The sequence below is a fragment of the Pantoea septica genome, from assembly GCF_002095575.1.
GTDB lineage: Bacteria > Pseudomonadota > Gammaproteobacteria > Enterobacterales > Enterobacteriaceae > Pantoea > Pantoea septica.
In genome coordinates this window covers 1-56,708 of record NZ_MLJJ01000022.1, presented here as the reverse complement: position 1 = coordinate 56,708, position 56,708 = coordinate 1, and the positions used below count along the sequence as shown (strand labels likewise).

At 60.2% G+C, this 56,708-nt stretch carries 53 protein-coding genes (1 of these 53 running past the window's edge); 19 read left to right on the top strand and 34 right to left on the bottom strand.

The features are described from left to right. Positions 1–67 carry the end of an arginine ABC transporter substrate-binding protein gene (locus HA46_RS13385; protein WP_084884800.1) on the top strand. The gene continues 665 nt to the left of window position 1, outside the view, so the window shows 67 of its 732 coding nt (coding positions 666–732); its start codon lies beyond the left edge, outside the window; it ends in the stop codon at positions 65–67. A gap of 63 nt (positions 68–130) precedes the next feature. Here HA46_RS13385 and rlmC read toward each other — a convergent pair whose 3' ends face one another. The 10 genes from rlmC to HA46_RS13335 all read right to left on the bottom strand — a co-directional run bounded on the left by rlmC (position 131) and on the right by HA46_RS13335 (position 8,906). Then, positions 131–1,282: a 23S rRNA (uracil(747)-C(5))-methyltransferase RlmC gene (rlmC, locus tag HA46_RS13380; protein WP_033789235.1), complete on the bottom strand. Its 1,152-nt coding sequence runs from the start codon at positions 1,280–1,282 to the stop codon at positions 131–133. Between the two features lie 48 nt (positions 1,283–1,330). Continuing rightward, positions 1,331–1,798, bottom strand: coding sequence for a YbjO family protein (locus HA46_RS13375; RefSeq protein WP_033789234.1), 468 nt, complete (start codon positions 1,796–1,798; stop codon positions 1,331–1,333). Between the two features lie 73 nt (positions 1,799–1,871). Further along, entirely contained in the window at positions 1,872–2,717 is an 846-nt protein-coding gene (potI, locus tag HA46_RS13370; protein ID WP_033751365.1) for a putrescine ABC transporter permease PotI, read from the bottom strand. Then, positions 2,714–3,679: a putrescine ABC transporter permease PotH gene (gene potH / locus HA46_RS13365; protein WP_033789232.1), complete on the bottom strand. Its 966-nt coding sequence runs from the start codon at positions 3,677–3,679 to the stop codon at positions 2,714–2,716. The genes potI and potH overlap by 4 nt, the downstream gene beginning before the upstream one ends. Before the next feature lie 9 nt (positions 3,680–3,688). Next, positions 3,689–4,822, bottom strand: a complete 1,134-nt coding sequence (gene potG / locus HA46_RS13360; RefSeq protein ID WP_096072867.1) for a putrescine ABC transporter ATP-binding subunit PotG — start codon at positions 4,820–4,822, stop codon at positions 3,689–3,691. A 116-nt stretch (positions 4,823–4,938) separates the two neighbouring features. After that, a complete protein-coding gene (potF, locus tag HA46_RS13355) occupies positions 4,939–6,045 on the bottom strand; it encodes a spermidine/putrescine ABC transporter substrate-binding protein PotF (RefSeq protein WP_033789231.1) in 1,107 nt (368 codons plus the stop codon). A gap of 381 nt (positions 6,046–6,426) precedes the next feature. Then, positions 6,427–6,906 carry a YbjN domain-containing protein gene (locus tag HA46_RS13350; protein WP_033789230.1) on the bottom strand — a complete coding sequence of 160 codons (480 nt, stop codon included), beginning with the start codon at positions 6,904–6,906 and terminating at the stop codon, positions 6,427–6,429. Positions 6,907–6,993: 87 nt separating this feature from the next. After that, the gene (gene rimK, locus HA46_RS13345; protein WP_033789560.1) at positions 6,994–7,896 is read right to left on the bottom strand and encodes a 30S ribosomal protein S6--L-glutamate ligase; all 903 of its coding nucleotides are present in this window, start codon (positions 7,894–7,896) and stop codon (positions 6,994–6,996) included. 18 nt (positions 7,897–7,914) lie between these two features. Then, the gene (nfsA, locus tag HA46_RS13340; protein ID WP_084884798.1) at positions 7,915–8,637 is read right to left on the bottom strand and encodes an oxygen-insensitive NADPH nitroreductase; all 723 of its coding nucleotides are present in this window, start codon (positions 8,635–8,637) and stop codon (positions 7,915–7,917) included. Next, positions 8,637–8,906, bottom strand: coding sequence for a DUF1418 family protein (locus HA46_RS13335; RefSeq protein ID WP_033789226.1), 270 nt, complete (start codon positions 8,904–8,906; stop codon positions 8,637–8,639). Before HA46_RS13335 ends, nfsA begins: the two co-directional genes overlap by 1 nt. A 194-nt stretch (positions 8,907–9,100) precedes the next feature. Between HA46_RS13335 and HA46_RS13330 the strand changes: the two genes are divergently transcribed. Next, positions 9,101–9,358 carry a GrxA family glutaredoxin gene (locus HA46_RS13330; RefSeq protein ID WP_033751382.1) on the top strand — a complete coding sequence of 86 codons (258 nt, stop codon included), beginning with the start codon at positions 9,101–9,103 and terminating at the stop codon, positions 9,356–9,358. Positions 9,359–9,410: 52 nt separating this feature from the next. On the opposite strand, the gene ybjM is transcribed toward HA46_RS13330, so the two are convergent. Beyond that, a complete protein-coding gene (ybjM, locus tag HA46_RS13325; RefSeq protein ID WP_033789558.1) occupies positions 9,411–9,767 on the bottom strand; it encodes an inner membrane protein YbjM in 357 nt (118 codons plus the stop codon). 250 nt (positions 9,768–10,017) lie between these two features. Between ybjM and HA46_RS13320 the strand changes: the two genes are divergently transcribed. Further along, positions 10,018–11,706 carry an aspartate:alanine antiporter gene (locus HA46_RS13320; protein ID WP_084884795.1) on the top strand — a complete coding sequence of 563 codons (1,689 nt, stop codon included), beginning with the start codon at positions 10,018–10,020 and terminating at the stop codon, positions 11,704–11,706. Between the two features lie 326 nt (positions 11,707–12,032). Next, positions 12,033–12,638, top strand: coding sequence for an undecaprenyl-diphosphate phosphatase (gene ybjG / locus HA46_RS13315; RefSeq protein WP_033789221.1), 606 nt, complete (start codon positions 12,033–12,035; stop codon positions 12,636–12,638). 238 nt (positions 12,639–12,876) lie between these two features. Here ybjG and HA46_RS13310 read toward each other — a convergent pair whose 3' ends face one another. Next, complete coding sequence (locus HA46_RS13310) at positions 12,877–14,079, bottom strand: serine hydrolase (RefSeq protein ID WP_084884793.1); 1,203 nt, start codon at positions 14,077–14,079, stop codon at positions 12,877–12,879. A gap of 266 nt (positions 14,080–14,345) precedes the next feature. Here HA46_RS13310 and HA46_RS13305 point away from each other — a divergent pair, with 266 nt between their 5' ends. Next, positions 14,346–15,002 (top strand): HAD family hydrolase, encoded by a 657-nt coding sequence (locus HA46_RS13305; protein WP_084884790.1) that lies wholly within the window; start codon positions 14,346–14,348, stop codon positions 15,000–15,002. Here HA46_RS13305 and HA46_RS13300 read toward each other — a convergent pair whose 3' ends face one another. From HA46_RS13300 to HA46_RS13260, 9 genes are all read right to left on the bottom strand, one after another. Then, on the bottom strand, positions 15,003–16,136 hold the full coding sequence (locus HA46_RS13300) for a PQQ-dependent sugar dehydrogenase (RefSeq protein ID WP_084884787.1): 1,134 nt from the start codon (positions 16,134–16,136) through the stop codon (positions 15,003–15,005). 108 nt (positions 16,137–16,244) lie between these two features. Continuing rightward, positions 16,245–16,901 carry a DUF3313 domain-containing protein gene (locus tag HA46_RS13295; protein WP_033789217.1) on the bottom strand — a complete coding sequence of 219 codons (657 nt, stop codon included), beginning with the start codon at positions 16,899–16,901 and terminating at the stop codon, positions 16,245–16,247. Positions 16,902–17,009: 108 nt separating this feature from the next. Beyond that, positions 17,010–17,645 (bottom strand): carbonic anhydrase, encoded by a 636-nt coding sequence (locus tag HA46_RS13290; RefSeq protein ID WP_033751938.1) that lies wholly within the window; start codon positions 17,643–17,645, stop codon positions 17,010–17,012. A gap of 444 nt (positions 17,646–18,089) precedes the next feature. Next, positions 18,090–18,539, bottom strand: a complete 450-nt coding sequence (locus tag HA46_RS13285; RefSeq protein WP_033751401.1) for a DUF4385 domain-containing protein — start codon at positions 18,537–18,539, stop codon at positions 18,090–18,092. Further along, positions 18,536–19,441, bottom strand: a complete 906-nt coding sequence (gsiD, locus tag HA46_RS13280; RefSeq protein WP_033789216.1) for a glutathione ABC transporter permease GsiD — start codon at positions 19,439–19,441, stop codon at positions 18,536–18,538. The genes HA46_RS13285 and gsiD overlap by 4 nt, the downstream gene beginning before the upstream one ends. Positions 19,442–19,450: 9 nt before the next feature. Beyond that, complete coding sequence (gene gsiC / locus HA46_RS13275) at positions 19,451–20,371, bottom strand: glutathione ABC transporter permease GsiC (RefSeq protein ID WP_033751407.1); 921 nt, start codon at positions 20,369–20,371, stop codon at positions 19,451–19,453. A 49-nt stretch (positions 20,372–20,420) separates the two neighbouring features. Next, positions 20,421–21,956 (bottom strand): glutathione ABC transporter substrate-binding protein GsiB, encoded by a 1,536-nt coding sequence (gene gsiB, locus HA46_RS13270; RefSeq protein ID WP_084884784.1) that lies wholly within the window; start codon positions 21,954–21,956, stop codon positions 20,421–20,423. 38 nt (positions 21,957–21,994) lie between these two features. Further along, a complete protein-coding gene (gene gsiA, locus HA46_RS13265; RefSeq protein WP_084884782.1) occupies positions 21,995–23,842 on the bottom strand; it encodes a glutathione ABC transporter ATP-binding protein GsiA in 1,848 nt (615 codons plus the stop codon). Between the two features lie 9 nt (positions 23,843–23,851). Continuing rightward, on the bottom strand, positions 23,852–24,811 hold the full coding sequence (locus HA46_RS13260; protein ID WP_033789209.1) for an isoaspartyl peptidase/L-asparaginase family protein: 960 nt from the start codon (positions 24,809–24,811) through the stop codon (positions 23,852–23,854). 225 nt (positions 24,812–25,036) lie between these two features. On the opposite strand from HA46_RS13260, the gene moeA reads away from it, so the two are divergent. Together moeA and moeB are read left to right on the top strand one after the other, a co-directional pair. Continuing rightward, on the top strand, positions 25,037–26,272 hold the full coding sequence (gene moeA / locus HA46_RS13255) for a molybdopterin molybdotransferase MoeA (RefSeq protein ID WP_084884821.1): 1,236 nt from the start codon (positions 25,037–25,039) through the stop codon (positions 26,270–26,272). Beyond that, complete coding sequence (moeB, locus tag HA46_RS13250; protein ID WP_084884780.1) at positions 26,272–27,024, top strand: molybdopterin-synthase adenylyltransferase MoeB; 753 nt, start codon at positions 26,272–26,274, stop codon at positions 27,022–27,024. Before moeA ends, moeB begins: the two co-directional genes overlap by 1 nt. A 233-nt stretch (positions 27,025–27,257) precedes the next feature. Here moeB and HA46_RS13245 read toward each other — a convergent pair whose 3' ends face one another. The 8 genes from HA46_RS13245 to mntR form a co-directional block, all read right to left on the bottom strand. Beyond that, complete coding sequence (locus tag HA46_RS13245; protein WP_084884778.1) at positions 27,258–28,850, bottom strand: ABC-F family ATPase; 1,593 nt, start codon at positions 28,848–28,850, stop codon at positions 27,258–27,260. A 175-nt stretch (positions 28,851–29,025) separates the two neighbouring features. Further along, complete coding sequence (locus HA46_RS13240) at positions 29,026–29,427, bottom strand: H-NS family histone-like protein (RefSeq protein ID WP_033751426.1); 402 nt, start codon at positions 29,425–29,427, stop codon at positions 29,026–29,028. 425 nt (positions 29,428–29,852) lie between these two features. Next, a complete protein-coding gene (locus HA46_RS13235) occupies positions 29,853–31,337 on the bottom strand; it encodes a sugar porter family MFS transporter (RefSeq protein ID WP_084884776.1) in 1,485 nt (494 codons plus the stop codon). Positions 31,338–31,616: 279 nt separating this feature from the next. Further along, positions 31,617–33,152 (bottom strand): efflux transporter outer membrane subunit, encoded by a 1,536-nt coding sequence (locus HA46_RS13230; protein ID WP_084884774.1) that lies wholly within the window; start codon positions 33,150–33,152, stop codon positions 31,617–31,619. 1 nt (position 33,153) lies between these two features. Further along, positions 33,154–34,722, bottom strand: a complete 1,569-nt coding sequence (locus HA46_RS13225) for a DHA2 family efflux MFS transporter permease subunit (RefSeq protein WP_033751435.1) — start codon at positions 34,720–34,722, stop codon at positions 33,154–33,156. After that, positions 34,719–35,858 carry an HlyD family secretion protein gene (locus HA46_RS13220; protein WP_033751438.1) on the bottom strand — a complete coding sequence of 380 codons (1,140 nt, stop codon included), beginning with the start codon at positions 35,856–35,858 and terminating at the stop codon, positions 34,719–34,721. The genes HA46_RS13225 and HA46_RS13220 overlap by 4 nt, the downstream gene beginning before the upstream one ends. 146 nt (positions 35,859–36,004) lie before the next feature. Continuing rightward, complete coding sequence (locus tag HA46_RS13215; RefSeq protein WP_084884771.1) at positions 36,005–37,114, bottom strand: SLC13 family permease; 1,110 nt, start codon at positions 37,112–37,114, stop codon at positions 36,005–36,007. A 17-nt stretch (positions 37,115–37,131) separates the two neighbouring features. Then, positions 37,132–37,593, bottom strand: a complete 462-nt coding sequence (gene mntR, locus HA46_RS13210; RefSeq protein ID WP_033789194.1) for a manganese-binding transcriptional regulator MntR — start codon at positions 37,591–37,593, stop codon at positions 37,132–37,134. Positions 37,594–37,859: 266 nt separating this feature from the next. On the opposite strand from mntR, the gene HA46_RS21335 reads away from it, so the two are divergent. Beyond that, the gene (locus HA46_RS21335) at positions 37,860–38,054 is read left to right on the top strand and encodes a hypothetical protein (protein ID WP_033789192.1); all 195 of its coding nucleotides are present in this window, start codon (positions 37,860–37,862) and stop codon (positions 38,052–38,054) included. A gap of 191 nt (positions 38,055–38,245) precedes the next feature. Here the strand turns inward: HA46_RS21335 and ompX are convergent, their stop codons facing one another. Beyond that, on the bottom strand, positions 38,246–38,758 hold the full coding sequence (ompX, locus tag HA46_RS13200; protein WP_033751446.1) for an outer membrane protein OmpX: 513 nt from the start codon (positions 38,756–38,758) through the stop codon (positions 38,246–38,248). A 375-nt stretch (positions 38,759–39,133) separates the two neighbouring features. Here ompX and rhtA point away from each other — a divergent pair, with 375 nt between their 5' ends. From rhtA to ybiO, 6 genes are all read left to right on the top strand, one after another. Next, positions 39,134–40,045 (top strand): threonine/homoserine exporter RhtA, encoded by a 912-nt coding sequence (rhtA, locus tag HA46_RS13195; protein ID WP_033789190.1) that lies wholly within the window; start codon positions 39,134–39,136, stop codon positions 40,043–40,045. Between the two features lie 329 nt (positions 40,046–40,374). Continuing rightward, positions 40,375–40,878 carry a DNA starvation/stationary phase protection protein Dps gene (gene dps, locus HA46_RS13190; RefSeq protein WP_033751449.1) on the top strand — a complete coding sequence of 168 codons (504 nt, stop codon included), beginning with the start codon at positions 40,375–40,377 and terminating at the stop codon, positions 40,876–40,878. Between the two features lie 322 nt (positions 40,879–41,200). Then, a complete protein-coding gene (glnH, locus tag HA46_RS13185; protein ID WP_033789186.1) occupies positions 41,201–41,947 on the top strand; it encodes a glutamine ABC transporter substrate-binding protein GlnH in 747 nt (248 codons plus the stop codon). 73 nt (positions 41,948–42,020) lie between these two features. Continuing rightward, positions 42,021–42,680: a glutamine ABC transporter permease GlnP gene (gene glnP / locus HA46_RS13180; protein ID WP_033789185.1), complete on the top strand. Its 660-nt coding sequence runs from the start codon at positions 42,021–42,023 to the stop codon at positions 42,678–42,680. Further along, positions 42,677–43,399: a glutamine ABC transporter ATP-binding protein GlnQ gene (glnQ, locus tag HA46_RS13175; protein WP_033789181.1), complete on the top strand. Its 723-nt coding sequence runs from the start codon at positions 42,677–42,679 to the stop codon at positions 43,397–43,399. The genes glnP and glnQ overlap by 4 nt, the downstream gene beginning before the upstream one ends. Positions 43,400–43,635: 236 nt before the next feature. Next, positions 43,636–45,909, top strand: coding sequence for a mechanosensitive channel protein (gene ybiO / locus HA46_RS13170; RefSeq protein WP_084884768.1), 2,274 nt, complete (start codon positions 43,636–43,638; stop codon positions 45,907–45,909). A gap of 2 nt (positions 45,910–45,911) precedes the next feature. On the opposite strand, the gene rlmF is transcribed toward ybiO, so the two are convergent. Continuing rightward, positions 45,912–46,832 carry a 23S rRNA (adenine(1618)-N(6))-methyltransferase RlmF gene (gene rlmF, locus HA46_RS13165; RefSeq protein ID WP_084884819.1) on the bottom strand — a complete coding sequence of 307 codons (921 nt, stop codon included), beginning with the start codon at positions 46,830–46,832 and terminating at the stop codon, positions 45,912–45,914. Between the two features lie 141 nt (positions 46,833–46,973). Here rlmF and HA46_RS13160 point away from each other — a divergent pair, with 141 nt between their 5' ends. Then, entirely contained in the window at positions 46,974–47,603 is a 630-nt protein-coding gene (locus HA46_RS13160) for a flavin reductase family protein (RefSeq protein WP_033789177.1), read from the top strand. Between the two features lie 12 nt (positions 47,604–47,615). Here HA46_RS13160 and hutG read toward each other — a convergent pair whose 3' ends face one another. Both hutG and hutI read right to left on the bottom strand, forming a co-directional pair. After that, entirely contained in the window at positions 47,616–48,407 is a 792-nt protein-coding gene (gene hutG, locus HA46_RS13155; protein WP_084884765.1) for an N-formylglutamate deformylase, read from the bottom strand. Beyond that, on the bottom strand, positions 48,404–49,621 hold the full coding sequence (gene hutI / locus HA46_RS13150) for an imidazolonepropionase (RefSeq protein WP_084884763.1): 1,218 nt from the start codon (positions 49,619–49,621) through the stop codon (positions 48,404–48,406). Before hutI ends, hutG begins: the two co-directional genes overlap by 4 nt. An 84-nt stretch (positions 49,622–49,705) precedes the next feature. Between hutI and HA46_RS13145 the strand changes: the two genes are divergently transcribed. Together HA46_RS13145 and HA46_RS13140 are read left to right on the top strand one after the other, a co-directional pair. Beyond that, positions 49,706–51,061 carry a formimidoylglutamate deiminase gene (locus HA46_RS13145; protein ID WP_084884761.1) on the top strand — a complete coding sequence of 452 codons (1,356 nt, stop codon included), beginning with the start codon at positions 49,706–49,708 and terminating at the stop codon, positions 51,059–51,061. Beyond that, a complete protein-coding gene (locus tag HA46_RS13140) occupies positions 51,058–51,597 on the top strand; it encodes a HutD/Ves family protein (protein ID WP_084884759.1) in 540 nt (179 codons plus the stop codon). Before HA46_RS13145 ends, HA46_RS13140 begins: the two co-directional genes overlap by 4 nt. Here the strand turns inward: HA46_RS13140 and hutC are convergent. After that, positions 51,581–52,336, bottom strand: a complete 756-nt coding sequence (gene hutC, locus HA46_RS13135; RefSeq protein WP_033789171.1) for a histidine utilization transcriptional repressor HutC — start codon at positions 52,334–52,336, stop codon at positions 51,581–51,583. The two genes, HA46_RS13140 and hutC, sit on opposite strands and share 17 nt — an antisense overlap. A 263-nt stretch (positions 52,337–52,599) precedes the next feature. Between hutC and hutH the strand changes: the two genes are divergently transcribed. Both hutH and hutU read left to right on the top strand, forming a co-directional pair. Next, positions 52,600–54,159 carry a histidine ammonia-lyase gene (gene hutH, locus HA46_RS13130; protein ID WP_033789169.1) on the top strand — a complete coding sequence of 520 codons (1,560 nt, stop codon included), beginning with the start codon at positions 52,600–52,602 and terminating at the stop codon, positions 54,157–54,159. 10 nt (positions 54,160–54,169) lie between these two features. Beyond that, a complete protein-coding gene (gene hutU, locus HA46_RS13125) occupies positions 54,170–55,855 on the top strand; it encodes a urocanate hydratase (RefSeq protein WP_084884757.1) in 1,686 nt (561 codons plus the stop codon). Positions 55,856–56,708: the final 853 nt, after the last annotated feature.

Genomic DNA, 56,708 nt, shown 5'->3' with positions numbered 1-56,708 from the left:
CGCGCTGGCGACGCTGAAGAGCAACGGCGCCCTTCAGCAGCTCAATCAGAAATGGTTCCCTGAGTAATACGCTATTATGGGCTGGCGGACGGGCGTCCGGGCGGTTCTGCATCGTTCCTGGCTCAGGGGCTCAGGACGCTGGCCCACCCTCTTGCGCGCTACGGCGCGTCAGCAGGCAGAGCACTTCGAAGTGCGCGGTATGCGGAAACATGTCGAACAACTGCACGCGCGTCACGCGATAATCCGCCAGCCGCGCGATATCCTGCGCCATGCTCTCTGGATTGCAGCTTGAGTAGAGAATGTTATCCGGCGCCATGCGGCTGAGGTAGTCACACAGCGCGGCGCCGATGCCGCGCCGCGGCGGGTTGACCAGCACCAAATCGGGCACCGCGTCGCGCCCGGTGGCGAAGGCGGTTGAATCCAGCGCGGCAAAATTGACCTTTTCCAGCCCAAGCATCTCGGCCGATCGCTGCGCGCAGGCGATCGCCTCGGCGCTGATCTCAATGCCGGTCAGCTGCATCTGCGGCGTGGCGCAGTGCAGGCCGAAGCCGCCGACGCCGCAGAAAAGATCCCACATGCTGCCAATGTGCAGCTCGCCGACCCAGTCGCGCGCAGCGGCGTAAAGCGCGGCGGCGACCTGCGGGTTGGTCTGGAAAAAACTCTGCGGACGGATCCAGAGCGGCACCTGATTAAAATTTTCCGCCAGCGACTGCGACGCCGTCAGCGCAATCTCCTCATCCCCTTCCAGAATCGCCATGTGCACCGGCTGTATATTCGCGGAGATGACTTTCAGCTGCGGCAGCTGCTGCTGCAGCCAGGGCAGCGCGGCGCGCAGCTGGTCCAGCTTCTCTCGGGAGCGCAGCACAAAGCGCAGCATCATGCCGCCCTGGGTGCTTTCGGTAAGCAGCAGGAACTTCAGCTCGCCGCGCCTGCGCGCCACGTTATAAGGAGTTAAGCCCGCGCGGGCGATAAAGGGCTTCAGCGCGGCGAAAACCGGCGCGAAACTCTCTGGATAGAGCGGACAGGCGCAGAGATCTACCGCGCTGCCGTCGCGCTGCACCATGCCCAGCACCGGGCGCTCTACGCTGCCGCTGACCACCATCTTCGCCTTATTGCGAAAAGCCTGCTGCGCCGAGGTGACCGGCGGCAGCCACTGCGCTACCGGCTGCTGCGCCAGCAGCGACTTCAGCCGCGACTGCTTGTCGCTGAGCTGCTGCGAATAGGGTTTTTCCAGCCACTGGCATGAGCGGCAGCGATCGGCGTCATAAAGCGCGCATTGCATGGGGTAAGGCCTGTGTCATTCAAGGAGGTCGGGCGGAGCGCGATTGTATCACCGCTTACGGAAAAATGCGCGGCTGGCGGCCGGCACGAACAACAGGCCGAGCACCAGCAGATCGGGCAGCTTTTGCATCAGCGTATGGTGAACGATCTGCGCGTTGTTCGCGCCGCTGATGCTGAAAATCTCCGGATAGATAGCGCCGGTAGAGGCCAGCAGCATATAGAACAGCACCACCAGCTGAGTCGCGGCGAAGCCCCAGCGACCGCGATTGCTGCCGCGCAGCAGCAGAAAGGCGCAGCGCAGCTCATAGAAAAAGATCAGCTGACTGGCGATAAAGATAAGCGTGGAGTCCCAGGCCTGCGCGCTGCGGTGCACGAAGTTCGCTATCTCCTCCAGACCCAGCTCGTTCGCCAGCATCAGCACGCTCAGGCAGCGCGTCGCGATAATGGCGATGCCCGCCACCGTCACCGGCACGGGCGCAAGAGAGATAAAATCGCCTTTTTTCAGGGTTTCGGACATGGCCAGGCTCCATCACTGCACGCAGACGGGCGGAAAAATCCGCCCGCCTTTATAGTGGCAAAAATCAGGGATTTCAGCCACGTCTGGCCTTCTGAATATCACGAATACGCTGTTTTTCTTCGTGCGCCATCCAGCGCCAGGCGATAAAGCCCACCAGTCCGACCACAAACAGGATCAGCGACGCCAGCGCGTTAATCTCCGGGTTCACGCCGCGCCGCACCGTAGCGAAGATCGCCATCGGCAAGGTGGTCGCGCCTGGCCCGGTAACGAAGCTGGCGATCACCAGATCGTCCAGCGACAGCGTAAAGGCGAGCAGCCAGCCGGTGACGATCGCCGGGGCGATCATCGGTACGGTAATCACGAAGAACACCTTAAGCGGCGTCGCCCCCAGGTCCATCGCCGCCTCTTCAATCGAGCGATCCAGCTCGCGCAGGCGCGAGTTGATCACCACCGCCACATAGGCGGTGCAGAAGGTGACGTGCGCCAGCCAGATAGTCAGCATGCCGCGGTCGCTCGGCCAGCCGAAGGCGTTGCCCATAGCGACAAAGAGCAGCAGCAGCGACAGGCCGGTGATCACGTCGGGCATCACCAGCGGCGCGGTCAGCATAAAGGCGAAGCCGGTATGGCCGCGGAAGCGGCCAAAGCGCACCACCACCACCGCCGCCATGGTGCCGAGCACCACCGCCATGGTGGCGCTCAGCGCGGCGATGGTGAGGCTGAGCCCAACCGCGTCCAGCATGGCGCTGTCCTGAAACAGCACGCGATACCAGTGAAACGAGAAGCTCTCCCACACCGTTACCAGCTGCGAGCTGTTGAAGGAGTAGACTACCAGCAGCAGCATCGGCGCATAGAGAAACAGGAAGCCGCAGATCAGTATGGCGGTGCGCCACGGCGAGCGAATCGCAGGCAGCTGATTCATGCCTTTTCTCCCATTTCACGGTTTTGATGCTTGTGGAACCAGACGATCGGCAGGATCAAAATCAGCAGGATAATCACCGCCAGCGCCGAGGCGACAGGCCAGTCGCGGTTGTTAAAGAACTCCTGCCACAGGATGCGGCCGATCATAATGCTGTCCGGGCCGCCCAGCAGTTCCGGGATCACGTACTCGCCCACCGCCGGAATAAACACCAGCATCGAACCGGCGATAATGCCGCCTTTAGTCAGCGGCACGATGACGCTGAAAAAGGTCTTCAGCGGCTTCGCGCCGAGATCGAGCGAGGCTTCCACCAGCGAGTAGTCAATGCGCGTCAGCGCGGTATAGATCGGCAGCACCATAAAGGGCAGATAGCAGTAAACGATGCCGATATAGACCGCCGTATTGGTATAGAGGATCACCAGCGGATGATCGATAACGCCCAGCCACATCAGGAACCGGTTCAGGATGCCGTTATTGTTGAGCAGCCCCATCCAGGCGTAGACGCGCACCAGAAACGAGGTCCACGACGGCAGGATCACCAGCAGCAGCAGGATGGTCCGCATCGAGGGCTTGCTGTGCGCCACCGCCCAGGCGAGCGGGTAGCCGACCAGCAGGCAGATCAGCGTCGAGATCGCCGCCACTTTCAGCGACTGCAGATAGGCGTCCACGTAGAGCGGATCGTCGGTGAGCGTCAGGTAGTTGCCGAAATTCAGCACCACGTTGAGCTGATCGTCGGCCCAGCTAATCAGCTCGGTATAGGGCGGGATCGCGCGCGCGATATCGGCGAAGCTGATCTTCAGCACGATTAAAAACGGCAGCAGGAAAAAGAGCACCAGCCAGACGTAAGGCAGCGCGATCGCCAGCTTGCGGCCGTGGCGCATTTTCATGCGCGTCGCCCAGCGCTGCAGCGGCGTGCCGGCCAGCCAGGCGCGCGCCGGTTTGCTGGAGTGAAAAAGTTGGCTCATCGCATCTCCTCAGGCGGTCAGCACGACGCAGCTGTCGACATCCCAGCAGAGGCGCACTTCGTCGCCCCAGGTCGGCAATCCTTTACGGAAACGGTGGGCGTTCTGCAGCTGGGCGCTGATCATCTGCCCGCTTTTCAGACGCACGTGAAAGATAGAAAGATCGCCGAGATAGGCGATATGCACCACTTCCCCGACGGCGAAGTTGTAGCCGTCCGCCGGCACCTCGTCGCACAGCATCACTTTCTCCGGGCGCAGCGCCACGTGCACCGGCACGTTATCCGGCACCGAGACGTCGGAGTCGACCTTCAGCGGATGCACCAGCCCAGGGCTGTCGATCACCAGGCCATCCTCCTGACGTTCGCGCAGCAGTCCGCTGAAGACGTTCACCGAGCCGATAAACTCGGCGCTGTAGACGGTGGTCGGATGCTCGTAAATCTCTTCCGGTTCGCCGATCTGCACAAACTTGCCGCGGTTCATAATGGCGATGCGGCCCGCCATGGTCATCGCCTCTTCCTGGTCGTGGGTCACCATGACGCAGGTCGCGCCGACGCGCTCCAGAATATCCACCACTTCCAGCTGCATGCGGTCGCGCAGTTTTTTATCGAGCGCGCCCATCGGCTCGTCGAGCAGCAGCAGCTTGGGACGCTTCGCCAGGCTGCGCGCCAGCGCCACGCGCTGCCGCTGGCCGCCGGAGAGCTGATGCGGCTTGCGCTTCGCGAACTCCTGCATATGCACCAGCGCCAGCATCTCCTGCACCCGCGCCGTAATTTCGCCTTTCGGCAGTTTGTCCTGCTTCAGGCCGAAGGCGATGTTCTGCTCTACCGTCATGTGCGGAAAGAGCGCGTAAGACTGAAACATCATGTTTACCGGACGCTGGTAGGGCGGCACGTGAGAAAGATCCTGACCGTCCAGCACAATCTGGCCGCTGGTCGGCGGCTCGAAACCCGCCAGCATGCGCAGCAGCGTCGATTTTCCGCAGCCGGAGGCGCCGAGCAGCGCGAAAATTTCGCCTTTATAGATGGTCAGGCTGACATCGTCCACGGCGTGCTGTCCGTCGAACGATTTGGTCAGGTTGCGGATCTCCAGCAAGGGCGTTAACGCCTTTGCGGTTTTAGGTTGGGGACGAGGGATCGCGTCGTTCACTAACAGTTCACTCCGGTCTACGCGGAACGGCTAAGCCAGCCGCTAAAAAAGAGAAAACAGAGGCCAGCGCAGCGCCTCTGTTCCAGGTTGTAAATTGCGAATGCGCAAAAAGCCGCTTATTTCCCGCTTTTCACTCGCGTCCACGCACGGGTGCGCGCGCGATCCAGCTTCGGATCCTGCACTTTCAGCACGAACAGCTTCGACATCGCTTCTGGCGTCGGGAAGATGCCCGGATTGTTGCGGATATCGGCATTGATCAGCGGCAGCGACGCCTTGTTACCGTTAGCGTAGGACATCTTATTGGAAACGTCGGCAATCACTTTCGGATCCATGATGTAGTTCAGCCATTGGTAGGCCGCGTCGAGGTTTTTCGCGTCTTTCGGGATCGCCATCATATCGAAGAAGGCAAGCGCGCCCTCTTTCGGCACGCTGTAGGCGAGATGCACGCCGTTTTTCGCCTGCTCGGCGCGATTTTTCGCCTGCAGGATATCGCCCGACCAGCCGATAGCGACGCAGGTGTTGCCGTTCGCCAGATCGTTAATGTACTGCGACGAGTGGAAGTAGCGAATGCTGGGGCGCAGCTTCAGCAGCAGATCGGTCGCCGCGCCGGAGTAATCTTTCGCGTCTGAACTGTTGGGATCTTTGCCTAGGTAATTCAACACGGTGGCGAAAATCTCCTCCGGCGCGTCAAGGAAAGAGACGCCGCAGCTTTTCAGCTTCTCAAGGTTTTCCGGCTTCAGCACCAGATCCCAGCTGTTGACCGGCGCGTCGGCGCCCAGCGCCGCCTTGACCTTGTCGACGTTATAACCGATGCCGGTGGTGCCCCAGAGATAAGGAATGGCGTATTTGTTATCGGGATCGTGCTGCGCCACTTTTTTCATCAGCTCAGGATCGAGATTCTTGTAGTTCGGCAGTTTGCTCTTATCCAGCGGCTGGAATACGCCGGACTGCAGCTGGCGCGCCAGGAAGCTGGAGGATGGCACCACCACGTCGTAGCCGGTGCTGCCCGCCATCAGTTTGCCTTCCAGCACTTCGTTGGAGTCGAAGACGTCGTAGACCACCTTAATGCCGGAGGCTTTTTCAAAATTCGGCACCGTATCCGCCGAGATATAATCTGACCAGTTATAAACATGCAGCGTTTTATCTTCCGCCATCGATCCTGCAGAGGCGACCATCAGTACGCCGGTAACCGCAGCTGACAACCATTTTTTTTGATTGAACATCTTTTTATTTCCTCCTGAGCGGATCGTCACGGCCTGGCGAAAGCGAATGCCAGCGCTGCGAGCTGTGCGTCAATTCACAGACACAATGAATCAATATTCATTGAGAGTTTAATAGTAAAAACTGATACCTGCGCTGCGAATCCACGTCTCATGCAGCCCCGCAAGAATAGCCCCGCTCCCCTGCCGCTACCATACCCCAGCGTAAAAAACGCCTTTTAGCGACAGGTTATGCATGTTTGTGCTATGTGGTCTGGCAGGAACGGCACAAACCACGAGAAATATCTGGCATTAAAGGGCAAAATGCAGAATAAAAAATGGTGGGGCAAAAATGAAAACTGCCGCATAAAGCGGCAGTTAAAGCGGGGCGGAAAAACGGCTGGCTTAGTGCAGCAGCGAGTGGCTGAAGCTGACCGGCGCACGCTCTTCTTCTTCGCCCATCATCAGCAGATTATTGGCAAACGCTTCCATGATTACCATAGAGACCTGCTCTTCGCTCTGCTTCATAAAGCTGGCGAACTGGCCGAAGGTCAACCCGGCGCTGGTCGCCAGGGACTGGCAGACAATCAGCTTCGGCAGGTTGTCGTCCTGAATGTCGACAAAGGCTTTTACCGTCAGCGAGCTGGCGTTGATCTGCGACAGATCGCCGACCAGCGGGATCAGCGCCGTCGGCTTCACTTCCGCCAGCGCGGAAAAGAGAATAACGTTGTCGACCAGATCGATTTTGGCGTCGAACACCCCATCGAAATTTTGCATGTGCGGCAGATGAAGTGCCTGACAGGCATCACATTCGAACCAGGTGATATTTTGCTGATCCAGCCAGCGACGCAACAGGTCGATATCCGGAACGACAAGAGAATCCATCGTAGTGTCCCAAGGGGTGAATAAACAGGCGACTAACCTTACGGAAAAAATGCGCCTGACGCTACGAAAACCGCTGAAAAGCGCGGGTCAGCCGCCGGTTTTAAGACTGAAACCGGGCAGAGCGTTGCGCTCTGTCCAGTCGATCATCAGGCCGGCGATATCGATGCCGGTGCTGGTTTCGATCCCTTCCAGGCCGGGTGAGGCGTTTACCTCCATCACCAGGGGGCCGCGATGCGCGCGCAAAATATCGACGCCCGCCACGTCCAGCCCCAGCGTCGCGGCCGCTTTGACCGCGATGGCGCGCTCCTGCGGCGTAATCTCCACCGGATGCGCTTTGCCGCCGCGATGCAGATTAGAGCGGAAATCGCCCTCTTTCGCCTCGCGCTCGATCGCCGCCACCACTTCGCCGCCAATCACCAGGCAGCGCACGTCGCGTCCCTGCGCCTCCTGGATAAACTCCTGCACCAGAATATGGGCGTTCAGGCCGCGAAAGGCGTCGATGACGCTCTCCGCCGCCTGCCGCGTCTCCGCTAGCACCACGCCGATGCCCTGCGTGCCCTCTACCAGCTTCACCACCAGCGGCGCGCCGCCGACCATGGCGATGAGATCTTGAGTATCGTCCGGCGACGAGGCGAAGCCGGTCACCGGCATATCGATACCCTGACGCGCCAGCAGCTGCAGCGAGCGCAGCTTGTCGCGCGCGCGGGCGATCGCCAGCGACTCGTTGAGCGGATAGCTGCCGCACATCTCGAACTGGCGCAGCACCGCCGTGCCGTAGAAGGTGGCGGCGGAGCCGATCCGCGGAATGACCGCGTCGAAATGGCCGAGCGGCTCGCCGCGGTAGTGCACTGCCGGCGAGGCGGGGTTGATATTCATGTAGCAGGAGAGCGGATCGATGATTTGAATCTCATGCCCGCGCTGCTCGGCAACTTCGCGCAAGCGTCGGCAAGAGTAAAGTTGTCCGTCGCGCGACAGGATAGCGATTTTCATCATCGAACCTCTTCAGAATTAACGCGTCGCCCAGCCCTGCTGGTGCAGGTAATCGAGCATAAAGGGGCGCGTCTCTTTGACGATCAGACGCTGAATGAGTTCGCTCCAGGTCTCGCTGCGCTGATTGCTGTCGCGCTGCTCGTAGTAGATCGCCGTGCGGCTGTCGTAGTCGGCCAGCACCTGCGGATCGACCGGCTGATAATGATTTTCATGCACCAGCATCGCCTGCGGCAGGCGCGGCTTAAGGTCAGGCACGGCAGAAGGATAGCCGATGCAGAAGCCGAACAGCGGCAGCACGAATTTCGGCAGGCCGAGCAGCTCGGTCACCTGCGCGATATTGTTGCGGATGCCGCCGATAAAGACGCCGCCCAGCCCAAGAGATTCGGCGGCGACCATGGCGTTTTGCGCCATCAGCGCGGTATCGACGCAGCCCAGCAGCAGCTGCTCGGCGCGACCCAACTGGGCATCAGGGCAAATCTGCAGGTGGCGGTTGAAATCAGCGCAGAATACCCAGAACTCCGCCGCGTCCGCTACCCACTGCTGACCGCCGGTCAGCGTTACCAGCTGCTGGCGCAGCGCGGGATCGGTAATGCGAATAATGGAGGAGCACTGAAGAAAGCTGGAGGTGGACGCCGATTGCGCCGCGGCGATAATCGCCTCACGCTGTTCCGCGCCGATCGCCTGGTCGGTAAAGGCACGAATGGAACGGTGGCTGCACAATAGATCGATAGTCGGTGTCATTAAGGTCTCCGGCGAGTGTCATTTTTATTAACGGCGCGACCGAACAGCTGCGGCGCCATCGCTTGCGCGGTGCGCCATATCATCAGCCAGGCGGCGGGCAGCATCAGCAGAATGCCGATAATCAGCAGCGCGGTCGCCAGCGTCTTGCCGTCAGCGTGCGCGGGCAGCGGCAGCCAGCGGTTAGCCAGCAGCAGCGCGCACAGCGTCAGCAGGCCGCCTAGCGCCTCCATGATCAGCAGAGCTTTGGGTAAACGCGCCAGATTCGGCATAGCATTCTCCTGGGTCGCACCGGGTTCAGGTCGTCAATTATGGTCAAGGTTCACAGACTTGCATAGACGACGCGCATCAGACTAACAGGCATTTCCTGCTTCCTTTAAGCGGTTTGAGCGGGCATCATGTTGACCATCCACCTTGAGCTTGTGTGACATGGGTCACATAAATAGCCTGAATTAAGGAGCTTTTCATGGTTACTGTCATTTTTGGTCGTCCTGGCTGCCCCTATTGCGTACGTGCGAAAGAGCTGGCCGACAAGCTCAGCGCCGAGCGCGACGACTTTAGCTACCAGTATGTGGATATCCAGGCGGAAGGCATTACCAAAGCGGATCTGGAGAAAAGCGCGGGCAAACCCGTCACCACCGTACCGCAGATTTTCATCGACGAGCAGCATATCGGCGGCTACACCGACTTCGCTGCCTGGACCAAAGAAAACCTGAGCGCATAAGATTTTTTCGCCAGCATAACGGGCCGACACGGCCCGTTTTTTCGTTCTGGCGTCAGCGCCAGACGATGCGCGCCAGACGCACCAGCAGCGCGCCGCTGCCCGCCCAGAAGAGCGCGCTCAGGCTCCAGACCGACAGGGTCAGCCAGCTGGTGTGGGCCAGCAGCGAGTTGTTGAGCAGCAGAACGCCGAGCAATGTGCCCCAGAGCGCCATCAGCAGCGTGCTTTTCAGCGGACTCTCCGCGTGCAGCAGCGCCATTACCGCGCCCGGCAGCAAAAAAAGCAGCAGCTCAGGCTGCCCGCCCAGCGGCGCATTGATCACCAGCCAGTAACGATGCGCATAAATAAACACCAGACTGTAGAGCGCAACGCCAAGCGTCGCACTGGTCCAGCGTAAGGAACGCTGTGGCATATCACCCCACTTATTGAAAATCATCACAATGACAACAACCTGCCGCGATCTCTGGTGGAAATAAAATGAAACAGGCCGTTAGCGGTATGAAATTTTAAGCTAATGGCTGAGGGTGATTTTTATGATTAGAATACCTGCCGTCTAAGAGTGACCTGTTAAAATCTGGCAGCAGGCTCACTGCGCGGCCTGCACAAGATAGCGAAAAACAGGCCTTCCATCAATAGGTTACAAGTAAACAAGAAGTTAAACAGTGAACATAAACGTCGCAGATTTGTTAAGCGGAAATGACGTTCTGTTATTATTTGTCGTTTTAGCACTCGGTCTTTGCCTGGGCAAATTGCGCCTGGGATCAGTGCAGTTGGGAAATTCCATCGGCGTATTAGTCGTTTCTTTATTACTCGGCCAACAACACTTCGCGATAAATACCGCCGCATTGAGCCTCGGCTTTATGTTATTTATTTTTTGCGTCGGCGTAGAAGCGGGCCCCAACTTTTTTTCTATTTTCTTCCGCGACGGTAAAAACTATTTTCTGCTGGCGATCGTCATGGTGCTCAGCGCCCTGCTGCTGGCGCTAGGCTTCGGCAAACTTTTCGGCTGGGATATCGGCATGACGGCGGGGATGCTGGCGGGTTCAATGACCTCGACGCCGGTGCTGGTGGGCGCGGGCGACACCCTGCGACAGAGCATCAGCGACGGTGGGCAACTGGCGCTGATGCAGGATCACCTTTCGCTCGGCTACGCCCTGACCTATCTGATAGGTCTGGTGAGCCTGATTTTCGGCGCGCGCTATCTGCCGCGGCTGCAACATCAGGATCTGCCCACCTGCGCCCAGCAAATCGCGCGCGAGCGCGGCCTGGACGCCGACAGCCAGCGCAAAGTCTTTCTGCCGGTCATCCGCGCCTACCGCGTCGGGCCGGAGCTGGTGGCGTGGAGCGGCGGCAAGAACCTGCGCGAGCTGGGTATCTATCGCCAGACCGGCTGCTATATCGAACGTATTCGCCGCAACGGCATTCTCGCCAGCCCGGACGGTGACGCGGTGCTGCAGCTCGGCGACGAGATTTCGCTGGTGGGTTATCCAGACGCCCATGCGCGGCTCGACGCCAGCTTTCGCAACGGCAAAGAGGTATTTGACCGCGATCTGCTCGATATGCGCATCGTGACGGAAGAGATTGTGGTGAAAAACCACAATGCCGTGAATAAGCGCCTCAGCAAACTCAATCTCACCGATCACGGCTGCTTTTTGAACCGGGTAATCCGCAGTCAGATCGAGATGCCAATCGACGACAGCATTATGCTGCACAAAGGCGATATCCTGCAGGTCAGCGGCGAGGCGAAGCGCGTGAAAAATGTGGCGGATCGCATCGGCTTTATCGCGATTCACAGCCAGGTGACCGATCTGCTGGCGTTCTGCGCCTTCTTTATCGTCGGGCTAATGATCGGGCTGATTACCTTTCAGTTCAGCAACTTCAGCTTCGGCATCGGCAACGCCGCCGGGCTGCTGTTCGCCGGCATTATGCTCGGCTTTTTGCGCGCCAACCATCCCACCTTCGGCTATATCCCGCAGGGTGCGCTAACCATGGTGAAAGAATTCGGGCTGATGGTGTTTATGGCGGGCGTCGGGCTGAGCGCCGGCAGCGGCATCAACCAGGGCCTCGGCAGTGAAGGCGCGCTAATGCTGCTGTGCGGTCTGCTGGTGAGCCTGCTGCCGGTAGTGATCTGCTATCTGTTCGGCGCCTACGTGCTGCGCATGAACCGCGCGCTGCTGTTCGGCGCGATTATGGGCGCGCGCACCTGCGCGCCGGCAATGGAGATTATCTGCGACACGGCGCGCAGCAATATTCCGGCGCTGGGCTATGCGGGCACCTACGCCATCGCCAACGTGCTGCTGACGCTGGCGGGCACGCTGATTGTGATTATCTGGCCGAATTTGCCCTTATAAAATTTTTTTGACTCAGTCCAGAACTTTTTTGTTAAGGGTGAGTCTGAATAAGTGCCACTGCTTTTCTTTGAAATCCCCAAATTGTGGAGCCCGCCAGCTTTTTGCTGACGGGTTTTTTTATGCCTGCGGTTTACCCGGCCGCAGCAGGCAGACGCATAAGGGATGCGCACGTTGTCACTGAACTTAAACCGTTCTGAAACCTGCGCGTCATTTAAGAGCCGGCGCTATATATCCCGACGCGCGGCGTCGCCAGAATAGGTCTTTTCATTGACATTTTGTGCGCAGCGGCGAACGGGCGCAGACATACCACGAGGATTTCTTACCCTATGGAAGCGTTTAACCACTCTCTGTTTTTATCCATTAACGCGACGCCCGATTCGCCCGGCTGGCTGCTGGCGCTGGCCACCTTTATCGCCAAAGATCTGATCGCCATCGTGCCGCTGCTGATTGTCGCGCTCTGGCTGTGGGGGCCGCGCGACCAGGTAAAACTGCAGCGCGTGCTGGTGCTGAAAACCGGCATGGCCTTGATTTACGCCCTTGCTATCTCCTGGTGCGTCGGCCAGCTTTTCCCTCATCCGCGGCCGTTCGCTATCGGGCTCGGGTATCAGTTTCTGCACCATGCGCCTGACGACTCTTATCCGAGCGATCACGGCACCACTATTTTCACCTTCGCGCTGGCGTTTATCTTCTGGCATCGCCTCTGGTCAGGCGTAATCCTGATGGCGCTTGGCACCGCCATCGCCTGGTCGCGCGTCTATCTCGGCGTGCACTGGCCGATGGATATGCTGGGCGGATTTCTGGTGGGGCTGCTCGGCTGTCTGGCGTCGCATCTCGCCTGGCAGGGATATGGCGCGCGCATGCTGGCGACTTTTAACGCCGCCTACCGCGCGCTGTTCGCCCTGCCGATACGCAAGGGCTGGATCCAGGATTAAGCAAACTGGCAGCGCGCTGGCCTCAAAGCTGATGGCGCTGACAGGCAATCCCTTAGTCTGAAAGCGGATGGCATAGTGCTGTCGCGAGTAGCAGGGCCCGATCGCAAAGTCGCTCAAGGCATCCCTGCGCGCTCGGCCCGCGGCATCCCTGCCGCGGGACGCTTTGCTCTTCGAGCCCTGCTACCCGCTCCCTGCACTCCGCAGCCGTTTGCCTGAAAAGACTAACGGCCGGCATTACTTAACTAAACCACTTGCCGAACAGGGAGTGGAACTGCATCAGCACGAAATCGACGATGCGGCTGAAGAAATTGCCCTCCGATACCTCCTCCATCACTACCAGCGGCCGCTGTTCGATGGTTTTGCCGTCAAGCTGGAAATCGATGGTGCCCACCACCTGATTTTTCTTTAACGGCGCTTCAAGCTGCGGCGTAGTGAGGGTATAGCTCGCCTTCAGGTTCTTCATCTGCCCTTTCGGCAGCGTCAGCGCGGCATCCTTCTCGACGCCGAGGTTGACCTCTTTGCGATCGCCGAACCAGACGCGCTGCTGGGCAAATGGCTTATCCGCCTTAATTGGCGTCACGGTTTCAAAAAAGCGGAAACCCCAGGTCAGCAGCTTCTCGCTCTCGCGGAAGCGCGCGGCGTCGGTGGCGGTGCCGAGCACCACGGAGATCAGCCGCATACCGTTCTCGGTCGCGGAGGCCACCAGGTTATTACCGGCGCCAGAGGTGTGGCCGGTCTTGATGCCGTCGACCTGCAGGTTGGTGCTCCAGAGCAGCCGGTTGCGGTTCATCTGGCGAATATGGTTGAAGGTAAACTCTTTCTCTTTATTCAGCGCATACTCTTCCGGCACGTCGCGGATCAGCGCCTGGCCAATCAGCGCCATATCGCGCGCCGTGCTGTACTGCCCTTCTGCATCCAGCCCGTGCACCGTCATAAAGTGGGTGTTTTTCAGCCCGAACGCCTTAACGTAGTTGTTCATCAGGCCGATAAAGGCGTCCTGGCTGCCGGCGACATAGTCCCCCAGCGCGATGCAGGCGTCATTGCCTGACTGAATAACAATGCCTTTATTCAGCTCCGACACCGGAATGCGGTCGCCGGGCTTGAGGAACATCAGCGAAGAGCCTTTCAGTTTGGGATTGCCGGTCGCCCAGGCATCCTGGCCGATGGTCACCATATCGTCGCGCTTGATTTTGCCCGACTTCAGCGCCTGACCGACGACATAGCTGGTCATCATCTTAGTCAGACTGGCGGGATCGAGTCGGTCGTCCGCATTGCCCTCCGCCAGCACCTTGCCGCTGGCGTAATCCATTAATATCCACGCTTTGGCCTCGACCTGAGGGGGTGCAGGCGCATCCACAGCGAAAGCAACGGGGGCGATAAACAGCAGTAACGAGGCGGCGGCGGCATGCCGTAAGCGGCGTGAAGAGCGAATAGTTGTCATGTGCGAGGAAATTCCATGTTAAATCGCGGTTTTAAGGCAAAAACCTACAGAGTGAAACGCTACCCTCTGCAGCGCATGAAAAAAACCGCCCAACCGTAAAGTTTTATAGAGTTTAGTAGAGTAACCCTGGCGTGCGCCGGGCGCGTCTACCAGTTTCGCGCGCGTGCGGCGCACAGGAAAGCCGGTGAAATTCCGATTTTTCGCAGAAGGGTTAAGACCGTCACAAAATTCTGCCAGGCTGTTGTGAGTCTACAGAGGAGACCACCATGGACTTAGCCGTATTCGATCTCGACGAAACCGTCATCTGCGCAGACAGCACTGGGCTGTGGCTGCGCTGGCTGGTGTCGCAGGGCTTTGCCCGTGAAGCGCTGCTGGCGCAAGAGCAGGCGCTGATGGCGGAGTACTACGCCGGCACGCTGGCGATGGAAGATTATATGGCGCTGACGCTTTCGCCGCTGGCCGGTCTGGCGGCGCCGACCGTGGCGGGCTGGGTGCGCCGCTGGATCCAGCGCGACATTCTGCCTCGCGTCTATCCTGAAGCGCGCGCCCGCATCGACTGGCACCAGCAGCGCGGCGACAAAGTGGTGATCTGCTCCGCCAGCGGCGAACATCTGGTGACGCCAATCGCTGAACGGCTGGGCGCGCACGGCGCGCTGGCGATCGGCGTTGAGGTGGTGGATGACCGCTACAGCGGCCAGACCTACGGCACCATGACCTATAAAGAGGGCAAGGTCGCCCGACTGAGCGACTGGCGCGCCCTGCAGCAAGAGCAGGATTTCGCGCATACCTGGGCCTATAGCGACTCGATGAACGACCTGCCGCTGCTGGCGCAGGCCGATCATGCGCTCGTCATTAATCCGGATGCGCTGCTGCATCAGGAGGCGCTGAACCGCGGCTGGCAAGTCTGCCGCTGGGCGCGCTGATTAACCGCGGGACGCGCCGCCCGCCTCGACGAGTCCCACCTTCAGCAGCTTGCCGTTGTCGCTGTCGGTGAGCACGTAGAGATAGCCGTCCGGCCCCTGACGCACGTCGCGGATACGCTCGCCGCGATCCGTAAGCAGACGCTGCGTCTCAACGACTTTTTCGCCGTTGAGGCTAAGCCGTATCAGGCTCATATCCTTAAGCGCGCCAATAAACAGCGAGTTTTTCCACTGCGGAAAGCGCGCGCTGTTATAAAAGGCCATGCCGCTCACCGCAGGCGACTGTTTCCAGTAAAACACCGGTTGCTCAGTGCCCTCCACGTGCGATCCTTTCGACTCCGGTACCTTGCTGCCGTTGTAGTCGATGCCCCAGGTCGCCAGCGGCCAGCCGTAGTTTTTGCCTTTCTGCGGAATATTCACCTCGTCACCGCCGCGCGGGCCGTGCTCGCTTTCCCATATCTGCTGCGTCCAGGGATTCAGCGCCAGCCCCTGCGGATTGCGCAGGCCGTAGGCCCAAATCTCCGGGCGCGCGCCGCTGCGGCCGACGAAAGGATTATCTTGCGGCACGCTGCCGTCCTGATTCAGCCGCAGGATTTTGCCGGTCAGCTTGTCGAGATCCTGCGCGCTGCCGCTGTGAAAGTTATCGCCGAAAACGATATAGAGATAGCCGTCGCGGTCGAAGGCCATACGCGTGCCGAGGTTATTGCCCGCCGAAAGCGCAGGCGTCTGCCGGATCACCGGCCTGAAGCCGGTCAGTCGCCGGTTGTCTGCGCTGAGCTGGCCGTAACCGACCACAGCGCCCAGTTCGCCGCTGCTGCTGGCTTCGGTATAGCTGAGCCACACGCGGCGGCTCTGCGCGAAGTCCGGCGCCAGCACCACGTCGAGCAGTCCCGCCTGGCGGCGCACCGCCGCTTTCGGCACCCCTTCGATCGGCTGCGACAGGCCGCTGTCGGGCCGCCAGCTGCGCAGCTCTCCGCTCCGTTCGGTTATCAGTAGCGTCTGATTGTCCGGCAGAAACGCCACTGACCAGGGATGATTAAGCTTGTCCTGCAAAACCTGAACCTGCAGCTCCTCCGCCAGCGCGGGGAGAGTAAACAGCGCGCCGCCGAGTAGCAGCGCGGCAGTCAGTCGGGCCATAGTGTGCTCCAGTCGTCAGGGGATGAGCTTAAGCGTAGCCAGCGCGACAAGATAATGTTCAGGCTTTACAAAAGATTAAAGAAGGCTTCCCTGCCCTCGGCGCGCGACTCAGGGCGCGCTGAAGTGCACGGTGTCGCTGACCGTATCGTCAATGGCGCTTTTCACGTCGGCGTAGGTGATGGGCGCGCTGCTGTTGTTAATCGGCTTGCCGAACGCCTTGCGCACCACCTTAATCAGGGGCTTGCCGGTCTGGGCGTCGCGCGCCTCTATCTCCAGAAACAGCGCGCTATTCTGGGTGCGGTGGCCGGTGGCCGCCATGGTGCTGGCGATCACCGCCGCCACCGGCACCACCTCATAGAACTGAACGCCCTCGTTTTCCGCCGTCACGCCGGTAATGGCGCTGCGAACGATCAGCGTATGCGGGCCAGGCTGAGTCACGAGCTTTTTGCGTTCGCCAATCGCCGCTTTCAGACGAGAATCGGCGTAGCTGCGGATCTGATCCAGCGTCTGCTGGCTGACGCGCGCCGTCGGCTTAGCCGCCGGATAGTAAACTACCGGCGTATAAACTACCGAGGTATAGTCGCCGTCACGATAATCGGGCGAGATCCAGCGCAGCGTGGGGCGATCGCTGGCGGAGGTGGCGGGTTTAAGCTGGCTGTAGTCAGTGATAAAACCGGAATATTGCTGTTTATCGGCAACGTGCGAGGTGCATCCCGCCAGCAGCATGGCGCTCGCCATCAGGGTCAACAAGGAAATTTTGCGCATAGTCAGTTCTCAAGTGGAAACAGGACGTTAATAGCTTAGATAATCCATTGAGAACGCGCCGGGAGAAACAGAAAAAAACGCCCGCTGCGCGTGCGGCGGGCGGGAGGCTTACTCGAAGCAGGTTTCCGGGTTATCGGAGAGCGAGATAAAGCTCTTGCCGCCTTCGGTCAGGGCGATGATTTTGCCTGATTCGATATCGTAGACCCAGCCATGCAGGCGCACTTTGCCTTTACGCAGCGCCAGTGCCACGGACGGATGCGTCTTGATATTGTTCAGCTGGGCGATGACGTTCTCTTTGACCATCTCGTTCAGCTTCGCTTCCGGCGTCTCGTATTCGCGCTCTTCCACCACCGTTTTCGCCGCATCCGCATAGTGCAGCCAGTGATCGACCGCCGGCATATTGTCCATGCACTGACACGAGGCGATAGCGTTCATCGCGCCGCAGTTGGAGTGACCGCAGATGATAATTTCGCTTACGCCCAGCACCATAACCGCATATTCGATGGTGGCCGATACGCCGCCTGGCTCTGGCCCGAACGGCGGCACGATATTCCCCGCGTTGCGGATCACGAAGAGCTGGCCCGGCTCCTGCTGGGTTACCAGCTCCGGTACTAAACGGCTGTCGGAACAGGAGATAAACAGCGCTTTCGGATTTTGGTTCGACGCCAGGCTTTTGAAAAGATCCTTCCTTTCAGGAAACACATTCTGTTGAAAACTCAGAAATCCGTTAACGATCTCTTTCATCATTGCGCTCTCACATTATCCACTTAGTCGACTGCGGCGACAGGTGTCCGCAGCTGCCTTGTTATCTGCTTATTATTGAATTCACAGTAAATTTGAATTCAGTATTTAAGCACCAGGCCGCGCTAAACTCAACCCTGTTCTGATTATTGACAAATGCTGCGCCTGTGGCGGATGAGAATTTTCGCTGAAATTCCCGGCAGTTAGCCTCTAACCATCCGACCGCGACGTTTGCAGTTATTTACGTAACATATGGGCAGATCGCCGCCTTTTTACCCGGCAGAATCGCCGCTTATCTTACTGAAAAGACGCCATAATCCCCCTACAAACAGCACGGAAATTTCAGGCGGAACGCGACGAAAACGCGCACGCCATGGTCAGGTGCCGAATGAGGCCCGCGTCGGGTGAGATGGATAGCGAATTCAGCTGATAGCGGGCAAGATTGATTTAGCCGTACAGCTTCTGATGCGCCTGCTTGCGCGTCAGGTAGTCTTCATCTTCGCGCAGGCGATCCCAGTAGGCTTTGAAAACGGCCGCCGCAGCGGCCTTTTCTTCGTCGACGCCGCGCGGCAGCTCGTTGCCGTCGGCGTCGTACTTGCGTCCGCCCTTGTGATTGCTGTAGCGGCGCGCGCGGGTATACCCCATCTGGATGAACTTGCGCGCCATATCCATACCGACAAAATCATCCTGCGCGCGGTAGGCTTCAAACAGCTCCATGATCTTCGCCGCCGACGCTTCGGCAATCGGCACGGTGCGAAAGCGCCAGTGCGGCAAGATCTCGCTTTTATAAGGCTCCACCATCAGCACGCCCTGCTCGCCGCGCCCGACCTGATAGCGCTCCGGCTGCTTGCGGAAATCGATGGTTTTAAAGTCCTGCTCGTAATCGAATTTTTTCATGTCTTGAGTTTAGGATCGAGTGCGTCGCGTAGCCCGTCGCCAAGCAAATTAAATGCTAAAACCGTGAGAAAAATCGCGAGACTGGGAAAAATCGCCACGTGCGGCGCCAGCACCATATCGGCGCGCGCCTCGTTGAGCATCGCGCCCCACTCCGGCGTCGGCGGCTGCGCGCCGAGTCCGAGAAACGACAGGCTGGCAGCGGTAATAATCGAGGTGCCGATGCGCATGGTGAAGTAGACCACGACAGACGACACCGTGCCGGGCAGAATATGCCTGAGCAGAATGGTGGCGTCAGACGCGCCGATGCTGCGCGCCGACTCGATATAAGTCTGATGCTTCAGCACCAGCGTATTGCCGCGCACCAGGCGGGCGAACGCCGGAATGCTGAAAATTGCCACCGCGATAATCACGTTGCTCATGCCGCTGCCCATAATCGCCACCACCGCAATCGCCAGCAGAATGCCGGGAAACGCGAACAGCACGTCGCAAATGCGCATGGTGACGCGATCCCAGACCCCCTCGTAGTAGCCCGCCAGCAGGCCGAAGAAGGTGCCGATGGCCGCGCCGATGGCCACTGAAAAGAAGCCGGCGATCAGCGAAATGCGGGTGCCAACCAGCACGCGGCTAAAGATATCGCGACCCAGCGCATCGACGCCGAACCAGTGCATCAGCGAAGGTCCCTGATTGAGCCGGTCATAATCGAAATAGTTCTCAGCGTCGAACGGCGCGATCAGCGGCGCGATAAACGCCAGCACGATCAGCAGCAGCACGAACAGCCCGGCGGTCATCGCCACCGGCTGGCGGCGAAAGCGTCGCCAGAACTCGCTCCAGGGCGTTCGAACCCGATTTTCCGTCGTCAGCGGCAGGCTTTTCAGCACCGCTTCGCGTCGCCAGTTTTTCATTGCGACTCCTTACCTGTAGCGAATAGCGGGATTGATTGCCGCATAGAGCAGATCGACAATCAGGTTAATCAGGATGAACTCCAGCGAGAAGAGCAGCACTTCGGCCTGGATCACCGGGTAGTCGCGCATCTCCACCGAATCCACCAGCAGGCGGCCAAGGCCAGGCCAGTTGAAGACCACTTCCACTACGATCGAGCCGCCGAGCAGAAAGCCGAACTGCAGGCCCATCATGGTGACCACCGGGATCATGGCATTCCGCAGGCCGTGTTTGACCACCACCAGCGATTCGCGCACCCCTTTGGCGCGCGCGGTGCGCATATAGTCTTCCTGCATCACCTCGACGAACGAGGCGCGGGTAAAGCGCGCCATCACCGCCGCCACGGCGGCGCCCAGCGTAATCGACGGCAGAATATAGTGCCGCCAGCTGTCGGCGCCGACGGTCGGCAGCCAGCCCAGCTCCACCGAAAAAACCTGCATCAGCAGCATGCCGAGCGCAAAGGCGGGAAAGGAGATGCCCGAGACCGCCAGCGTCATGCCGAGGCGATCGGGCCAGCGGTTGCGCCACACGGCGGAGACGATGCCGATCGTCATGCCGAAAATCACCGCCCAGATCATGCTGGCCAGCGTCAGCCACAGCGTCGGCATAAAGCGGGTGGCTATCTCCTCGGCGACCGGCCGCTTCGACACCAGCGAATGGCCGAAATCGCCCTGCAGCGCATTCAGAATAAAGTGCCAGAACTGCTGCGGCAGCGGCTGATCCAGACCCAGCTCCTGGCGCACCAGCGCCACCACCGTGGCGTCGGCGTCCTGACCGGCGATGAGGCGCGCCGGATCCCCCGGCAGCAGGTGTACAAACAGGAACACCAGCACCGCGACAATCAGCAGCGTCGGGATCAGCCCGAGCAGACGTTTAATAAAATAGTTAAGCATGCGAAATCCTGCGCAGCGGCGGCCAGCCCGCGCGGGCTGGCCGATCGGGTTACTTCAGGTCGGCCTCGTCAAAGCTGAATGAGGTATCGGGCATCACGTAGAACCCGGTCAGCGACGCGGTGTTGGCGGAAACCAACTGCTCCACCACCAGCGGGATCCACGGATGGTCGTTCCAGATTTTATCCTGCGCGTCTTTATAGAGGCTGGCTTTGCGCTCGCGATCGGTGGTCTTCAGCGCATCGGCCAGATCTTTATCCACCTGCGGATTGCTGTAGAAGGCGGTATTGAAGATCGCCGGCGGCCAGGAAGTGGTGGCGAACAGCGGCGTCAGCGCCCAGTCCGCTTCGCCCGTAGAGGCGGACCAGCCGGTGTAGAACATGCGTACGCCGCTCTCTTTCTGCGCTTTGCTCTCCACTTCGGCGGCGCGCTGGCCGGCGTCCATCGCCGTCACTTTAACCTTCACGCCCACCTGCGCCAGCTGCTGCTGGGTAAACTGCAGCACTTTTTGCGCAGTGCTGTGGTTATGCGACGACCAGAGCGTGGTTTCAAAGCCGTTGGGGTAGCCCGCTTCCTTCAGCAGCTCGCGCGCTTTAGCCGGGTTATATTGAATCGCCGGGTAGCGCTGCGCAAAATCGATCGACGGCGGCACGATGCCGGTCGCCGGCGTCGCATAGCCGGCGAAGGCGACTTTGGTCAGCGCCTCGCGGTTGATGGCGTACTCCAGCGCCTCGCGCACTTTCGGGTTGTCGAACGGCTTCTGAGTAACGTTCAGGCTGATATAGCGCTGCATGATCGACGGCGAGGTCACCACCTTCAGCTTCGCGTTCTTCTCCAGCAGTTTGGCCTGCTCGAAGGGGATCGGGAACGCGAAGTTCGCTTCGCCGGTCTGCAGCATCGCCGCGCGGGTGTTGTTGTCCACCACCGGACGCCAGGTGATGCTGTCGAGCTTCGGATAGCCCTTCTTCCAGTAGCCGTCCCACTTTTTCACCTTCACAAAGTCGGTCTGGTTCCAGGTCACCAGCTCATACGGACCGGTGCCGACCGGGTGAAAGCCGATCTCTTTGCCATATTTTTTCAGGGCGGTGGGCGAAATCATCGCGGCGGCCGGGTGCGCCAGGTTGTTGATAAAGGCCGAAAAAGGCTGCTTCAGGGTGATCTTCACCGTAGTGGGATCGACGGCCTCGGTGGTGGCGATATATTTAAACAGGTTATAGCGCTTCAGGTGATTATCGGGATTGCTGGCGCGCTCCAGGTTGACCTTAACCGCTTCGGCGTTAAAGTCAGTGCCGTCCTGGAATTTAATCCCTGAACGCAGCTTAATGGTGTAGGTAAGGCCGTCCGGGCTTGCCTGATAGCTTTCCGCCAGCACGTTGGTCAGCTTCATCTCTTTATCGAAGCCGAACAGACCCTGATAGAACGATTTCGCCACCGCCTGCGACAGCGTGTCGTTGGCGTCGTAAGGATCGAGCGTGGTGAAGTTGGACCCGACGGCGATAACCGCGTCTTTTGCCGCCCAGGCGGGCAGCGCCGCCATGGCGCTCATCACGCCCGCAGCCAGTAACCCTTTACGCATTGCGTTGTGCATCGTGTTCTCCTGTATCCCTGCTTAGTGTGATTGTGATGTCAGGTGCTGCTGATAGCGTGGCGCGCGACGAAATGGCCCGGCGCCACCTCCATCAGCGGCGCGACTTCAGGCTCGTCGCCCAGCGCGCGCACGGCGCTGGGTATTTCATCCACCATCAATGCGCGTTCGCGCCGACGATGCGCCGGATCCGCCACCGGCACGGCGGCCATCAGCTTGCGGGTGTAGGGGTGCCTCGGCTGCTCGAATACCGCCTGGCGCGGCCCCATTTCAACGATCTGTCCCAGATACATAACCGCCACGCGATGGCTGATGCGCTCGACAACGGCCATATCGTGCGAAATAAACAGGAAGGCGATACCGAATTCGCGCTGCAGATCGAGCATCAAATTGACGATCTGCGCCTGAATCGACACGTCAAGCGCCGACACCGACTCATCGGCGATAACCACTTTGGGATTGAGCGCCAGCGCGCGCGCGATGCAGATGCGTTGCCGCTGGCCGCCGGAGAACTCGTGGGGATAGCGCTGCGCGTGCTCCGGCAGCAGCCCCACCTTTTCCAGCAGCCAGGCGACGCGCTGTTCCGCCTCGCGGCGCGGCATCGCCTTATGCACCAGCAGCGGCTCCATAATAGAGAAGCCCACCGTCAGGCGCGGATCGAGCGAGGCGTAGGGATCCTGAAAGATAAACTGAATATCGCGCCGCAGATGCGCCAGCGCCGGGCCGGCAAGCCTGTCGATGCGCTGGCCGTTGAAGGTAATGGTGCCGCCCTGGCTCGCCACCAGCCGCAGCAGCGAACGCCCGGTGGTGGATTTGCCGCAGCCCGATTCGCCTACCAGCGCCAGCGTCTCGCCGGCGTAGAGATCGAAACTCACCTTCTCTACCGCGTGCACGCGACGCTTCACGCGGTTAAGCAGGCCGCCGCGAATATCGAAGCGCGTCACCAGATCGCGCACCTGCAAAATCGGATCGAGATCGCGACGCGCGGTGTCCTGCGGCGTCTCCGGCTCCGCCTGCCCGCCGGCGTGCAGCAGCGGAAAACGCGCGGGCAGCGGCTGCCCGCTCATCGCGCCGAGCTTCGGCACCGCCGCCAGCAGCGCCTGGGTGTAGGGCTGCTGCGGGGCGTCGAACAGCTGCTGCACCGGCGCGCTCTCCACTACGTCGCCGCGATACATCACCTGTACGCGGTCCGCCATTTCGGCCACCACGCCCATATCGTGGGTGATAAAAATCACCCCCATCTGCATCTCTTTTTGCAGCACGCGGATCAGCTGCAGGATTTGCGCCTGAATAGTGACGTCGAGCGCCGTGGTCGGCTCATCGGCGATTAGCAGCGCGGGACGGCACGACAGCGCCATGGCGATCACCACCCGCTGGCGCATGCCGCCGGAGAGCTGATGCGGATAGCGCGACAGCACCCCCTGCGCTTCGGGAATGCGCACCAGATCGAGCATGCGGCGCGCTTCCGCCAGCGCCTGCTGATGGCCTTTGCCCTGATGCAGGCGGATCGACTCGGCAATCTGCTCGCCGACGGTGAAAACCGGGTTGAGGGAGGTCATCGGCTCCTGAAAGATCATCGCCATATCGGCGCCGCGTACGCGACGCATCACGCCCGGCGCTGCGCGCATCACGTCCAGCAGCTCGCCGCTGCGGCGGCGCAGCAGTATATCGCCGCTAACCTCGCCGCCCGCCTGCTCAATCAGCCGCATCAGCGCGAGCGAGGTGACCGATTTACCGGAGCCGGACTCGCCGACGATCGCCAGGGTTTCGCCGCGCTGCACCTCAAGCGAGAGGTCGCGCACCGCGTGCGTCACGCGCCCTTCATGGCTGAAGCGCACGTTGAGATTGCGTACCGCCAGAACCTGCTCCGGCGCCATTTGCTGCGTCATGCCTGCTCCTTAGCCTTCGCGGTAGATGCCGACCTCAATCTCTTCGCCTACGCGCGCCACGCCGCGGTACATGCCTTCGCTGTTGAACGGCAGCGCCACGTTGCCGAAGCGATCGATGGCGATCAGACCACCGCTGCCGCCCAGCTCGGGAATGGCGTCGTGGATAACGTTAACGCACGCCTGCTGCAGCGAATGGCCGCCGTAGCGCATCTGCGCGGCGATATCGTAGGCCGCCAAAGTGCGAATAAAGACTTCGCCCGTGCCGGTGCAGGAGACCGCCACCGTATCGTTGCTGGCGTAGCAGCCTGCCCCCGGCAGCGGCGAGTCGCCGACGCGTCCCGCCTGTTTGTTGGTCATGCCGCCGGTCGAGGTGGCGGCAGCGAGGTTGCCCTCCGCATCGATCGCCACCGCGCCGACGGTGCCGAATTTACGGTCGGGATCGAGCGGGTCGTCAGATTTCGCCGCGCCGTCATGATCCAGCACCATCTCGTCGCTGGCCAGCGCGCGCTGCAGCTGCTCCCAGCGTTCCGGCGTTGAAAAGAAAGCGGGATCGACCTCTTCCAGCCCATTATCCCGCGCGAACTGCTCCGCGCCCGCGCCGATAAAGAGCACGTGCGGGCTCGCTTCCAGCACCTTGCGCGCCGCCAGCACCGGATTGCGCAGGCGCGACACGCCCGCCACCGCGCCTACCGCCAGCGTGCGGCCGTCCATTACGCAGGCGTCCAGCTCGTGCGTGCCCTGATGGGTGAAAACCGCGCCCTTGCCGGCGTTGAACAGCGGGCACTCCTCCAGCAGCCGCACCGCTTCGGTCACGGCGTCCAGCGCGCTGGCGCCCTGCGCCAGCATCTGCTGTCCCGCGCTGAGGATATCGCTCAGCGCCTGACGGTACGCCTGCTCTTTTTCTGCGCTCATTGCCGAGCGCGTAATGGCGCCTGCCCCACCGTGAATGGCGATGACTGCTTTGACCATAACGCTTGCCCTGTCCTTTTACCGGAGTGAAAACACTGATTTAAAATGGTTTTCAGCCAATTTAAATGATTTTTGACTATAGAAAGCCTGTCAGAGCTTGTAAAGGGGAAACTGGCGCGTCAGCCATAACCTTTTATTGTGGCTTATGCCGCGGCGGAAATGTGACTCCGCTGGCAATTAGCACCATAATAGTCAGCAACTGTCTTTACTCAGGTTGCTAATATGATGGAAAGCTTTACCGCAGGATTAATTTCTCTGGAAGAGGCGCAGGCGAAAATGCTGGCGCAGCTTCAGCCTCTGCGCGATCGCGTCAGCGTGCCGCTGGCGGAGGCGGCTGGCCGCATTACCGCCTTGCCGGTCACCTCGCCGATCGACGTGCCGCCGTTTGATAACTCGGCGATGGACGGCTACGCCGTGCGGCTGGCCGATATTCAGTCCGATCGGCCGCTGAAGATCGCAGGCAAAGCCTTTGCCGGCGCGCCTTTTGACGGCGACTGGCCGGCGGGCAGCGCGGTGCGCATTATGACCGGCGCGCCGGTGCCGCCGGGGTGCGAAGCGGTGGTGATGCAGGAAGAGACGCGCGAGGTCGAGGGCGGGATTGTGATTAACGCGCCGGTGCGTGCGGGCCAAAATATCCGCCTGATCGGCGAAGATATCCGTCGGGACCAGCCGGTGCTGGCGGCGGGCGTGCGCCTCGGCGCGGCGGAGCTGCCGCTGCTCGCCTCGCTCGGCCTTGCGGAGGTCAGCGTGCTGCGCAAGCTGCGCGTCGCGGTTTTCTCCACCGGCGACGAGCTGCAGCCGGTCGGCCAGCCGCTGGCGCCGGGCCAGATCTACGATACTAACCGTTTTGCCGTCTCGCTGATGCTGCGCAAGCTCGGCTGCGAAGTGATCGATCTGGGTATTATCAAAGATGATCCGCAGGCGCTGCACCGCGCCTTCGAAGAGGCGGATCGGCAGGCCGACGTCGTGATCAGCACCGGCGGCGTGTCAGTCGGCGAAGCGGATTTTACCAAAACCATGCTGGACGAGCTGGGCGTCATCACCTTCTGGAAGCTGGCCATCAAGCCGGGCAAGCCTTTCGCCTTCGGCCGCCTCGCCAGCAGCTGGTTCTGCGGGCTGCCGGGCAATCCGGTTTCGGCCGCCGTCACCTTCTACCAGCTGGTGCAGCCGCTGCTCGCCGCCCTGACCGGCCAGAGCGAATCGCCGCTGCCGCCGCGCCTGCGCGCGCGCGCCGCCTCACGCCTGAAAAAATCTCCTGGCCGCCTCGATTTCCAGCGCGGCATCATGCGCCGTAGCGAGGACGGCGAGCTGGAAGTGCTCAGCACCGGCCATCAGGGCTCGCACATTTTTAGCTCTTTCGCCGCCGCCAACTGCTTTATCGTGCTGGAGCGCGATCGCGGCGCGGTCGAGCCGGGCGAATGGGTCGAGGTCGAGCCTTTCAATGCGCTGCTGGAGGGATAATGCTGCCTGAACTCAGCGATGAAGAGATGCTGCGCTATAACCGCCAGATCGTGCTGCGCGGCTTCGACTTCGACGGTCAGGAGAAGCTCAAGGCGAGCCGCGCGCTGATCGTCGGCCTTGGCGGACTAGGCTGCGCGGCGGCGCCTTGGCTGGCTGGCGCGGGCGTCGGCGCGCTGACCCTGCTCGACTTCGATACCGTCGCGCTGTCGAACCTGCAGCGTCAGCTCCTGCATCATGACGCGGATATCGGCCGCGCCAAGGTGGACTCGGCGGCGGAGAGTCTGGCCGCCATCAACCCACATGTTCAGATTGATACCGTTAACGGCGCGCTGGAAGAAGCGGCACTCGAGGCGCTGATCGCCGGGCATCAGGTGGTGCTCGACTGTACCGACAACGTGCAGATCCGCGAACAGCTGAACCGGCTTTGTCGGTCGCGTGGCGTGCCGCTGGTTTCCGGCGCGGCGATTCGCATGGAAGGCCAGATTAGCGTCTTTACCTGGCAGCCGGGCACACCCTGCTATCGCTGTATTAGCCGCCTGTTCGGCGAGCAGACGCTAAGCTGCGTCGAAGCGGGCGTGATGGCGCCGCTGGTCGGGGTGATTGGCGCCATGCAGGCGATGGAGGCGATTAAAGTGTTGACGGGCTTTGGCGCGCCCGCCGCGTCGCGGCTGCTGATGTATGATGCGATGAGCGCGGAGTTTCGCAGCGTGAAGGTGGCGCAGGATGCGCACTGCGAAGTGTGTGGTAAATAATAAAGGGGATAGCTTGCGCTATCCCCTTTATGCCCTCAATAAAGCTGTCTGCCTGTTTTGCGCTAACGCAAGTGGCGTGGACCGATCGCAAAGTCGCTTTACGCATCCCTGCTCGCTCGACCCGCGCCTTCCCTGGCGCGGGACGCTTTGCTCTTCGGTCCACGCCACCTGCTTTATGGCATTGTTATTCGTCTGCAATAACTGACAGGCCCTGCTCATCTCGCTGACAGCAATCAGTAAATACCCTGACTGCGCAGATAGTCTTCGTAGGTGCCGGTAAAGTCCACCACGCGGTCCTCTTTGATCTCCAGCACGCGCGTCGCCAGCGAGCTGACGAATTCACGGTCGTGCGAAACGAAAATCAGCGTGCCTTCATACATTTCCAGCGCCATATTCAGCGACTCGATCGACTCCATATCCAGGTGGTTGGTCGGTTCGTCCATAATCAGGATATTGGGTTTCTGCATCATCAGCTTGCCGAACAGCATGCGCCCCTTTTCCCCGCCCGACAGGACCTTCGCCGGTTTTTTGATGTCGTCGTGGCTAAACAGCAGGCGACCCAGAATGCTGCGCACCGCCTGCTCGTCATCCCCTTCCTGCTTCCACTGGCTCATCCAGTCGAAGACGCTCAGGTCGTCGGCGAAGTCGGTGGCGTGATCCTGCGCGTAATAGCCGATGCGCGCGTTTTCCGACCATTTAACGCTGCCGCTGTCTGGCTTAAGTTCGCCCACCAGCGTTTTCAGCAGCGTGGATTTACCAATACCGTTGGCGCCGATAACCGCCAGCTTCTCGCCCACTTCAAGCAGCAGATTGAGATTTTTAAACAGCGGACCGTTATCAAAACCTTTGGTAAGCGCTTCGACTTCCAGCGCATTACGGAACAGCTTCTTGTCTTGTTCAAAACGAATAAAGGGGTTTTGACGGCTGGACGCTTTAACTTCATCCAGTTTGATTTTATCAATTTGTTTCGCGCGCGACGTCGCCTGACGCGATTTAGAGGCGTTGGCGCTAAAGCGGCTGACGAAAGACTGCAGCTCGGCGATCTGCGCTTTTTTCTTGGCGTTGTCTGCTAATAAACGCTCGCGGGACTGGGTAGCCGCCGTCATATACTCGTCATAGTTGCCTGGATATACGCGTAATTCGCCGTAATCAAGATCCGCCATATGCGTACAAACCATATTCAGGAAGTGACGGTCGTGCGAAATGATGATCATGGTGCTTTCACGCTCGTTCAGCACCTGCTCCAGCCAGCGAATAGTATCAATATCCAGGTTGTTGGTCGGTTCGTCCAGTAACAAAATATCGGGATTTGAAAATAACGCCTGCGCCAGCAGCACACGTAATTTCCAGCCCGGCGCAATTTCGCTCATCGGGCCATAATGCTGTTCAACCGGAATGCCTACGCCGAGTAATAACTCGCCAGCGCGCGATTCGGCGCTATAGCCATCCATTTCGCCGTAAAGCGCTTCAAGGTCCGCGACTTTATAGCCTTCCTCTTCGCTCATTTCCGGCAAAGCATATATGCGGTCGCGCTCCTGCTTTACTTCCCACAATTCATGGTGACCCATGATGACGGTGTCCAGCACGCTATATTGTTCAAACGCGAACTGATCCTGCCTTAACTTGCCGATGCGTTCGTTGGGATCGTAAGAGACATTACCGCCGGTGGGCGCCAGATCGCCGCCGAGGATTTTCATAAAGGTAGATTTACCGCTGCCGTTTGCACCGATTAAACCGTAACGATTACCGCCGCCAAATTTTACGGAGATATTTTCGAACAGTGGCTTGCTGCCAAACTGCATGGTGATATTGCTGCTTACTAACACGGCATTGACCTTTATGGCTGAGTGAGGGAAAAAACGGCGGCCATTATGCCAGACATCGCCGTACGCATGCCAGCGCCAGGCGTGCGGCCTGAGGCAAGCCGCTGGCAGTGGGGGAAAAATAAAAAGCCGGTGGCTGTTCAGGCCACCGGCTCCCACTTGCAAGGATTGGGTAAATTTAGCCGATCAGGAAATCGTCAAGGCTTTTGCCGGAATCAAGCGCCTTTTTAATTGCCGCCGGAGTACGGCCCTGGCCGGTCCAGGATTTTACTTCGCCATTCTCGTCGGTATAAGAATACTTAGCGGGACGCGGCGCGCGCTTGGCGCGTTTTTTACCGGTTTCCAGCGCGCCCAGTAATTCGTTCGGGTCGATACCGTCAGCCAGCAGCATTTCGCGGTATTTAGAAAGCTTTTCTTCTTTTTCGCGGTTCTGCGCTTCTTCAGCTTCCACTTCTTCACGACGTTCTGTGACGACGACGGTTAATTTCTCCAGAATTTCTTCCAGATCGCTCAATGGCAGTTCGCGTGCCTGAGCACGTAATGTGCGAATGTTGTTCAGAACTTTAAATGCGTCACTCATTATACTATCCTTGACTAAGGGGTTTAATAAAACTGTAGCGACAAGATTACCCAATTCAGATAAAAAAATAAATTAATTTTCTACTCCAGAAAATTCCGAAGCGCGCAGGTAAAATTCCATAGCAGAAACTTAATGGAATTCTCAGTGTGTTATTAACGGTGAATTAACAATGCACCACCGGATAAAAGCGCGCGGCTGAAATCGTTTTCATTGAAGGTTGAAGGGCTTAATCGCCTGTAACCTGAGGATAAGAGGCGATATAAAGTGCTTTTTACATGATATTTTACAAATAGTGTCTGCCTGGATCATATGACGCCAGCCTGAGCGTTAAGCGTAAGCGAGCATGAAAAGGTTAATCCTCGGCACAAATGGATAAAAAAAAGCCGGCGCAGACGCCGGCTCAGATTCAAATTGATAACCTTTAATTATGATGTTTTATTTGCCGGCTGTCTCAGGGGTTCGCGCACAAACTCATCGTCGCTTGAGAGGGTTTCATGCAGATAGTGTTCAATCTGCTCCAGGCTGCGATTACGCGTTTCCGGTACGCATTTAATGACAAATATCGCGCCTGCAATCCCCACCAGCGCAAAGATAAAGAAAGCGCCTGCCAGACCGACGCTTGCCAGCAGCACCGGAAACATTAGCGAAATAAGGAAATTGGCGATCCACATAGCGAATACCGCGCCGCCCATAAAAATACCGCGCAGACGCGTTGGGAATATTTCCGACAGCAGCAGCCAGGTCACCGGCGACAACGCGCCCTGCTGAAAACTTAAAAACAGCAGCATGCCGAACAGCACCATATAGCTGCGCCACATATCCGGCTGCCCATTAACGGTTTCCGGCATAAACAGCGTCACCGCGCCGATAAAAACCAGGCAGGCGGTGCAGCCGAACTGACCAATCATGGTCAGCGTTCGCCGCCCCATTTTTCCCAGCAGCCAGATGCCGACAAAGGTCATTAACACTGAGATAACGCCGTTGGCGATTGTGGCGAACAGCGCCGCGCTGTCATCCATGCCGACCGCTTTCAGCATGGTCGGCGCGTAATACATGATGGTGTTGACGCCCGTCAGCTGCTGAATGACCGCAATACCCATACCGATCAAAAAGAGCTTAAACAACCAGGGTTTGCGCAGCTCGCTTAACCGCGGGCGCTGCTGCTGCTCTTCCGTTAGCGTCTCTTCTATTTCCGTCAGCTCCCATTCGACGTCCTGGCGAGCGCGGGTCCGCTCCAGCACCCGGCGCGCATCGGCCAGGCGCCCTTTCATCGCGTACCAGCGCGGCGTGTCTGGCATAAACATCATGCCGAAGAAAAGCAGTACCGCTGGCAGCGTCGCTACCGCCAGCATCCAGCGCCAGGTCGTTTCACCGCCCCAGGCGGCGTTGAAACCGGCATTGGAGATATAGGCCAGCATCTGGCCGGAGACGATCATCAGCTCCTGCAGCGTCACCAGCTGGCCGCGTCGGTTCGCTGGCGCGATTTCCGCGATATAGACCGGCACGGTGGCCGCCGCGCCGCCGACGGCGACGCCCAGCACCAGACGGAAGAAAATCATCCAGGCCACATCCGGCGCCATTGAGGTGCCCAAAGCGCCCATAGCGAAGATCACGGCCAACACCAGAATAATTTTTTTCCGTCCGGCCGCTGCCGCGAAATGGCCAGAGAGCAGCGCGCCAAAGGCCGCGCCAAACAGCAGGCTGCTGGTCACCAGACCGGTGGTAAACGGCGTCAGATGGAGTTCCGGGTCCATAAACAGCAGCGCACCCGAGATGACGCCGGTGTCGTAGCCGAACAGCAGCCCGCCAAGCGTAGCGACCACGGCAATGACTTTAACAAAAGGTTCGGTGCGGGCGTTGCTGTTCGGCCCTGAGGCTTTATTTAGCGTAAGGTAGGATTCTCTGGACATGTCTTCTCCCCATGGTGTGCAGATGTCCAGTGAAAATAGATTATTTCTATCGCAAACATAAAATATGAAATATTAATTTTGCGCGGTGAATCATAGGCTCCGCCTGTTTTTGCTTGATTGATCACATTTATGCGCCATCACCCTTTACCTGCCGGCATGAATCATACCCTCAGTAAAAGCCAGCCAGAGGGCAGAAAGAAATTTTTATTTCATTAATAAGGGCGCGGTTGCAGAGAGCGGCTGCGACAGATGCCGCAGCCGTAAGCAGAGAGAAAGCGATTAGCTGGCGCTGGCGGCCGGGCCGAAAACGTCGAACTGCGGCAGCGTAACCTTCTGATAGGTTTCCCAGCCGCCGCCCAGCGCTTTATAGAGCGCCACCAAATCGAGCGCGCTCTGCATGCGCGCCTGCGTGGCCTGCTCCTGCGCCTGCGCCAGCTGACGCTGCGCGTCCAGCACGTCGATAAAGGTCGAGATGCCCTGACGATAGCTGTCGCTGGCCAGATCGAAGGCGCGTTGTAGCGACCCGGTGGTTTCATCCAGCGCCGTGACCCGCGCCTGATCGGCGCGATAGCTCACCAGCGCGTTTTCCACGTCCTGCAGCGCGGTGAGCACGGTCTGACGATAGTCGAGCGCCGCGCTCGCCTGCTGGGCGCGCGCCAGCTTCACGCTGGAGACCAGACGGCCGCCCTGGAAAATGGGAATCGATAGCGAGGGGCCGACGGAATAGAAGTGGCTGCTCCAGTTGTCGAGATAGCTGATATCGGTATTGCGCACCCCGAGCTGGCCGGTAAGCGACAGGCTGGGAAAGAGCTGCGCCACCGACACGCCGATGTTCGCCGTCTGCGCGTGCAGCGTCGCCTCCGCCTGACGAATATCGGGACGACGGCGCGCCAGCGTCGCGGGAATGCCGACCGGCACGACCTGCGGCAAGGCGGGCATCGCTTTGGGGGTAAAAAGCTCGTTATCCAGCGCGCCGGGCGTTTTGCCCAGCAGCACCGCCAGCCCGTTCATCGCCTGGCGCGCCTGCGACTGGTACTGCGGCAGCTGCGCCTGCAGCGAACTGAGCTGCGCGCGCGCATTTTCCACATCGGTAAGCGGCGCCAGCCCGTTGCGCTGCTGGCTCTGGGTCAGCTCCCAGCTCTGCTGCGCCACCGCAATCTGCTGCTCCAGCGTGGCGACCGTCGCCTGCGCGCCGCGCAGCTGCAGGTAAGCGCGCGCCACCTCCGCCTCCAGCGAGACCAGCGCGTCGTTGCGCTGTTCAATAGCCGCCTGGGTTTGCGCATCGGCCAGTTCGACCTGACGGCGCACTTTGCCCCAGAGATCCAGCTCCCAGCTGGCGTCAAAGCTGCCCTGATAGAGCGTTACCGGCTGATCCAGGCTGCTGAGCTGGCTGGCGGTCTCGCTGTCCAGCTGGTCGGTGGCGCCGTTCGCTTTCAGCAGACCCTCCAGCCCCAGCTGCTGGCGCGTGACTTTCGCGCTGCCGTTCAGGCTGGGAAAGAGGCCGCCGCGCGCCTGCGCCAGCTCCTGCCGCGCGCCAGCGATGCGCAGCACCGCCTGCTGCAGCGTCAGGTTGCCCTCGACGGCGCGGTCAATAAGGCTGTTGAGCTGCGGATCGTTAAAGGTTTGCCACCAGCGCGTGTTGACGGCGCCAGGCGCGGTTTTCGACGCCTGCTGCGCGTCCATCAGGTGATAACCGCCGGGCAGCTGCGGCTTCGGCGCCTCGTAATCGGGGCCGACGGCGCAGCCCGCCAGCCAGAACGCCAGCGTCAGCAGGCTAAGCGGTCTCGCCAGCGAGCGTGTAGAGATAACCTTCATGTCAGTGTGCTCCTGCACTGCCTTCGCTCTTAATCGGCGACAGCAGCCAACAAAATGGAATCAAGATCAGGGCGACGATACTCAGGCCCGTAAAGACGTCGATGTACGCCAGAATGCGCGACTGCGCCACCATCTCCTGATAGAGCTGACCAGCCGCCAGCGTGGCGGGATCGCCCACCGCCGAGGTAAAGTCGCGGATCGCCTGCGCCCAGTGCTGCACGGTGATGTTGAACTGCTCATTCAGCGGCGTCATGTTGTGCACCATATGCGCCGATCGCACCTGCTCGCGCTCGGTGATCGCCGCGGTCGAGAGCGAGATGCCGATGGAGCCCGCCACGTTGCGGAACATGGTAAACAGCGCCGAAGCGTCGGCGTTGAGGCGCTGCGGAATAGTAATAAATGCAATCGTGGTCAGCGGCACGAACAGAAAGCCCAGCCCGATAGACTGCGCGCTGCGCATCAGCACCAGCGTTTTAAAGTCGACATCCGGCGTCAGGGTCGAGGAGTACATAAACGCCAGCGCCAGGCAGGTAAAGCCGAAGGCGATAATGTAACGCGTCTGCACGCGGGGCATCAGGGCGAGCACCAGCGGAATGGTGAGCACGATCAGGACCGCGCCCGGCGACAGCACCAGTCCCGACCAGGTGGCGGTGTAGCCGAGATCCTGCTGCGCCAGCTGCGGCAGCACCACGGAGCTGCCGTAGAGGATCATCGCCATGCCCGCCATCAGCAGCCCGGAGACCCAGAAATTGCGGTCTTTCATCACCAGAATATCCACTACCGGCTTACGGGCATACATCAGCCAGTAGACCGCGCCGACGATGCCGACCAGCGCCAGAGTGGCGAACAGCACAATAAAGTGCGAGGCGAACCAGTCTTCATCTTCGCCGCGATCGAGAAAGACCTGCAGGCAGCCCAGCCCCAGCGTAATCAGCCCAATGCCGATATAGTCGATCTTCAGCCGCCCTTTCGCCCACTTCCGCTCCCAGGGCGGATCTTCCAGCAGCTGGTAGATCGCCAGCACCGTCAGGATGCCGACCGGGATGTTGATAAAGAAGACCCAGCGCCAGCTGTAGTTATCGGTGATCCAGCCGCCCAGCGTCGGCCCGATAACGGGCGCGACGATAATAGCGATAGAGGAGAGGCCGAACGCTTTGCCGCGATCTTCCGGCTTAAAGTAGTCGAGCAGTACCGACTGCTGCACCGGCTGCAGGCCGCCGCCGAAAAAGCCCTGCAGCACGCGGAACAGGATGATTTGCCATAGCTCGGTGGCGATACCGCACAGGAACGAGCAGACGGTGAACATCACGATGCAGATCAGGAAGAACTGCTTACGGCCGAAAAGGCGGCTGAAAAAGGCGGAGATCGGCAGTACGATGCCGTTCGCTACCAGATAAGAGGTTAGCACCCAGGTGGATTCGTCGTAGCTGGAGGAGAGCGAACCGGCAATATGAGGCAGCGCCACGTTAACGATGGTGGTGTCCAGGATCTCCATAAACACCGCCAGCGTGACGGTCACCGCCACCAGCCAGGGATTGCTGGAAGGTTGCCAGCTCTGCGCCTGACTCATTCCACGGTGACCTTAGGTTCTACCGACAGGCCGAGCGGCAGCGGATGGTTCGGATCCAGCCCTTTGTCGATAACGATTTTCACCGGAACGCGCTGGACAATCTTCACGTAGTTGCCGGTAGCGTTCTCCGCCGGGAAGGTAGAAAAGCGCGAACCCGAGCCCATCTGAATGCTGTCGACATGCCCTTCCAGCTCCATATCGGGCCAGGCATCGACGCTAATCGCCACTTTATCGCCTGGATTCATACGCGCCAGCTGCGACTCTTTAAAGTTCGCGGTGATCCAGATATCGGGCGACACCAGCGAAAACAGCGAACTGCCCGCCTGCACCAGGGTGCCGAGCTGCACGTTGCGTTTGGTGACGAAGCCGTCATACGGCGCGCGCACCTGGGTATAAGACAGATTCAGCTCAGCGGTATTCAACTGCGCCTGCGCCTGCGCGACCTGCTGCTGTCGCGCTTCTACGTTGGTTTCCTGCTGGCGAATTTGCAGCGCGACCTGCGAGGCGACTTCCACCTGCGCTTTCGCGCTCTGCAGCTGCGCCTGCGCCGAACGCAGCTGTGCGGCGGCGGTATCAATATTGCGCTGGCTGGTGGCGCGCGGATCGACGCCGCGCTGACGGCGATAGTCCGCCTCGGCGTTCAGCAGATTAGCCTGGGCTTTCGCCTGATCGGCCAGCGCCTGGTCGCGCTGTGCCGGATACTGTACTTTCGACAGCGCCAGCTGCGCCTGCGCCTGATGCAGCTGCGCCTGCGCCAGACCCAGCTGCGCTTTGGCCTGATCGCGCTGAGCCAGGGTATCGCGCGGATCGATCTCCACCAGCAGATCGCCTTTCCTTACTCGCTGGTTGTCCTTAACCAGCAGCTTCACCACGTAGCCAGAGGCTTTGGGCGCGATGGTGACCGCATCCCCTTCGGTAAAGGCATCGTCGGTGGTCTCTTCATTGCGCGTGCTGAACCAGAACCAGAAGCCGACGATCAGCATGATCACCACCACCACGGCGAGAATGATCAGCGGTTTTTTGCCGGGTCTTTTACGTTCTGGCTCATCGTTATTCTGGTCAGACTGCTCACTGGATGGATCCTGCTTTTTCTTCGCATCATCCTGATGAGATTCGCCTTTTTCATTCTCGCTCATAGTCAGTTCCGCATAGCTAACGCCCTAATTCCAGGGCATAAAAGGTCAGATAAACAGTAGATGGTAAACTGACATTTTCCAGCGTTTCTTGACCTTTCCCGACAAAAGAGGCACAACCTGCAACATTTTTTTAAGCGCAGCGGAAGTCAGTGCAGCAGGCGCAGCAGCAGCCAGCCGCTCAGCATCGACCAGGCGAGCATCGGTATAGAGAAGAGATGGAACTGCCACCACACGGCGCGGTCTTTCGCCATGCGCAGCGCGATCAGATTGGCGAGGGATCCGGGCAGCAGGCCAAAGCCGCCGATATTCACCGCCCAGGCGAGTACGTCGGAAGGCGGGATCTTCTGCAGCAGCAGAATGGTGGCGGGCACGTTGCTGATAACCTGCGACAGTCCGATAGCCAGCAGGTAAATTGCGCCGTCGCTGAAGTGCGACACGGCGTCGAAGTGACGCTGTACCACGGGCAGATGGGTGAGCAGGTAGACGTCGATAAACATGGCGATAAATACCGCCAGCAGGCTCCAGTCGATGGCGAGCAGCACCTTCCGCGCCATCACCAGATAGCAGCCCATAATCAGCAGCAGCGCCCAGCCGGTCATCTGCCATTCCAGCGCGGCGACGAACAGCAGATAGAGCAGTACGCTGACGGCGAACAGCGGCTTTTGCCAGGCGCGCGTCTCGTCGCTGCCCTGCTTTTGAATATCGCGCGGCTTGAAACTGAACCACGTTAGCGCCAGCAGCGTCACCAGCAGCCAGAGCGCCAGAGGCGTCATTTGCCCGATAAACCCGGCTACGCTGAGTTTGCCGTGACTCCACAGCAGAATATTTTGCGGATTGCCCACCGGCGTCAGCAGCGATCCGGCATTGACCGCCAGCGCTTCAAAGATGATCAGCCGGGACAGAGGCAGGCGCGAATATTTACGCAGCGTCAGGGTCAGCGGCACCAGAATAAACAGCGCCACGTCGTTGGTCAGGAAGGTAGAAAGCAGCGCGGCGGCCAGCACCATAAACAGCGCCAGCGCGCGTTCATGGCGGAAGCGACCAATCAGGCGCGCGCCCAGCACGTCGAAGTAGCCGCTGATCTCCAGACCTTTGGTTAGCAGCAGCAGCCCCGTCAGCGTGACGATGGTGTGCCAGTCGACGGCGCCGGGCAGATCCGCCCAGCGGAAATTGGCCAGCAGCAGCAACACTGCGCCGAGCGCTAACAACAAATGCAGAATACGATCATGCAAAAAAGGGCGCAGCACGGTGAGCATGGTAGCGAGTCCGGTGATTAGTGTCGGCTTTCGTAAAACTTCTGGAAGACGGCGAGCGTTTCATCGCTGACGTGATGCTCGATGCCTTCGGAATCGCGACGCGCGGTTTCCGGGCTGATGCCCAGCGCAAGCAGAAAGGTTTCGACGATATGATGGCGAGCGCGGCTCTCCGCCGCCAGCTTCTCGCCCTCCCCGGTCAGAAAGACGCCGCGATAGGGAACCTGTTCCACCAGCCCAGCGCTGCTGAGGCGTTTCAACATTTTGGCGACGGTGGGCTGCGAAACGCCCAGGCGCGCCGCCATATCGACCTGACGCGCTTCGCCAAATTCACCGATTAAATCTGAGATCAACTCAACGTAGTCATCGATCAGTTCGCGACGATGCGCTTCGCGAACCTGTCGAAATCCTTCGACATGCTCTTCAACATCTTTCAGGGGTCCGGGCGACGCGGAGGCCCCACTTTTGGCACGACGACTCATTCAGCTTCCTCTTTATTATTCTCCGCACCCGCGCAGCGAGACGGATTTGCTGCGCTCATTGTAAACCAGGCACAAAGAAGCTCAAATTTTTCGTAAATAGCATTGGCTACAGGGTATAGCCAGTGCTATATTTGTCGATATTGTAGGCAAACGCGCAGACAATCAGGAGACGATCGTGCAGGATCCTTATCTGTTATTACTGCTTTTTCTCCTGTTTATCGCCGGCCTTTGCCTGCTATTACGACGTTACTGATTGGGAGGTCGATATGAGCACCCTGAAATGCTGTCTTGACTGCGGCAAATGCTTCCAGACTGAAAAACCGGCTTCATCCGCAACGCTGAAATCCTGGCTTTGCCTGCTGAGCCGCTCCCCGTTTTCGCTCCGCCTGATGCTGGTTGAAAAACTGCTGGGCGAAAAACGCAGCAGTCGCAGTTGCCCGAATCTTATCTGGCGCGGCTAACGCGCAACCTTTCTTATGCAGCCTCTGCTTTTTGCCTGGGCTGCTCTGCTGTTCGCCCTTATTACCCTTTAAACGTTATATCCCTTCCTTAGCGAAGCGATCGCCCCTGTCTGACAATGAGACATGCTAAAAAAGAGATAAAAAAAACGGCCGCAAAGGGCCGTTTTTTCTGCAACTGGTCTAAGCAAAACTTAGAAGCTGTAACCTACGCCAGCAATCCAGGTGCCAACGTCGACGTTACGGATACGGCTCTGCTCGTAACCCACGTCGATAGCGAACTGCTGGTACGGGTTGAACTGCAGACCGGCACCGTAGGAGAAGCCTACGTCGCTGGAATCAGAGTTAGAACGGAAAGTGGTTTCGTTCTGCTGGAATTTACCGTAGCCGATACCTACAACGCCGTAGATGCTCGCCCAGTCGTTCAGACGGTAAGCAGGACCTGCGGTGAAACCGTAGTACTGGCCTTTGTTGTACACGCCAGAATCAGTGCGATCTTTTTCGGTGTAGGTGAAAGAACCGATCCAACCCAGCGGGTTAGAGCCGTCTTCATAACGGTATTTCAGGTTGAAACCGTTCGCTTTGTTAGCCACGCCCTGATAGTCGGACTGAGCGTAACCGCCGGTGACTGTGCTCTGCGCCATTGCGGAACCCGCAGAAACTGCCAGAACACAAGCCAGTGCTGAAAGACATGCAATTTTTTTCATAACCACCTCAAATGTGATAATACTTCTCTCCTGACAACGCTGAAAATATAACAAAACTTAGCAAGAAACTCTGCCCGCAAATTATTGTCTAACAGAATGTTTGGTGTAACAGAAAGTTAATGAATCATCCTATGCTATTCATTTTACTTATAATTTCCGTCATTAAACTGCAATGAATTTCTTACGATAAAAATTGTCCTTTAAGTTAAATCCTAAAAAAACCTGACATTTCTTTACGCTACTGGCCCTGAAACTGCCTGATTTTCGCTCAGTCGCCTGCGAATTTTCCTGATTGTCTTCTCTGCTTTTACGGCGGGTTCGATTAGACTGAGCCTCTTATCGCCCTTCTGCTGACCATCAGGACGCGTTTACAGGATGTCACTTTCTCTCTCAGGTAAAACCCCTGCTCCGGCCGTCTCGGTCGCCGTGCTGCTGATAGCAATGCTATCGCTGCAGGGTGGCGCCTCTCTGGCTAAATCGCTCTTCCCTACGGTAGGCGCCACCGGCATTACCGCGCTGCGCCTCGGGCTCGGCACGCTGATGCTGTGCATGATCTTCAAACCCTGGCGGCTGCGCTTTACCCGCGAACAGCGTTTGCCGCTGCTGCTGTACGGGCTGGCGCTGGGCTGTATGAACTTTCTGTTTTACCTGTCGCTGCGCACCGTGCCGCTTGGCGTCGCGGTGGCGCTGGAGTTTACCGGGCCGCTGACGCTGGCGCTGCTGGGCACGCGCCGCCTGCTCGATTTCATCTGGGTGGTGCTGGCGGTGAGCGGACTCTGGTTTCTGCTGCCGTTTGGCGACAGCATGAAAACCATCGATCCGCTGGGTGCGGCGCTGGCGGTGGGCGCGGGCGCATGCTGGGCGATCTATATTCTGGCGGGGCCGCGTGCTGGCGCGCAGCACGGCCCGGCAACCGTGGCGATGGGCTCATTAATCGCTTCAGCGATCTTTGTGCCGCTGGGGCTGACGTTCGCCGAACCCGGCATCTGGCACTGGAGCGTGATTCCTGTCGCGCTGCTGGTCGCCCTGCTCTCCAGCGCCATCCCCTACGCGCTGGAAATGGTGGCGCTGACGCGCCTGCCGGCGCGTATTTTCGGCACGCTGATGAGCCTGGAACCGGCGGTAGCGGCGCTGTCGGGCATTTTGTTCCTGGGTGAAACGCTGTCGCTGACGCAGAGCCTGGGTTTGCTGGCGATCATTTTGGCGTCGGCTGGCGCAACGCTGACGCTCAAGCCCCGAAATAAGGCGCTTAAAGAAGTCGAAATAACCCCGCCGCCGCCGCAATAACTTATTCCGCCTGCGTATAACGCAGGCGAATAATATTCAGGCTGCAGCAGGCGGCTTTATTTTAACCAATGGTAAACATTATTATTATCATTCTGAAACATACTGTACGATCTTAAACTAGATCAGCTTATAATATTATTATATTTCAATTAATTACCTTAAGATCCTTGCAACAGGCTTACCCGTTCGGCATTATTGCCGCTTACTCTTTATCCGTAAATGCTGTCTATTTCAACCATTGATAAGCTCAATCCTGCAAAGACGTAAAGCGCTGCTATACTTATTCCCGTGCTTGATTAGGACAACCCATCAAAGAGAGGATTCATACGATGAGTACCGCAAAACTGGTTAAAACGAACGCTTCCGATCTGCTTTACACCCGTAACGATGTGGCTGACGACGAGAAAAAAGCCACCATTGAGGTGCTCAACCGTCTGGTAGTGGAATTTATCGATCTGTCGCTGATCACCAAGCAGGCGCACTGGAACATGCGCGGCTCCAACTTTATCGGCGTGCATGAAATGCTGGACGGTTTCCGTACCACCATTACCGATCACCAGGACACCATTGCTGAACGCGTTGTACAGTTAGGCGGCGTGGCGCTGGGCACCACTCAGGTCGTTAACGACAGAACGCCTCTGCAGAGCTATCCGCTGAATATTCACAGCGTGCAGGACCATCTGAAAGCGCTGGCCGATCGCTACGCCATCGTGGCGAACGATACCCGCAAAGCGATCTCCGAAGTGAAAGATGAAGACACCGCAGATATTTTCACCGCCGCATCGCGCGACCTGGATAAATTCCTGTGGTTTATCGAGTCCAACATCGAATAAGTGCAAACGCACTCATCAGGCGGGGAAACCCGCCTTTTTTATGCGCGCTTAACAGCAAAATTACTATTTTTTGACCTCCATAACATTTCTGAACGCCTCCCCTTTCCACGCCGAATACCGCATGCAAAGGTGCATTGCACCAGAATAATCCTATGCACCATTTTGGTGATAACTTTTGGTGCAAAAGTTTTTACCCGTGCAAAATCGTGTCAGCTTTCAGGTTTAACCCATTGATTGTGGTTAAAATGAAAAGTTGGCATAATTTTTTCATATGGTAAGCCGTAAACACCGCCTTCAGGCCGGGTAGTAATAAGGAAAAATGATGAAGTCACTGTTCAAAGTCTCTGTGGCCGCGCTGGCGCTGGCCTTCTCACTCTCTTCCACCGCAGCAGAAAAAAAACTGATCGTAGCGACCGATACCGCGTTCGTTCCTTTCGAATTCAAACAGGGCGATAAGTATGTCGGCTTCGACGTCGACCTGTGGGACGCCATCGCTAAAGAGCTGAAGCTGGACTATACCCTGAAGCCGATGGACTTTAGCGGCATCATCCCTGCCCTGCAGACGCGCAATATCGACCTGGCGCTGGCGGGCATCACCATTACCGACGAGCGTAAAAAAGCGATCGAGTTTTCTGACGGCTACTACAAAAGCGGTCTGCTGGTGATGGTTCGCAATAATGAAAAAGAGATCAAAGGCATCGACGACCTCAACGGCAAAGTGGTGGCGGTGAAGAGCGGCACCGGTTCGGTGGATTACGCGAAAGCGCATATCAAAACCAAAGATCTGCGTCAGTTCCCGAATATCGACAATGCCTATATGGAACTGGGCACCAACCGCGCCGACGCGGTACTGCACGACACGCCGAACATCCTTTACTTTATCAATACCGCAGGCAAAGGCCGCTTTAAAGCGGTAGGCGATTCTATCGAAGCGCAGCAGTACGGCGTGGCCTTCCCGAAAGGCAGCGACGAACTGCGTGAGAAGGTAAACGGCGCGCTGAAGACGCTGAAAGAGAACGGCACCTATAACCAGATCTACAAAAAATGGTTCGGCAGCGAACCTAAATAATTATTTTTATTACTATTTTGAGCAGGGCCGCGTGCCCTGCTTTTTTCCATCGCAACATAACTGGAGTCACACCATGGAGTTTGACTGGAGCGTCATCTGGCCCGCGATGCCGGCGCTGATCGAAGGCGCGAAAATGACCCTGCTGATCTCGGTGCTCGGCCTGGTCGGCGGACTGATCATTGGCCTGGTCGCCGGCTTCGCCCGCGCCTACGGCGGCTGGATCGCCAACAACCTCGCGCTGGTTTTTATTGAGATCATCCGCGGCACCCCTATCGTGGTGCAGGTCATGTTTATCTACTTCGCGCTGCCGATGGCCTTCCCCGATCTGCGCATCGATCCCTTCACCGCTGCGGTGGTGACCATTATGATCAACTCCGGGGCCTATATCGCCGAGATCACGCGCGGCGCGGTGCTGTCGATCAATAAAGGCTTCCGCGAAGCGGGTCTGGCGCTGGGACTGTCGCGTCGCGAAACCCTGCGCTACGTTATTATGCCGCTGGCGCTGCGCCGTATGCTGCCGCCGCTCGGCAACCAGTGGATTGTCAGCATCAAAGATACCTCGCTGTTTATCGTTATCGGCGTGGCGGAACTGACGCGTCAGGGTCAGGAGATCATCGCCGGCAACTTCCGCGCGCTGGAGATCTGGAGCGCCGTGGCGATTATCTACCTTGTGATTACGCTGGTGTTGAGCTTCGTGCTGCGCCGCATCGAGAAAAGGATGAAAATCCTGTGATTGAATTTAAGAACGTTTCAAAGAGCTTTGGCACCACCCAGGTACTGCACGATATCAACCTGAAGATTAATCAGGGCGAGGTGGTGGTGATTATCGGGCCGTCCGGCTCTGGCAAATCGACGCTGCTGCGCTGTATCAACAAGCTGGAAGAGATCAGCAGCGGCGATCTGATCGTCGACGGCCTGAAGGTCAACGATCCTAAAGTGGACGAGCGTCTGATCCGCCAGGAAGCGGGCATGGTGTTCCAGCAGTTTCATCTGTTCCCGCAGATGAGCGCGCTGGACAACGTCGCGTTTGGCCCGATTCGCGTCCGCGGCGCAAAGAAAGAGGATGCGCATACGCTGGCGCGCCAGCTGCTGGCGAAGGTCGGCCTGGCCGAGCGCGCGCACCACTTTCCTTCCGAGCTCTCCGGCGGGCAACAGCAGCGTGTCGCTATTGCCCGCGCGCTGGCGGTAAAGCCGAAGCTGATGCTGTTCGACGAGCCGACCTCCGCGCTGGATCCCGAACTGCGCCACGAGGTGCTGAAGGTGATGCAGGATCTGGCGGAAGAAGGCATGACCATGGTGATCGTCACCCATGAAGTCGGCTTTGCGCAGAAAGTCGCGTCGCGCTTGATCTTTATCGATAAAGGCACCATCGCGGAAGATGGCGATCCCGATGCGCTGATTACCCAGCCGCCGAGCGATCGCCTGCGCGAGTTCCTGCAGCACGTATCCTGAGTTTCCGGGCCGACATCTGTCGGCCCGTCGCTTTCTTCCCCTGCAACAGGCGGGCGGCATGGTCCGAAGAGCAAAGCGTCCCGCGACAGAGGCAAAACGCCGGGAGCGTTTTTGAACCACGCTGCGCGTTAGCCCGCTTCTCCTGAACCGTACGATTAATGCCTTTCAAACCTTTCACTGCCGGCGCCTGACTATACTTCTCCACCTGTGAGCCAGAGGTTGCTAAGGAGAAAGCCATGTCGTCAGCCCACAATTATCGCCGCCTGGCGCGGCACGGGATCGCGCTGTTGCTGCTTTGCTGTTTTACGCTGCTGCCGACCGCGCAGGCGGTCACGCTGCCGCAGGCGGCGGTGGCGGCGCAGCAGTCGTCCGGCGGCGCCAGCGGCGCGCAACATGAGCCGACGCTGGATGAGAAAAAAGCCGCTTACGCCGCGCTGGCGAATATTCTCGAAGACGATCGGTCGCGCGCAGAGCTGATTAACCAGCTGCGCGGCGCTTCCAGCACAGCGGCGAAAGACAAGGCTCCCGCGCTGACGCCGCCGACCGAAGAAGAGGATAAAACCGTGCTGCAGGGCGTGACGGACGTCACCCGCGAGTTCGGCGGCGACGTGGCGCAAAAGTTCGCCCGCCTGCATGACAATATCGCCGACGCGCCGCACAAGGCGTTCAATCCGGACACCTTCTTTAACGCGCTGCGCCACTTCGTGGTGCTGGCGGCGGCGCTGTTCGCCTTTTACTGGCTGCTGCGCCGCGCGATGTCGCCGCTCTATCGCCGTATGGGCCGCTGGGGGCGCGCAAAGAACCACGAGCAGCATAACTGGCTGCAGCTGCCGGCGGCGATTATCGGCGCCTTCGTTATTGACCTGCTGATGCTGGCGCTGACGCTGTTTGTTGGTCAAATCCTCAGCGACAACTATCACGGCGACAGCCGCACTATCGCCTGGCAGCAAGGGTTGTTCCTCAACGCCTTCGCGCTGATTGAGTTTTTTAAAGCGGTGCTGCGCCTGATTTTTTGTCCCGGCTTTGCTGACCTGCGCTTCTTTCATCTCAGCGACGGGCGCGCCCGCTACTGGAGCACGCGCTTGAGCTGGCTCTCCGGGCTGATCGGCTACGGGCTGCTGGTGATCGTGCCGATTGTCTCCAATCAGGTTAACGTGCAGGTCGCGGCCGTGGTCAACGTGTTGATTATGGGGATCATGACCGGCTGGGCGCTGTTTCTTATCTTTACCAACCGCCGCGCGATTCATTTCGCGCTGCAGGCGTTGTCGGATCGCAGTATGGCCTTTTTCGCCTTTTTTATCCGCGCCTTCGCGCTGGTGTGGCACTGGCTGGCGAGCGCCTACTTTATCGCGCTATTCCTGCTCTCTATTTTCAATCCCGGCGACAGCCTGAGATTTATGATGGCGGCCACGGTGCGCACGCTGGCGATTATCGGTATCGCCGCCTTCGTCTCCGGCATCCTGACGCGCTGGATAGGCAAAACCATTACGCTGTCGCCCGACCTGCGCCGCAACTATCCGGCGCTGCAAAAGCGCGTTAACGACTGGGTGAAGGCGCTGCTGAAGCTGGCGCGCGTCGTCACGGTGTTCGCCACGCTGCTGCTGCTGCTTAACGCATGGAACCTGTTCGATCTCTGGCACTGGCTCACGGTGGGCGCCGGCGAGAAGATGGTGGATGTGCTGATCCGCATCGTAATGATCCTGCTGCTCTCGGCGGTAGGCTGGACAGTGCTGGCGAGCCTGATTGAGAGCCGTCTCGCCTCCGACTCGCACGGTCGCCCGATGCCGAGCGCCCGCACCCGCACGCTGCTGACGCTGTTCCGCAACGCGCTGGCGGTGGTGATCAGCACCATTACCATCATGATTCTGCTGTCGGAAATCGGCGTCAATATCGCGCCGCTGCTGGCGGGCGCGGGCGCCCTTGGCCTGGCGGTCTCATTCGGTTCGCAAACCCTGGTGAAGGATATTATCACCGGCATCTTTATCCAGTTCGAGAACGGCATGAATACTGGCGATCTGGTGACTATCGGCGCCATCACCGGCACGGTAGAGCGCATGTCGATTCGCTCGGTCGGCGTGCGTCAGGATACCGGCGCCTATCACATCATTCCCTGGTCCTCGATCACCACCTTCGCCAACTTCGTGCGCGGCATCGGCTCTTTTGTGGCGAACTATGACGTCGAGCGTGGCGAGGACAGCGAGCGGGTGAACCGCGTGCTGCAGGAGGCGGTGGATGAGCTGCTGGAGAATGCGGATATTCGCGGCATGGTGATTGGCGAACCGAACTTCGCCGGCCTGGTGGGCTTAACCAATCAGGCCTTTACCGTGCGCGTCTCCTTTACCACCCAGCCGCTAAAGCAGTGGACGGTGCGCTTCGCGCTGGACAGCATGGTGAAGAAACATTTTGATGCGGCCGGGATTAAAGCGCCGCGCCAGACGGTCGAGGTGGTGCAGACCGGCAGCAGCGTGGCGAGCGCGGCCGCCCTGCCCGCGCTGCCCGCACCGGAGTAACGCTATTTCGCCAGCCGCTGCGCGCGCGTTGCGGCTGGCATAAAGCTCCAGGCGAGGAAACGGCTCTGCTTCTGCCCCTGCGCCATATTCACCACGCGCACCTCCGCCGCGTCGAGCGCCTGCAGCTGTTTTTCCAGCGCGGGCAGGTTCTCGCGGCGCGACACCAGCGAGGTGAACCAGATGCACTGGCGCGCCAGCGCCGCGCTCTCGGCGATCATCTTACCAACAAAGGCTTTTTCGCCGCCTTCGCACCACAGCTCGTTATGTTGACCGCCGAAGTTGAGCGGCGTCGCGCTCTCCAGCTTGAGATTACGCGTTTTACGCTGCGAGGCGCCCGCCGCTTCCGCCGCCGAAGCGTGGAACGGCGGGTTGCAGATCGCGGCGTGGAAAAATTCATTTTTATTCACTACGCCCGCCAGCACCGCCTGTGGATCTTTCTGCCGACGCAGGCGAATCGCGCGCTGTAGTCCGGGATTGGCCGACACGATACGACTGGCCGCCTTCAGCGCCGCCTCGTCGATATCGGTGCCGGTAAAGCGCCAGCCATACTCTGCCTGGCCGATCAGCGGGTAGATGCAGTTCGCGCCGCAGCCGATATCCAGAATATCCGCCTGCGGGATCGCGCCGCGATTGTCCAGCGCCAGCAGATCGGCCAGATAATGCAGGTAATCGGCACGTCCCGGCACCGGCGGACAGAGCGCACCGGGCGCCAGCTGCCACTCTATACCGTAAAAAAGCTTCAGCAGCGCCTGGTTGAGCAGCATTACCGCCTCCGCGTCGGCAAAATCGATCGACTGCGCGCCGTAGCCGTTAGGCCGCACTTTGGCCGTCAGCGGCGGATGCGCGGCGGTCAAGGCGGCAAAATCATATTCGCCCTGATGGCGGTTGCGAGCGTGGAATAAATGAGTGGCTGGCTTGTTCATGGCGTCTCCCGTTTTGCAGGCGCGTACAATACGCCGCAGCGCCGGGAAAATAAAGCCGCACAATCCGCTTACACATTTCTTCCCGATGCAGCCGATGCTGTAGCGCTAAGATATTGTTAACACTTCGCTACGGGATAAAAGATGACGCATAAACGCTACTCCTACCAGCCGCGCGCCGGCCACGGCCTGCCGCACGACCCGCTGAACGCCATTATCGGGCCGCGCCCGATTGGCTGGATCAGCTCAATTTCCGCGGCGGGCCAGCGCAACCTGGCGCCCTACAGCTTTTTTAACTGCTTCAACTACCATCCGCCCATTATCGGCTTCGCCAGCAGCGGCTGGAAAGACAGCGTGCGCAATATCAGCGAAAGCAAAGAGTTTGTCTGGAACCTGGCGACGCGCTCGCTGGCGGAAGCGATGAACGAGAGCTCGGCGTCGGTGCCGCCGGAGCAGGACGAGTTCGCGCTGGCGGGCGTCACGCCGCTGGCCGCCTCGCAGGTGAAGGCGAGTCTGGTGGCGGAAAGCCCGGTGAACTTCGAATGTCGCCTGACGCAGCTTATCCAGCTGCAGGATGCGCAGGGCAACCCGCTTGACAGCTGGCTGGTGCTGGGCGAAGCGATCGCCATTCATATCGACGAGTCGCTGCTGGATGAGGGAATCTACCAGACGGCGCGCGCGCAGCCTATTCTGCGCGCCGGCGGGCCGAGCGCCTATTACGGCATCAGCGAGAACGAACGCTTCGACCTGATGCGACCGGACGCGCGCCGCTAAGCGCAACGCGCCCTACCGGGTTTTGCCGCGCGCGATAAAACTTTGCATAAGCGGCTTCAGCACCTTTTGCAGCGCTGAAGCCCGCTCCTGCCGCCAGGCGAACGGCGGCGTCTCCTCCATATAGTTCCGCTGCGCCAGCTCCAGCTGCACCGCCTCGACCTGCTCTTCCGGCTGACCATAGGCGCGCGTAATATAGCCGCCCTTGAAGCGCCCATTCACCACCCAGCTGTAGTCGCTCTGCGCTGCGCAGACCGCTTCCAGCCCCTGCGTCACTTCAGGACGACAGCTTTTGCCGTCGTTGGTGCCGATATTGAGATCCGGCAGACGTCCCTCAAACAGACGCGGGATGGCGCTGGCGATGGAGTGGGCGTCAAACAGCAGCGCGTAGCCGTGCTCCGCCTTCAGGCGCGCCAGCTCCTGCCGGATCTGCTGATGATAGGGCTGCCAGATATCGCGGAGATAGCCTTCGCGCTGCGCCGCAGAGGGGGTTTTGCCCGGCGCGAAGGTCGGCGAGCCGTCGAACAGGGTTTCCGGAAAGAGGCCGGTGGTGGCCGTGGCGTAGAGCGGCTGATTGTCCGGCGGGCGATTCAGGTCGATAACGAAACGCGAATAGCGGCCGATCAGCACGCTGGCGCCCAAATCGCGCACAAAATCGAACAGCAGCGGAATATGCCAGTCGGTATCGGGCAGGCCGCGCGCCGCCTCGCTCAGCCCCGCTTCCACCTCCGGCGTAAGCTGCGTGCCGGCGTGAGGAATGCTGACCAGCAGCGGCAGGCTGCCCGGCGTAAAGTGGAAAGATGTCATTGCGCTTCTCCGCGATAGATAACGGTACAGGGCAGCTCGCCGCCCAGCCAGTAAACCAGTTCCGCCGGACGCGCCAGCGGCCAGTGGACGAAGTTCGCCACTTTGCCCGCCTCCAGCGAGCCGTGCGTTTGCTGCAGCCCCAGCGCTTTCGCGCCCCAGAGCGTAACGCCCGCCAGCGCCTCTTCCGGCGTCATACCGAACAGCGTGCAGCCCATATTGAGCATCAGGCGCAGCGACAGCGCAGGCGAAGTGCCGGGATTGGCGTCGCTGGCCAGCGCCATGGGTACGCCGTGCTGGCGAAACAGCGCCACCGGCGGCCGCTGGGTTTCGCGCAGCAGATAGAAGGCGCCGGGCAGCAGCACCGCCACCGTGCCCCGCTCGCCCATCGCCCGCGCGTCCTCTTCGGTGGCGTATTCGAGATGGTCGGCGGAGAGCGCGCCGTAACCCGCCGCCAGACGCGCGCCGCCCAGCGAAGAGAGCTGCTCGGCATGCAGTTTCACCGGCAGGCCAAGCTCCACGGCCTTATCGAATACGCGCGCCACCTGCGCCGGAGAAAAGGCCAGATGCTCGCAGAAGGCGTCCACCGCGTCCGCCAGCCCGTTGGCTTTCACCTGCGGCAGAATGCGCTGGCAAATCAGATCGACCCAGCCGTCGGGATCCTGTTTGAACTCTGGTGGAAAGGCGTGCGCCGCCAGGCAGGTCGCCAGCACGTCGACGGGCGCGCTCTCGCCTAGCTGGCGGATGGCGCTCAACATCCGCAGCTCGCTCGCCTCATCCAGTCCGTAGCCCGATTTAATCTCTACCGTGGTGACCCCTTCCGCCAGCAATCGGTCGAGCCGCCAGCGCGCCGACGCCACCAGCGACGCCTCGCTGGCTTCGCGCGTGGCACGCACCGTCGAGAGAATGCCGCCGCCCTGCGCGGCGATCTCGGCGTAGCTGACGCCGTTGAGGCGCTGCTCGAACTCCGCGCTGCGGTCGCCGCCGAACACCAGGTGGGTATGGCAGTCAATCAGGCCCGGCGTCAGGATGCCGCCGTCGAAGCGGTGCTGCTGACGCGGCGTAAAATCGGGCATCTCAGCGCGCGGCCCCACCCACACCAGCCTGTCGCCTGCCACCGCCAGCGCGCCATCCTTGATGATGTGATATTTGCCGTCGCGCATGGTGACCAGATCGGCCCCCAGCCACAGGCTGTCGATCGCTTTGCTTTCCGCCATTGCGCTTTCTCCCGTTGCGGACGATTTACTCCGCCTTTTAAAGTATGTATATGTATATACAACTACAGCCGGTGAGGATCAACTATGGCAACCTTTTTTGCTCCACGCGCGCTGCTGGCCGACGGCTGGCGGCAACAGGTGCGCATTACCGTTAACGACGCCGGCGTCATTGAGTGCGTTACGCCCGACAGCGACGCGCACGACGCTATCCGCCTGCCCGGCGCAACGATTCCCTCTGTCGCCAACCTGCACTCGCACGCCTTTCAACGCGCCATGGCCGGGCTGGCGGAGGTCGCTGGCGATCCCCAGGACAGCTTCTGGACCTGGCGCGACCTGATGTATCGCATGGTGCAGCGCCTGACGCCGGAGCAGGTCGGCGCTATCGCCGCCTGTCTCTATATCGACATGCTGAAAGGCGGCTATACCCAGGTGGCGGAGTTTCACTATCTCCATCACGATCCCAGCGGCGCGCCCTACGCGCAGGACGCGATGCTGCAGCAGCTGATGCAGGCCGCCGATACCGCCGGCATCGGCCAGACGCTGCTGCCGGTGCTCTACAGCCACAGCGGCTTCGGCGCGCAGCCGCCGCTGCCGGGACAAAAACGCTTTATTCAGCAGACCGACGCCTGGCTGCGGCAGCAGGAACGGCTGGCGGCGAGCGTGCGCGATAAGCCGCTGCTTAATCGCGGCCTCTGTTTTCACTCGCTGCGCGCGGTGAGCGAAACGCAGATGCGCGAGGCGCTGGCCGTCAGCGATACCGCGCTGCCGGTGCATATCCACATCGCCGAGCAGGAGAAAGAGGTCAACGATTGCCTGGCCTGGAGCGGCGAGCGGCCGGTGGAGTGGCTGTTTAACCGCTTCGAGGTCGATGCGCGCTGGTGCCTGATCCACGCCACGCATCTCGACGCGCGCGAAATCGCGCAGCTCGCCGCCAGCCGCGCGGTGGCCGGCCTCTGCCCGACCACCGAAGCCAATCTCGGCGACGGCATCTTCCCGGCGGCTGAGTTTATCGCCCAGGGCGGACGCTGGGGCATCGGCTCCGACAGCCATGTTTCCCTCAGCGCGCTGGAGGAGCTGCGCTGGCTCGAATATGGCCAGCGGCTGCGCGATCGCCGACGCAACCGCATCACCACGGCGGAGCAGCCCTCAGTAGGCGATCTGCTGTGGCGCGGCGCGGCGCTGGGCGGCGCGCAGGCGTGCGGCGTCGCGCTCGGCGAACTGTCGCCGGGTAAACGCGCCGACTGGCTGGTGCTGGCGGAGGATGAGTGGCTCGACAGCGTGGGCGACGAGGCGCTGCTCAACCGCTGGCTGTTTGCCGGACGGCGCGAACAGATCCGCGAGGTGTGGGTCGCGGGCCGCGCGGCGATCGAAGGGGGACGCCACGTCGCGGAAGAGAGCTGCGCGGCCGCGTTTCGCCAGGCGATGGCGGCGCTGCGATGAGAACGCATTTCTGCTACGCCGACCTTCCGGTCAGCCGCTGGCGTAACGGCGGCGGCGAGACGCGCGAAATCGTCAGCTATCCGCCGGGCGAAGCGGATTTCGCCTGGCGCGCCAGTATCGCCACCCTCGCCCACGACGGCGATTTCTCGCGCTTTCCCGGCATCGATCGGGTGATTACGCTGCTGCGCGGCAATGAGGTGCAACTCCGCGCCCCCACCGCCACGCACCGGCTGAAGCCGCTTCAGCCGTGGCGCTTTCCGGGCGAATGGGCGATTCGCGCCGTGCTGCAGGGGGGAAGTGAAGATTTCAACATTATGACGCGACGCGACAGCTGGGCGGCGGAAGTCGCGGTGACCGTACAGGCGGAAACCAGCCTGCACGGCGTCGCCTGGGTGATCGCCGGCGAGTGGCAGCTGGCGAGCGGCGAACAGTTAGGCGCAGCGCAAGGCGTCTGGTGGCTGGATGAGGAGACGCGGCTGACGCCGGTCACGCCAGGCGCGCAGCTGCTGCTGACGCGGCTTAGCCGTGTCCCTTAAAGCGGCCGAGCAGCTTATAGCGCGATCCCGGATAGAGCAGGCGCGCGTAGGTGACGATTTTGGTGTCGCTCCAGGTCTGGCGTCGAATCAACAGGCAGGGCTCGTGCTCATCCAGCGACAGATATTTACGCTGGCGCGCGTCCGGCAGCACCGCCTCGACGATATGCTCGCCTGCGGTCAGCGGCGCCACCTGCATCAGATAGGTATAGGGCGTAAGCCGATGGTAATCCTGACTCAGGTAATCGGGCGCCACCAGCGGATTGACCAGGCGATCCTCCAGCTGTACCGGCAGATCGTCCTCATAGTGCACGATCAGCGAATGAAAGAGGGTCTGCCCGGTGCTTAAGCCGAGCACCGCCGCCTGCTCGGGATCGGCTTTATCCTGGCCGATCGCGAGGATCTGACAGCGGTGCTGGTGGCCGCGCTGGGCGATCTCGTCCGCGATGTTATGCACTTCGAGCATCGCCGTGTAGCCTTTCATCTCCGCGACAAAGGTGCCGACGCCCTGCATACGCACCAGAAAGCCTTCGCTGGTCAGCTCACGCAGCGCGCGGTTGATGGTCATGCGGCTGACGCCCAGCTCGTTGACCAGTTCGCTTTCGGACGGCACGCGCTGGTTCGCCTTCCAGCTGCCCGCGCGGATCTGGCTGACGATTGCCTGCTTGACGCGCTGGTAGATGGGGGCTGGCTCATCGCTCATCGCCGCCGCCAGCTGTGCTATTGCCGAATGCTCGACCATATTCATTTCCTTATCACGATTATGCCTGAAGTTTACTGGCTCGCGGCGTAAATGTATATACATCCTCGGCCCATCCGTCCTGCTATTGCGCGCCAGCTGAGCACGCTAATTTGTGATCGCGCTGGCATAGCAAATGCTTATAGCTTGCCAGTTGTATAGACAAGAATAGACACTTGTGTTTCACTCGATTTTATTCGCTGCGCAGAGTGAAAACGGTTCGGGTTTTTGCTTAACGCGCTCACTTGTATAGACAGGAGTAGACTATGTCAGGTTCGGCTCAGGCGATGCGCCTGGTTCCCGGTAAAGTAGATCTTGCCGCGCTGCGCAGGATATATCAGGGCGGCGTGACGCTCGCGCTCGATGAGCAGGCGAAGGAAGCTATCCTGCGCGCGCAGCAGACCGTGGATGAGATCGTCGCCTCCGGCAAGGTGGTGTACGGCATCAATACCGGCTTCGGCAAGCTGGCGCAGACGCAAATTCCCGCCGCCCGCCTTGCGGATCTGCAGCGTAATCTGGTGCTGTCGCACAGCGTCGGTCTGGGCGATCTGCTGCCCGACAACGTAACGCGCCTGGTGATGGCGACCAAGATCATCAGCCTGGCGCGCGGCCATTCCGGCGTGCGTATCGCGCTGATCGACGCGCTGCTGACGCTGTTTAACGCGGGCGTGATGCCCTGCATTCCGGAAAAAGGCTCGGTTGGCGCGTCCGGCGATCTGGCGCCGCTCGCGCATCTCTCGCTGATGCTGCTGGGCGAAGGCCAGGTGCGCGTCGAGGGCACGGCGATCCCCGCGCGCGACGCTTTGGCCTCTGTTGGGCTGGAACCCTTCGTGCTCGGCCCGAAAGAGGGGCTGGCGCTGCTTAACGGCACTCAGGTGTCGACCGCGCTGGCGCTGCGCGGCCTGTTCGAGGCGGAAAACCTGATGGCCGCCGGGCTAGTCGCGGGCGCGCTATCGCTGGAGGCGATTAAAGGCTCGCTGAAACCTTACGACGCGCGCATTCATCAGGCGCGCGGCCAGCGCGGGCAAATCGCGGTGGCCGCCGCCGTCGAGACGCTGGTCAACGGCAGCGAAATTCTCGGCTCGCACGCTAACTGCGGCCGGGTGCAGGACCCCTACTCGGTGCGCTGCGTGCCGCAGGTGATGGGCGCCTGCCTCGACAATCTCGCCCACGCCGCGCGCGTGCTGCAGATTGAATCTAACGCCGCTTCGGATAACCCGCTGGTGTTCAGCGACAGCGGCGACGTCATCTCCGGCGGCAATTTCCACGCCGAACCGGTGGCCTTCGCCGCCGACATTATCGCGCTGGCGGTGGCGGAGATCGGCGCCATTTCCGAACGTCGCATGGCGCTGCTGCTCGACACCGGCCTTTCTGGCCTGCCGCCCTTTCTGGTGCGCGACGGCGGCGTTAACTCCGGCTTTATGATTGCGCAGGTCACCGCCGCCGCGCTGGCCTCGGAGAATAAATCGCTGGCGCATCCGGGCAGCGTCGACAGTCTGCCGACTTCCGCCAATCAGGAAGATCACGTCTCAATGGCGACCTATGCGGCGCGGCGCCTCGGCAGCATGTGCTTTAACACCGCCGCGGTCGTCGGCATCGAAGCGATGGCGGCGGCGCAGGGCATCGAGTTCCATCGTCCGCTGCAAAGCTCCGCGCTGCTCGAGCGTGAGATGAGCCGTATTCGTCAGCAGGTCGCCTTCCTTGAGGAAGACCGCCTGCTGGCGCCCGATATCGACGCCATGCGTCTGTGGGCCAGCCGTAGCGACTGGCCAGATTTTCTCACGGCGCTGCTGCCCAGCCAGCAGACCGTCCCTTCTGGTGAATAAGGAATCTGCTATGAGCGAAACTCTCTCCCAGGCCGTGGCGCGCGAAGTGCGCGCGCCGCACGGCACTACGCTGCACTGCGCCAACTGGCTGATCGAAGCCGCCTGGCGCATGATCCAGAATAACCTCGATCCCGACGTGGCCGAGCGGCCTGAAGATCTGGTGGTTTACGGCGGCATCGGCAAAGCAGCGCGCAACTGGGAATGCTTTGAACAAATCCTGCGCTCGCTGGAGCTGCTGCAGCCCGACGAAACCTTGCTGATCCAGTCGGGCAAGCCCGTCGGCGTCTTCCGCACTCACGCCGACGCGCCGCGCGTGCTGCTGGCGAACTCCAACCTGGTGCCGCACTGGGCCAACTGGGATCATTTTCACGAGCTGGATAAGGCCGGGCTGATGATGTACGGCCAGATGACCGCCGGCTCGTGGATCTATATTGGCGCGCAGGGCATCGTGCAGGGCACTTATGAAACCTTCGTCGAAGCGGGCCGTCAGCACTATAACGGCGATCTGGCCGGACGCTGGATCCTGACCGCCGGTCTGGGCGGCATGGGGGGCGCGCAGCCGCTGGCGGGGGTGCTGGCGGGCGCCTGCGTGCTGGCTATCGAATGTCAGGAGTCGCGCATCGATTTCCGTCTGCGCACCCGCTATGTCGATCACAAAGCCTACACGCTGGATGAGGCGCTGAAGCTGATTGACGAGGCGACGCAGGCGAAACAGGCGATCTCCGTCGGCCTGCTGGGTAACGCCGCCGAGATCCTGCCGGAGATGGTGAAACGCGCCCGCGCGGGCGGCCTCAAGCCCGATATCGTGACCGATCAGACCTCCGCGCACGACCCGGTCAACGGCTATTTGCCGATCGGCTGGGACGTGGCGCGCTGGCAGTCCGAACGCGCCAGCGCGCCGAAGGCGGTGGAAAAAGCGGCGCGCGCCTCAATGGCGGTGCACGTCCAGGCGATGCTCGACTTCTGCCATATGGGCATCCCCACGGTGGACTACGGCAACAATATTCGTCAGGTGGCGCTGGATGAAGGGGTCGAGAACGCCTTTGATTTCCCGGGCTTCGTGCCGGCCTATATTCGTCCGCTGTTCTGCGAGGGCAAAGGGCCGTTCCGCTGGGTGGCGCTGTCGGGCGATCCGGAAGATATCTACAAAACAGATGCGAAGCTCAAAGAGCTGTTTCCGCAGCATAAAAGCCTGCATCGCTGGCTCGATATGGCGCAGGAGCGCATCGCCTTTCAGGGTCTGCCGGCGCGCATCTGCTGGCTGGGGCTGGGCGAGCGCCATCTGGCCGGCCTGGCGTTCAACGAGATGGTGCGCAACGGCGAGCTGAAAGCGCCGATCGTGATTGGCCGCGACCATCTCGACTGCGGTTCCGTCGCCTCGCCCAACCGCGAAACCGAGTCGATGAAGGATGGCTCCGACGCGGTGTCCGACTGGCCGCTGCTTAACGCCCTGCTGAATACCGCAGGCGGCGCGACCTGGGTGAGCCTGCACCACGGCGGCGGCGTCGGCATGGGCTTTTCGCAGCATGCGGGCGTGGTGATTGTCTGCGATGGCAGCGAGCAGGCTGACCAGCGTCTGGGCCGCGTGCTGTGGAACGATCCCGCTACGGGCGTGATGCGTCATGCGGACGCCGGGTATGAGCGCGCGCAGGCCTGTGCGGCCGAGCACGGGCTTAATCTGCCGATGGTGAAGTGAGGGGGCGCCAGGCCGGGCGCGGGCGGCGGCGGGTTCCGTCCCGCCTGGCGGGTTGGCCTGCTGCGCAGGCTGGCCCTGAGCGGGTTCCGCCCGCTGGCGGTTTATCTGATACGCAGACTGACTCCGAGCGGGTTCCGCCCGCTGGCGGTTTATCTGATGCGCAGACTGACTCGGAGCGGGTTCCGTCTCGCCTAATGGTTTTGCCTGCTGCGCAGACGGGCTCTGAGCGGGTTCCGCCCGCCAGGCGTCAGGGAGTTTCAGCCGCTCCGCTGCCGGCGTGCGTGTTAAGGGGCTCGCCAGCCCCTTAACAATCCCGGCTTCCGGCAGCCTCCACGCCGCGCTGCGCGCGGTGCCTTCGTTGCTTACGTCGGCCGCACGGACCGCGCGGATTCGACATCCTGTCTCATGCCGCGCTCTCGCCGACGTCCTGTCGGCTCGTCCTGGCCGCCGTGCGCGCCTCAGCGTGTCGGATGCCTCTGACTGCCCCGCCTGTAATTTCCTCGCTTTTCATTAACGACAGCGTCGTCTGAGCACATGGGTTGCGCTTTCAGCGATGAGGCTGCGCCTTCAATAATCAGGATTTGCAGCGGGGGTTGTGGGGGCCATCGCAGCCGCTGAGCGGAGGAAGGATTTCAGGATGAGGCGACAGGACGTCGCCGAAAGCGCGGGCCAGGCCAGGACGGCCTGTCCTGCGCGGTCCGTCAGAAATCCTGACGAAGCGAAGGGACCCGCGCAGCGGGCGGGTGAGCTGGCCCGGGGCGCGGGTGCAGGGCCGGCGCCCACCGGCCCTGCTCGGTCGCCCGCAGCGGGCGGAATGAAACTGCCTGGCTACCGGGCGAACGAAACCCGCTCA

Excerpts from the sequence above, each read along its gene's own strand:
- rlmC (WP_033789235.1), bottom strand. The coding sequence starts at position 1,282 with ATGCAATGCGCGCTTTATGACGCCGATCGCTGCCGCTCATGCCAGTGG.
- HA46_RS13375 (WP_033789234.1), bottom strand. The coding sequence starts at position 1,798 with ATGTCCGAAACCCTGAAAAAAGGCGATTTTATCTCTCTTGCGCCCGTG.
- potI (WP_033751365.1), bottom strand. The coding sequence starts at position 2,717 with ATGAATCAGCTGCCTGCGATTCGCTCGCCGTGGCGCACCGCCATACTG.
- potH (WP_033789232.1), bottom strand. The coding sequence starts at position 3,679 with ATGAGCCAACTTTTTCACTCCAGCAAACCGGCGCGCGCCTGGCTGGCC.
- potF (WP_033789231.1), bottom strand. The coding sequence starts at position 6,045 with ATGTTCAATCAAAAAAAATGGTTGTCAGCTGCGGTTACCGGCGTACTG.
- HA46_RS13350 (WP_033789230.1), bottom strand. The coding sequence starts at position 6,906 with ATGGATTCTCTTGTCGTTCCGGATATCGACCTGTTGCGTCGCTGGCTG.
- rimK (WP_033789560.1), bottom strand. The coding sequence starts at position 7,896 with ATGAAAATCGCTATCCTGTCGCGCGACGGACAACTTTACTCTTGCCGA.
- nfsA (WP_084884798.1), bottom strand. The coding sequence starts at position 8,637 with ATGACACCGACTATCGATCTATTGTGCAGCCACCGTTCCATTCGTGCC.
- HA46_RS13335 (WP_033789226.1), bottom strand. The coding sequence starts at position 8,906 with ATGCCGAATCTGGCGCGTTTACCCAAAGCTCTGCTGATCATGGAGGCG.
- HA46_RS13330 (WP_033751382.1), top strand. The coding sequence starts at position 9,101 with ATGGTTACTGTCATTTTTGGTCGTCCTGGCTGCCCCTATTGCGTACGT.
- ybjM (WP_033789558.1), bottom strand. The coding sequence starts at position 9,767 with ATGCCACAGCGTTCCTTACGCTGGACCAGTGCGACGCTTGGCGTTGCG.
- ybjG (WP_033789221.1), top strand. The coding sequence starts at position 12,033 with ATGGAAGCGTTTAACCACTCTCTGTTTTTATCCATTAACGCGACGCCC.
- HA46_RS13310 (WP_084884793.1), bottom strand. The coding sequence starts at position 14,079 with ATGACAACTATTCGCTCTTCACGCCGCTTACGGCATGCCGCCGCCGCC.
- HA46_RS13305 (WP_084884790.1), top strand. The coding sequence starts at position 14,346 with ATGGACTTAGCCGTATTCGATCTCGACGAAACCGTCATCTGCGCAGAC.
- HA46_RS13300 (WP_084884787.1), bottom strand. The coding sequence starts at position 16,136 with ATGGCCCGACTGACTGCCGCGCTGCTACTCGGCGGCGCGCTGTTTACT.
- HA46_RS13295 (WP_033789217.1), bottom strand. The coding sequence starts at position 16,901 with ATGCGCAAAATTTCCTTGTTGACCCTGATGGCGAGCGCCATGCTGCTG.
- HA46_RS13290 (WP_033751938.1), bottom strand. The coding sequence starts at position 17,645 with ATGAAAGAGATCGTTAACGGATTTCTGAGTTTTCAACAGAATGTGTTT.
- HA46_RS13285 (WP_033751401.1), bottom strand. The coding sequence starts at position 18,539 with ATGAAAAAATTCGATTACGAGCAGGACTTTAAAACCATCGATTTCCGC.
- gsiD (WP_033789216.1), bottom strand. The coding sequence starts at position 19,441 with ATGAAAAACTGGCGACGCGAAGCGGTGCTGAAAAGCCTGCCGCTGACG.
- gsiC (WP_033751407.1), bottom strand. The coding sequence starts at position 20,371 with ATGCTTAACTATTTTATTAAACGTCTGCTCGGGCTGATCCCGACGCTG.
- gsiB (WP_084884784.1), bottom strand. The coding sequence starts at position 21,956 with ATGCACAACGCAATGCGTAAAGGGTTACTGGCTGCGGGCGTGATGAGC.
- gsiA (WP_084884782.1), bottom strand. The coding sequence starts at position 23,842 with ATGACGCAGCAAATGGCGCCGGAGCAGGTTCTGGCGGTACGCAATCTC.
- HA46_RS13260 (WP_033789209.1), bottom strand. The coding sequence starts at position 24,811 with ATGGTCAAAGCAGTCATCGCCATTCACGGTGGGGCAGGCGCCATTACG.
- moeA (WP_084884821.1), top strand. The coding sequence starts at position 25,037 with ATGGAAAGCTTTACCGCAGGATTAATTTCTCTGGAAGAGGCGCAGGCG.
- moeB (WP_084884780.1), top strand. The coding sequence starts at position 26,272 with ATGCTGCCTGAACTCAGCGATGAAGAGATGCTGCGCTATAACCGCCAG.
- HA46_RS13240 (WP_033751426.1), bottom strand. The coding sequence starts at position 29,427 with ATGAGTGACGCATTTAAAGTTCTGAACAACATTCGCACATTACGTGCT.
- HA46_RS13235 (WP_084884776.1), bottom strand. The coding sequence starts at position 31,337 with ATGTCCAGAGAATCCTACCTTACGCTAAATAAAGCCTCAGGGCCGAAC.
- HA46_RS13230 (WP_084884774.1), bottom strand. The coding sequence starts at position 33,152 with ATGAAGGTTATCTCTACACGCTCGCTGGCGAGACCGCTTAGCCTGCTG.
- HA46_RS13225 (WP_033751435.1), bottom strand. The coding sequence starts at position 34,722 with ATGAGTCAGGCGCAGAGCTGGCAACCTTCCAGCAATCCCTGGCTGGTG.
- HA46_RS13220 (WP_033751438.1), bottom strand. The coding sequence starts at position 35,858 with ATGAGCGAGAATGAAAAAGGCGAATCTCATCAGGATGATGCGAAGAAA.
- HA46_RS13215 (WP_084884771.1), bottom strand. The coding sequence starts at position 37,114 with ATGCTCACCGTGCTGCGCCCTTTTTTGCATGATCGTATTCTGCATTTG.
- mntR (WP_033789194.1), bottom strand. The coding sequence starts at position 37,593 with ATGAGTCGTCGTGCCAAAAGTGGGGCCTCCGCGTCGCCCGGACCCCTG.
- HA46_RS21335 (WP_033789192.1), top strand. The coding sequence starts at position 37,860 with ATGAGCACCCTGAAATGCTGTCTTGACTGCGGCAAATGCTTCCAGACT.
- ompX (WP_033751446.1), bottom strand. The coding sequence starts at position 38,758 with ATGAAAAAAATTGCATGTCTTTCAGCACTGGCTTGTGTTCTGGCAGTT.
- rhtA (WP_033789190.1), top strand. The coding sequence starts at position 39,134 with ATGTCACTTTCTCTCTCAGGTAAAACCCCTGCTCCGGCCGTCTCGGTC.
- dps (WP_033751449.1), top strand. The coding sequence starts at position 40,375 with ATGAGTACCGCAAAACTGGTTAAAACGAACGCTTCCGATCTGCTTTAC.
- glnH (WP_033789186.1), top strand. The coding sequence starts at position 41,201 with ATGAAGTCACTGTTCAAAGTCTCTGTGGCCGCGCTGGCGCTGGCCTTC.
- glnP (WP_033789185.1), top strand. The coding sequence starts at position 42,021 with ATGGAGTTTGACTGGAGCGTCATCTGGCCCGCGATGCCGGCGCTGATC.
- ybiO (WP_084884768.1), top strand. The coding sequence starts at position 43,636 with ATGTCGTCAGCCCACAATTATCGCCGCCTGGCGCGGCACGGGATCGCG.
- rlmF (WP_084884819.1), bottom strand. The coding sequence starts at position 46,832 with ATGAACAAGCCAGCCACTCATTTATTCCACGCTCGCAACCGCCATCAG.
- HA46_RS13160 (WP_033789177.1), top strand. The coding sequence starts at position 46,974 with ATGACGCATAAACGCTACTCCTACCAGCCGCGCGCCGGCCACGGCCTG.
- hutG (WP_084884765.1), bottom strand. The coding sequence starts at position 48,407 with ATGACATCTTTCCACTTTACGCCGGGCAGCCTGCCGCTGCTGGTCAGC.
- hutI (WP_084884763.1), bottom strand. The coding sequence starts at position 49,621 with ATGGCGGAAAGCAAAGCGATCGACAGCCTGTGGCTGGGGGCCGATCTG.
- HA46_RS13145 (WP_084884761.1), top strand. The coding sequence starts at position 49,706 with ATGGCAACCTTTTTTGCTCCACGCGCGCTGCTGGCCGACGGCTGGCGG.
- HA46_RS13140 (WP_084884759.1), top strand. The coding sequence starts at position 51,058 with ATGAGAACGCATTTCTGCTACGCCGACCTTCCGGTCAGCCGCTGGCGT.
- hutC (WP_033789171.1), bottom strand. The coding sequence starts at position 52,336 with ATGGTCGAGCATTCGGCAATAGCACAGCTGGCGGCGGCGATGAGCGAT.
- hutH (WP_033789169.1), top strand. The coding sequence starts at position 52,600 with ATGTCAGGTTCGGCTCAGGCGATGCGCCTGGTTCCCGGTAAAGTAGAT.
- hutU (WP_084884757.1), top strand. The coding sequence starts at position 54,170 with ATGAGCGAAACTCTCTCCCAGGCCGTGGCGCGCGAAGTGCGCGCGCCG.